Here is a 40,629-nt window from a genome sequence, read left to right on the forward strand (position 1 = left end):
TAAATAAATGAATCCATATCTTTGTATATGGATTTTTCTTTGCCACTTCGTAAAATTATTCATGTTGATATGGATGCATTCTATGCTTCTGTGGAGCAGCATGATAATCCGACTCTAAAAGGAAAGGCCATAGCAGTAGGCGGCCAGCACCGGGGCGTTGTTGCTGCAGCAAGCTATGAAGCAAGAAAATACGGAGTCCGGTCTGCGATGCCCAGTAAAACAGCAAAAGAAAAATGCCCGCACCTTATTTTTGTTCCTCCCCGTTTTGCCCGGTATAAAGAAATATCAAAAAAAATACGGGAAATTTTTTATGAATATACTGACCTTGTTGAACCCTTGTCGCTGGATGAGGCCTACCTGGATGTCACGGAAAATAAAAAAGGAATGGATTCTGCCAACCTCATTGCAAAGGAGATCCGGCAGAAAATATTTGAAGAAACCGGATTAACTGCTTCTGCAGGAATTTCTGTAAATAAATTTCTGGCCAAAGTAGCCTCTGATATCAATAAGCCCAATGGTCAGAAAACAATACATCCGGATAAAGTAGAAAGTTTTCTTGAGGAACTGCCTGTTGAAAAATTTTACGGGGTTGGAAAAGTTACAGCCAACAAAATGTTCAGCCTGGGAATCTACAAGGGTAAGGATTTAAAAAAGAGGTCGCTGGAAGAGCTCGTGAAACTTTTTGGAAAATCCGGCCAACATTATTACAATGTAGTACGTGGTATTCATTCTTCAGAGGTTAAACCTCATCGTATTCAGAAAAGTGTTGCGGTAGAGAGAACTTTTTTTGAAGATCTTTTTGACGAACAACAGATCAATGAAAAATTAGAGAGTCTGAGCCAGGAGCTCCATCATAGACTACAGAAAAATAATATTCTGGGAAGGACTTTAACTTTAAAAATAAAGTATAAAGATTTCTCTCTTTTTACAAGAAGTATAACGAGAGAAGATTATTTTACAGCTCCGGAACAGTATTTCAGTACCGGTAAAAAACTTTGGGAACTCCGCCCTTACGACAAGGCTGTACGTTTACTTGGGCTTTCCCTGTCCCATCTCAATACAGAAGAAAAAAAACAGGTTTCCGTTCAACTAAAAATCCCGTTTGAAGAATTTGAAAATCAGTAGATCAGTTTTTTTTATTAACTTGTATTCACCAAATCTTCAAATATATGAACCCAACAATGATTCAGTTTTTCCACTGGTATTCTGAAGGGGATGGAAAATTGTGGAAAGAAGCCGAAAAACAGGCAGAATATTTAGCAAAATTAGGAATCACTTCTGTATGGTTCCCACCCGCTTATAAAGGAACAAATGGCGGATATTCTATAGGATATGATGCTTATGATCTTTACGATCTGGGAGAGTTTAACCAAAAAGGAACTATTGCTACGAAATACGGAACCAAAGATGAATATATAAAAGCAATCAAAGCTTTAAAAAAACAAAATATTCAGGTTATTGTAGATATTGTCCTGGGCCATAAGGCAGGTGGCGATGAGCTGGAAAAGTTCAAGGCGGTGAAAGTAGACGAAGACAACAGGGAAAAAGTCATTTCTGATGTTATCGAAATAGAATCCTATACCAAATTTACATTCCCGGGAAGAGGAAAAAAATATTCTGATTTTGAATGGAACTTTACCTGCTTCAGCGGAGTTGACTATGCCGAAGGAATGGATTCCCATATTTATAAAATACAGTCTGAATATGGAAATGACTGGGAGGAAATGATCCATGATGAAAAGGGTAATTATGATTATCTCATGTATAATGATATTGAGCATCGGAATCCTTTTGTCCGTGAAGAGCTTAATAATTGGGCTAAATGGTATTTTGATCAGACGGATTTTGATGGGGTAAGGCTGGACGCCTTAAAGCATATTTCCTTTGACTTTTACAAGGAATGGCTTACCTTACTCCGTTCCAACTCAGGAAAAAATATCTTTGCAGTAGGAGAATACTGGGCCCCGGGATATCTTCATCTTCTCCAGAAATATATAGAAGTAACGGAAGGATGTATGAGCCTTTTTGACAGCTCCCTTCAAAACAATTTTCATAATGCATCCAAAGAAGGCGGTTCTTACGACCTGCGGAGAATTTTTGACGGGACCCTTACCCAGGCAGATCCGCTACACTCTGTAAGTCTGGTTGCCAATCATGACACCCAGCCGCTGCAAGACCTGGAAGCACCGGTAGACTCATGGTTTAAGCCGATTGCCTATGCTCTGATTCTATTGAGGAAAGATGGCTATCCATGTGTTTTCTATCCTGATTTATATGGTGCCCATTATATTGATAAAGACAGGGCTGGCCATGATCAGGAAATATTTATGCCTAAAGTAGACGGGATTGAAGAGCTTCTTAAAGCAAGAAAAGAATATGCATACGGAGAACAGAGGGATTATTTTGAAGATGCCAATTGTCTTGGATGGGTTCGGGAAGGAGATGACCAGCATCCGGGATGTGCTGTTGTCCTGAGCAATAAAGATGCCTATAACAAACCCATGGAGGTCGGAAAAAAATATGCTGGTAAAAAATTCACGGACTTGCTGAAAAGATTCAAGGATAAAGTTACTATTGATGAAAATGGCTGGGGGAACTTTCCGGTTCCTGCAGGAAATGTAAGTGTCTGGATTCCGGAATAACAAATAAAAAATAAGCATACATTTTCAGGAATTACCCTGAGATGTATGCTTACATATTTTATGGCAGGAATTGATCAATGCTAGCAATAGATATATCTGCAATTCCATATATCTGTTGCCCATTCGCAGCAGTATCCCTCCTCGTTAGAAGTACAGCAGACACGGTCCCGGATAATACCGCCGGCTTTCAGGTTTTTAAGCTCCTGCCTTTCGATTTTTCTTACGTTTGGATTCTCTTTTGTTTTCATGATAATTAATTTTTTGATTTGACTATCAAATATACATAAAAAAGATAGCTTTTAAAACAAAAAAAGAAACCAACATCCTGATTATATACATATTACAATCTATAAATCCATGTCTGATCTTTCCTGTGATTGTAAAACTTGACTATCTTTTTTAATTAACTTTCCGGAGATCCAGTATCTCTGGTCTTTCTGAATGATCAGAAATATTTCCCGTTCGGGCAAATTCCGTCCAGAGAGCTCTCAGTTTTTTCCCATTTTCATGGATGTACTCCCATGGTACTCCTCTTAACATTTCAGAGGATTCCCATGCTGGTTTATTTCCAAAAATCAAAGGCAGATCAATACAATGCGGAGCACCAATTCTGTTGTATTTTGATTGAGAATGAATTCTGAATAAATAAACATTTCTACCGCCATGTGCACAGTTCTCTGCAAATTTTTCGGCAGGTTTTCCGTAAATAAATTCTGTTGTTTTTTCAACAGTCTTATCCATAATCCTGAGCCCGATCCCTTTTCCAAAATATCTATTTAAAGCTTCTGAGGTCTTGAGATAAAAAGCTGTTTCATCATTGTTCAACCCGATGAGTACGTCGTATTTTTTTGCACTTTCCCTCCATTTTTCCAGCGACTCTTCTTCTTTACATAAAGGAGGATATCCGTATTGGATGCCAAAGGGCATTGCTGCTTTTAACCCATATTTCATAACAGAGGGTACAAACTTCCCATATTCATCCATCATCTTCAAAACATCAGTTTCATTTTTTAAACCATCTGTTTTCCTTAAAAATTCTGCAGACATCTTCTGTCTTTTGTGCCTCAATCCTAAAGGTGCACTCTGAATAATGACCCGTTGAAACAAGTTTTCAATTCCCTCTGAAATCATCAGATGAGCAATGGCATCTCCTCCGGAAGATTGTCCGAAAAGCGTAATATTATCAGGGTCACCACCAAAATCCGATATATATGTCTTTATCCATTTCAAAGCTTCGATCATATCAAAAAGGCCAAGATTCGGAGGTCTCTCTTCATCACCGCCTAAAAAACCAAAAAGTCCTAAACGATAGGAAACAGTTACTACTATAATGTTTTGTTCCTTTACCCATTCTGCCGGATCGGCAGTAGGTAAATCACCACATCCTATTTCATGAGATCCTCCATGAATCCATACGACAACAGGCAGCTTCCTATCATCTCTTATATTTTCAGGGCGTGTAATGGAAAGATACTGTGTAGATTCATCTGCTTCAAAGTTTTCAATATGCGTAATGCCTATCATTTTTTCCACAAGCGGACTTAATGCCTGTGGGCAAACCGGTGTTTTATCCGGAAAGATAATATCTGAGACAGAAGGCTGTAGAGGCACTGGTTTTTGAAATCTTTCCGAACAGGCGTAGCGGATACTTTTTGCGTTGATAATGCCTTCTTCTTTTAATGCTGTAATTCTCCCGAAACGGGTCTCAAAAATATAGAGTTCTTTCTGTTGTGATTTCATTTTGAAACTTCAAAATCTTTATTTTAAAGATAACTCTGTTTTTTCAGAAGAAAAAATTTACCCCATTTTTTAACATACAGAAATATTTATGTATGTTTCAGTTCAGAATTTTATATTCGCTTGGCGAAACACCTACTTTGGTTTTAAATAGTCTTGTAAAATGCTGCGGATATTTGAACCCCAGATCATAGGAAATCTCACTGATAGTTTTTCCATTGCCCAGGATTTGTTCTTTAGCTATATCAATGAGCTTGTTATGGATAAATTCCTGGGCAGAAATTCCCAGTTCTTTTTTAATAAGATCACCAAAATAGTTTGCTGACAGATTCAGTTTCTCCGCAAAGTAGTTCACCATAGGAAAACCAATGTTTTTAGGATCTTCAGATTTTAAGTAATCGTCAACCAGATTTTCAAATTTTCCAATAAGTCCCTGATTGATGTGGTCTCTTGTAATAAACTGGCGGTCATAAAATCGCATACAGTAATTGAGAAACAATTCAATATTGTTAACCACTAAAGATTTGCTGTGCTTATCAATAGGCTGCTCAAGCTCAAGTTTAATATTTTTAAAACATTCCAAAATAATTTCCCGTTCTTTTTCAGAAAGGTGCAAAGCTTCATGTACATCATATGAAAAGAACGAATAGTCTTTAATATGCTTCCCTAAATTTGTTCCTTTTATCAAATCAGGATGAAAAATTAAGGCAAATCCTGCCGGCTGCACAAATTTATCTTTATTGTAAATTCCATAGACCTGTCCGGGAGCAATGAAAACCAATGTCCCTTCCTGGTAATCATAACTGTGCTTTCCATACTGCATATCTCCACACATTACATCTTTTAAAAAAACAGTATAAAACCCAAATTTTCTTTTATGCTGGCAAACAGGAGCAGATTTGGAAAAATCAATGATGCCCACCAGCGGATGCAGGGTTTCATGATTTGCCATTTTATTATATTCTGCAATACTGTTATAGATTTCAACCTCCTGGTTTTCCATGAAATACGTTTTTTGTACCATTCAAAATTACTACTTTCAAGTGTAACTGAAATGGAGTCTGTAAAATTGGTAGGTAATTCGGTAATCTGTATAAGTCCTGTTTATTGGAAAGTTTCGAATTTTGCATTATTATGGAAGTTTTTAAATGGTTACTGTTCGTAGCCAACAAGAACATAACCATTTATAAAACAGTTTGCTAAACTTAAATTAAGATAAAAAATGAGTACAATCACAGTAAAGGCTTATGGTGCTGAATCTACCACAGCAGACCTGAAAGAAATGAATATTGAAAGAAGAGAAGTAACCTCAAAGGATGTGGAAATTGAAATTTTATACTGCGGGGTATGCCATTCTGATCTTCATACTGCAAGAAACGACTGGGGCGGATCTTTATATCCTGTAGTTCCCGGACATGAAATTGTCGGAAGAATTACAAAAACAGGAAGTGAAGTTTCCAAATTTAAAGTGGGAGACCTTGCAGCAGTAGGATGCATGGTAGATTCATGTGGACATTGTGACAGCTGCAAGCATGATCTGGAACAATATTGTCAAAATGGATTCACAGGAACTTATAACGGGAAAGATAAACATCTTGGAGGCCATACTTTCGGAGGATATTCCCAAAAAGTAGTGGTTGATGAACATTTTGTTTTAAGTGTTCCTGAAAATCTTGATCTTGCAGCAGTAGCACCACTTCTATGTGCAGGAATTACCACATGGTCACCACTTAGACACTGGAACGCTGGCCCGGGTTCAAAAGTGGCTGTTGTAGGATTAGGCGGTTTAGGCCATATGGCTATCAAATTAGCAAAAGGATTAGGGGCAGAAGTTACTTTATTCTCAAGAACTCCCGGGAAAACGGATGATGCTAAACAACTTGGAGCAGATCATGTAGTAATCTCTACGGATGACCTGCAAATGGATGCCGTAAAAGGTAAATTTGACCTTATCATTGATACAGTACCTTATGAGCACGATATCAATCCCTATATGCAGACACTTTCCCTGAACGGAACCCTGGTTCTTGTAGGGTTCGTAGGAGAATTCCAGGAAACTGAAGTAAGTACAAGACCTATGATCTTCCAACGCCGTTCTGTAGCAGGATCTTTGATCGGAGGTATTGCAGAAACCCAGGAATTATTAGATTTCTGCGGAAAACATAATATTGTCTCTGATATTGAACTGATCAAAATGCAGGATATCAACAATGCGTATGAAAGAATGCTGAAAAGCGATGTAAAATACCGTTTTGTCATTGATATGCAGTCTTTATAATAATTCTTCTACAAAATATTAACAAAACAGGCGCTTCAGATTGAAGCGCCTGTTTTTATTTTTTTAAGTTCCGGCTAAAAGCATTCTGATCCTGATTGGCTATATATCTGTTTCCTTCAGCGCTTTTTTTATCATTCCTTTCCATGTCCTGAAATGCCCATGCAGCCATCGCATCAATAACAGGAGCCAGTTCATTACCTGCTTCACTCAGCTTATAGGTGACATGAGGAGGTACTACAGGCTTTGCTGTTCTGATAATCAACCCATCTGTTTCGAGCTGTTTCAAATGCTGGATCAGCATTTTTTCCGTTACGGCAGGAATTGCTTTTTTCAATTCACTGTATCTTTTTTCTCCTGTAGAAAGATTGAATAAGATAATCGGTTTCCAGAATCCGCCAATTCTTTCCATAACATACATTACCGGGCAATCCTGGATCGTCTTTTTATTCTCCTGAATGGTTGAACTTTCTTTAATCGCTGTCATAGTTACATACTTTAGGGTAAGTACTTGTATAAAAGTAAGTACAAATATAACTTTGTTCACAGAAATAAAAAAATATTTACATATGAAAATCGTAATCACAGGATCATTAGGAAACGTAGCTAAACCATTGTCACAACAATTAATTACCGAAGGGCATAATGTTACTATAGTAAGCAGCAGCAATGAAAGAAAACATGATATTGAATCTCTGGGAGCTACTCCTGCCATAGGATCTATCACAGACGCTCAGTTTTTAACCCAGACATTTGACGGGGCTGATGCTGTTTTTGTAATGACACCTCCTGCTATCAGCCCGGATAAGATTGTGGAAAACACAACGAATGCCGGAAAAAATTATGCTGAAGCTTTAAAAAAGGCCAATGTAAAAAGAGCCGTAATGCTAAGCAGCGTAGGAGCTGAATCACCGGTAGAAAACGGTCCGATTGCAGGGCTTCACAACATTGAAAAACTGTATAATGAAGTAGAAGATACCACTTTTACTTTCTTAAGAGCCGGATATTTTTACAATAACTTTTTCAATGATATTCCTTTGATTCAAAATGCAGGAATCATTGGAGCAAATTATCCTGCAAGTATTGAAGTACCAGTTGTACACCCAACTGATATTGCGAAAGCGGCGGCTGAAGAACTGGTAAAAGACGGAAATACCAATACTATCAGATATATTGTAAGCGATATAAGAAAAGCATCTGATTTTGCTAAAGTTTTGGGTTCTGCTGTTAATAAGCCGGAGCTTACATGGATAGAATTCTCTGATGAAGATTCTTTAAACGGAATGCTGCAGGCCGGACTTCCTGAAGACATGGCTAAGCTATATGTCGAAATGGGTAGAGGAATCAGAACCGGTGTTGTACAGAAGGATTATATTGATCACGGTTCTCCTGTTACAGGAAATGTTAAATTGGAAGATTTTGCCAAAGAATTTGCTTCTCAATTTTAATTTCTTTGGTCTTGAAACAAAAGTTCAAGGCTGGAATTAAGATGCTAGCTATAAGTAATTTCGGCGCACCAAAGGTGCGCCGAAATTATTTTATAATATATTTAATCAATACTATTTTTTGTTTTTTAAAGTTCCTTTTAAAACTTTCAGTTTTCCATCAATAGGCTGATCAATTTTTAATCCTAAAACCTCAGCTACCAATGGATAAACATTGATGTTCGCAAATTCACTGATCACCATGTTATTTTTAAATTCCGGTCCCCATGCAAAGAATATAGCTTTCATTTCCGGAACAACTTTAGGATTATAACCATGTTTTCCAACAGATGTTTTTTTCCCTTTTTCAAGGAAGATTTTAGGAGCTCTCGGGATCAGAAGAATCTGTCCGATCCTGTTATACTGATCATCTCTTGTTGCAAAATGCAGGTATCTAGGAAGTCTTTTATCCAGATACACTTCATAATCATCTGTTTTATTGGCTTTCAGTTCTTTATAAACCGCTTTCACCTCATGCGAATTTTTAACATAAACCCTTAACAGAGTCTGGGAATTGTAAAAATCGAACCTGTTTTTATCAAAAAGAATAGCCGGAATTTCCAAAGGTGTACCTCCGTCTACTTTGATCATTCCATGATCTGAGACAAAAATAAAATTGACATTTTTTAATCCCAGGTCATCAACCTTCTGAACCAAATTACCAATTGCCTCATCAATCAGATGCACAGCATTTTCAGTTTCTTTGGCATCGGGCCCGAAATGATGACCGCTGCCATCTACTTCAGGGAAATACAACGAAATAAAATGAGGTCTCTTTTCTTCAGGCAATTTAAGCCAGTTTACTACTTTTTCAACTTTTTCAGAGGGTGTAAATTTCTCATGATAAGGATAATAATAAGTAGGCCTCATTCCCCCGGCATCACTGGCTGATCCTACCCACATTAAAGAAGCTGAAACCAGCCCTTGCTTTTCTGCTAATCCCCAAAGCGGAGTTCCTCCGTACCAGCTTCCGTCTTCAGCATTTTTCTTATTGTTCATGGCATATCCTTCTTTTCTCTTGTAATCATAGAAAAAATTATCAATCAAACCATGATGAGATGGATAAAGTCCGGTGATTAAGCTCCAGTGGTTGGGAAAAGTTATGCTTGGATAACTTGGGATCATTGCTTCAGCCTGTACTCCCCCTCCTGAAAGTCTCAAAAGGTTTTGAGCATTATACTTTTTGGCATAATCATATCTGAAACCGTCTGTAGAGATCATAATCACATAGGGCTTCGACTGAACTTCCGGACTGTTCTGACGACCCGGAACAATAACCTGGGCAGTATCAATATTTCCCTGTTGGGCAAAAGCCGTTAAGGAAATGAGCAGCAGTAAAAAATGGATTCCTCGCTTCATTATTTAAATTTTGGCAAAGTTACATTCTATCTTGTTCCCTGAAAAATTCAGAAGATTAAAAGTATATTAAAACCTGTTGATTAAAATCCAACAGCATTTATAGAAAGCGTTTCATTTCAAATTGTGAAATCCAGTTTGTAAGACCGACTTTTTCACTAAGGAACCTGCTTGTATTTTCTGATACATCATCTATATTATTAAAAGATACAGGCTGTCCATTTCCAACAGCATCAAAAAGGGATGTCCCTACTCCTTTTCTTCTGTAATCTTTGTCAACAGCAATCTGATATATTTTCCTTATAACAGGATTATAAATCAAATAGCCAATAAGCTTTTCGTTTTCATAAGCCCCGAAAGTGATAAGATCGTTTTGAATCCGGTCCAGTACAGATATACAGCCTTGCCATGAAGGCTCAATATCCCAGAATGAACGGAATTTGTCCCATTGAAATTCCTTTAGTTCTCTTATATTAATTGCTGATTGTCTTTTTCCGGACTTAATATTCCCATTAAAACAAAGTAAACGTCTTACTTTCGTAAAGCCTAAATTCTCATAAGCCCTTATTGCCTGGTTATTCCCTTCAATTACTTCAAGAAGCAGTACATCAGCATTTTTCTTTTTTAATATTGGAATAATAAAATCATACATTTTCCTGACTAATCCTTTTCCCCTGTGTTCGGGAACGATACCTGTTCCTCCGTTGTAAATGATTGTCTCGCCATTCTCATTTTTTTCAGCCTGAAGAATAAACCCGGCCAGCTCTCCATCTTCAAATGCGCCTACAGACAGATTCAAATCTATTTTTTCAGCATTAATTTTGAAAATAAGCTGTTCTTCCGACAAGTGAAAAGGCACCACATAATCTGAAAAAGAAAGGTTAAACACAGCTAAAATATCCTTTATACTACTATCTGCTAAGGTTTTAAACTCCATTAATATCTTTTATTTTAAGTCCGGTTAATACATTACCATTCTCTGTCAATACCTTCTTTCCAGTCAAAAGGTATCAATTCCTTTAACATCACGAATACGCCATTCTTAACTTCTATGATAGCCTTTAGGTTTTCTCTGGATAATTGACTGATTAATTCTCTGCATCGCCCGCAGGGAGGTACTGCATTACCTTCGTGATCTACCGCAACTAACGCTTTGATATGATATTCCCCATGTTTCAACATTTCCGCTACAGTACTATGTTCTGCACAAAATCCCATAGAACAGGCAGTATCTATGCTAAACATTTCCATGTATGGTGGAATTGCTGCAGCAATTCCACCATACTCCACATAATCGTTCAGTACTTTGATTCCTGCAAGCCTACGGGCTATTCCTTTTAAATCATTCTCCATTGGCTAAGCATAAATTACTTCTGTTGGTTTAGAAAGGTATTTAATTTAATGAAGAAACGGCGATAAGGCATATCTTCATTATACTTTTCATAATAAATATACTCTTTCCCCGCCAGAAGGGATGGAACTTTATCCAGCTCTTTTTCATCCTTTACACCAATCATAATATCTATGATCGGTTTTGCAGATAATCCTTCTACAGATGTACTGCCAATATGCTCAATTTGCGGATTTAAACAACCTATAGTTCCATTCAGCTCATTTTGGATAGACTCAAATTGGATTCTCCAGTCAGGATTATATTTTTCAAAAATAATTTTCATGGCAACTGATGAGATACAAAGATATGAAAATCCTTTCAACACACTGGGAATTAAGTATTCAATACAAAAAATAATACCTCTGAAAACAGAGGTATTATTAAATATTTAGATTGTGTTTTTTATTGACTATTCTTTAATAAGTTTTTCGTACAGGATACTGCCGTCTTTCAATTCAATTTCAAAATAGTAACTTCCTGTTTTAAGATCTTCAACGCTGATACTTTCTTTATCCGGTTTTACAGATTTTATTTTTCTTCCTGTAGCTTCATAGATTTCAATAGATTTTACCTTATCAAAATTCTTGAAACTTACTGTTGTTTTTGCCGGATTAGGATAAAGGGTTACGATTTTACTTTGTATAGCGGCTTCATTGGTAGATAAATTACTTGCTGTCATAGTTAACGTTGCATATCCCCTGTTACTGGAACTATGCTGTGAGATGGTAGTACTGCCTCCTCTTGCATAAAATATATCCAGCGGGCCTGCTGCATTTGGAATCGGGCTATCTCCTGCGCTTCCTGATAAACTTCTGGTCGCAACAATAGTCCGTGTACTTCCTGAAACAGTATTGGATGTAATGGTCCAATCCTGAACAGCATCCGCAGTAGGAGAAGCTCCAATGCCATTAAAGGTATAATCAAGATTTGTGTTGACAGTAGAAGTACTATTATAAATAAATCCGTCTGCCCCTGCATCCATTCCCGCGTCTCCGGCCCCTATTCCCAAATAAGAAGTACTATTTCCTGTAAGTGTCAGAGTTGCAAGAGTAGGTGTAGTGTCAAGTTTCACAGTCATTCCAGTTGTCCCCAGACTTACCGTTCCTGAAGAGAACTGAGCCCAGGCAAAGTTTACAAGGGCTACGCTTAATGTTAGTAAAGTTTTTTTCATATCAATTTTTTAAGAGATTAATGATTTCTTTATTTTCAGTTTTTAAAGCATATTCAAAAGGAGTTACTCCCATTGAATCTTTTTTCGTTTTATCTGCTTTGTATTTCAATAGCAGTTCTACCAGTTCTTTATTTCCAAATTTAACAGCCCAGAATAAAGGAGTTACCCCTGTACTGTCTGCAATATTAGGATCTGCATTTTTCTTCAACAGCCTCTCTACCAGGTCACGGTTATATTTTACAGCAAGACCGGCCAATGCTGTTCCTTCCTGACTTCTGTAATTAACATCTTTCACATGGTCAATCAAGAATTTGGCAACTTCGGTATTTCCCCGGTAACAAGCCAGAATAAGTGGAGAAAACCCATTGTCATTGGTTTGGTTAATAATATCCGGATTTTGCTTCATCAGTTCCTGTACCTCAATAACTGTCCCGCTTCTGGCAATATCAAATATTGATTTTGCATTATTCTGGGCAACTAGGAATGAGCTCAGGAATATTCCGAAGATCAACATTAAATTTCTCATTGTTTTATCAATATATAATTATATTCGACATTTACGTTTTCAGCTATTTTTTTCGTTACCATCTTTGGGATTGTCACTTTATAATCAGCTGGTCTGGCCACGAATCCTCCTTGCATATAAATCTTACCATCCTTTGCATACAATGTCGCTGAAGAAGTAACAGCTTTATCTACACCGTGAAAATTCAGAGTTCCCTGAACCGTATATTTTTGCGGGCTTGCAGTCAGCTTAGTCTTATCAAAATTGATAATCTTTCCTTTGAATGTTGCTTTCGGGTACTTGGCAGTTTCCGCATAGCTTTCATTAAAGTGTTCCTCCATTAATTTTGTTTTAAAATGAAAGTTCTTAACTGCGGAAAGCGATGCCAGCTCTCCGTTATCTGCATTTAAAACCACAACATTGTTATCATCCTGTGCATAAATATCTTCAAATAAAGGTACTGACGCCTCAAAAGTTACTTTTCCTGTTTTTGAACTGTATTTCTGTGCCGAAATATAACCGGCAAAAAACAGTGATACACTAAATACTATTAATTTTTTCATAGCAGTCTTTTTTAATTTTCCGTTAATCCGTCAGCTTTCCATTTTATGAACATATTGATTTGCGCTGCAGACAATGACCCTCCCTGAGGCATTTTTCCCGGATCTCCGGCAGGTCTCTGAATACGGTCAAGAATTCCGTCTATATTTTCTTTTACCTGATCATAGGTTGTTAAGGGCTTAAAGCTTCCTGCAGAATGACATCCTATACAATTATTATTCACAATAGGCTTTATGTCTGCAGTATAGCTTACCGGCAATAAAATAGGTATATTGTCTGAAATTTCCTCATAGGTACTGCTTTCGCAGGCAGTTAATAATACTGCTGATGATATGATCCAGAAATGTGTTAACTTTTTCATATTAAAAAACTCTATAAAGATTAAACCCAAAGAAAATATGACCTTTTCCCCATTCTCCTGAAGCATTGGTAAGATATCCGATATCTGAATTGATCTGGGAATTTGTAAATAAAAGCTGAAAAACATGTCCCCCGGTTTCTATATCTACTCCTAATGACAGGGGATTTTTATAAAAACTGTGACTATCAAAATTTACGAAATACTCTGCATTGACAGAGATTCTTTTTGAAATTTTATACCGGCCTCCCAATCCGGCAAGAAATTGATTTTTATCTTCAACTGACGGCTCATAGAGGTTTTTGTGAACAAACGATGGAGTTAGCTGTAATGAAAGCTTATCATTAAAGCGTCTTGATATCAAAGCCTGAGTAAGATAGGAAAGCCTGTCTCCGAATGTAAGGAACGGGTAATTATCTTTACTCAGATCCGTATTGACTCCCATTACATTATATCCCACAATATCAACCGGAAAGTTATCATTTTGTTTTACAAGTTTGTATTTAACAGCCCCCTCAAAAGTTTTCATATTGGTTTCCCTGGATAAACTAAGGGAAACAGCATCAGTAATGCCATAAATCACGCCTAGTTTGGTAGAAGCATTATCCAGTCCGAAAAAATCTTTGAATCCTGTGCTGATGTCTCCAAATCTGTGTGCAACAACGATATACCATTCTTTTTTAGCAGCCAGTTTTGTAGATTGTCCGGTAACAATCTGTAATGCTTTGAAAGCCGGTTGTGAAATTTCTGTATTGGTTTTGAGAGTGTCAATATCTTTCAGAAGGTCTTCTTGTGCAAAAGCAAAACCTGATGAAAATACTGACAAAAATAAGAGAGCTTTTGTCATATACAATTTAAATTATAATATGACAAACTTATCAAGTTATTGTTTCAAAAATATGTGATAAAAGTCACCTAAGAAATTGTTTTTATCAATGATAAGACGAAAACTTTTAAAACAACATAAATTAGACTGGTCTAACATTTTCATTTACAATAACTTTTATCCCTTCTTTTGTCTGCAAAATTTCACCGTCACTTTCAATTTTTTTTAAGACCCTGCTTACAACTTCTCTGGAAGTTCCCAGACTATTGGCTATTTCACGGTGTGTGATCTTTATAGGATGCTTACCGGTGAGAGAGATTTGCTGCCTGATATGATTCAACACCCTCTTATCCAGTCTATGGAAGACAGCATCATTTACCATGTTCATAACTTCCGAAAAGCGTCTGTCATATTCACGGTAAAACAACTTATTAATTTCGGGGAATCTGATCAGCCAGTCGTGCATTACAGATACCGGAATCAGCAAAGCTTCTGAATCTTCTTCAGCAATGGCGTATACCCTACTGACATAGTCTGTAAAAATAGAAGAAAAAGTCATAAGACAGCTATCATTCGGTTTAACGAAATAATAAATCAGTTCCCTGCCGTCATTTAATGTAAATACCTTAACAGAGCCTTTTATAAGAAAAGGTATGTATTTGTTTTTCTGCCCCTCTCTTATAATTTCTGTTTTAGCTTTTATATTGGCCATTACTGCATGCTTTTCCAGCTCAGCTGAAAAGTCGCTCCCCAAAAACCCGAATTTACTAAGAACAAATGAATGATTGATCATATCCTAATTTCTACTTTTTCTATAAGCAAAGATATAAAATTGACATATTGAGATGATGATTTTTATTTTATCATTAAAAATTTAACAATAATGTATTCTTTATGTTCAAATCCCCGGTTATATGGAATAAAAAATGCTCCAGCAAAACTGGAGCATTTAATTTATTGTAAAAAGAAATCTTACGCTTGTACGTTGTTTCCTCCTAATACGAAAGGCTCAACTTCTTTGATCTCTCCGAACTGTTGCTCATAATTAGCGATGTTCTGTTGAAGAGCATTTAAAACTCTCTTAGCATGAAGCGGAGCAAGAATTACTCTTGATCTTACTTTAGCTTGCTGTACCCCCGGCATTAACTGGATGAAATCTACAACGAATTCAGATGGAGAGTGGTTTACCAATGCTAAGTTAGCATAGATACCAGCAGCTACCATTTCATTTAATTCGATGTTGATGTTTCCGTCTTGTGGATTTTGATTGTTGTCCATTGTTATAAATTATGTTTTTAAAATTCGAAATTTGAGATTGTGAAAATATAAAAATAATTTCAAATCCCAAATTTCAAATCATTAATTTTAGTTAAGGTCCTCGAATTCTTTCTTAGAACCTACAATAACATTCTGATATTCTTTAAGACCTGTTCCTGCAGGAATTCTGTGACCTACAATTACATTTTCTTTAAGACCGTTCAGATCATCAATTTTACCTGCTACTGCTGCTTCGTTAAGAACTTTAGTTGTCTCCTGGAACGATGCTGCAGACATGAAGGATTTAGTTTGAAGAGCGGCTCTGGTAATACCCTGTAGTACCGGAGTTGCTGTAGCAGGAAGAGCTTCTCTTACCTGTACTAGAGCTAAATCTTCACGTTTCAACTTAGAGTTTTCATCCCTCAGTTCTCTTGCAGTGATCATCTGACCTGGTTTGAATTCTTTAGAATCACCAGCATCCACAACTACTTTAAGTCCAAATACTCTGTTATTCTCTTCCAGGAAGTCATATTTATGCTCAAGAGCTCCTTCAAGGAATTGAGTATCACCTCCATCAACAATAGATACTTTTGTCATCATCTGTCTTACGATGATTTCGAAGTGTTTGTCGTCGATTTTTACCCCCTGAAGACGGTAAACTTCCTGAATCTCATTTACCAGATATTCCTGAACCGCAGTTGGGCCTTTAATTCTTAAGATATCTTCCGGTGTAATAGAACCGTCAGAAAGTGGAGAACCAGCTCTTACGAAGTCATTCTCCTGAACCAGGATCTGATTAGAAAGTTTTACCAGATAAATTTTTCTTTCACCAGTTTTAGCTTCTACGATCAATTCCCTGTTACCTCTCTTAATTTTTCCATAAGAAACTACCCCGTCGATTTCAGTAACAACTGCTGGATTTGAAGGGTTTCTTGCTTCGAATAGTTCGGTAACTCTCGGAAGACCTCCGGTGATATCCCCTGCTTTTGCAGATTTTCTCGGGATCTTGATCAAGACTTTACCAGCCTTAATTTTTTCACCATCGTTAACCATCAAGTGGGCACCTACCGGTAAGTTGTAAGCTTTTTGTTCAACACCTTTAGAGTCTACCACTCTTAAAGTAGGAACGGCTTTCTTATTTCTTGATTCAGAGATTACTTTTTCTTCGAATCCTGTTTGTTCATCAATTTCAAGCTGGAATGAAATACCCTGAATGATATCTTCGTATTCTACCTTACCTGAAGTTTCAGCAATAATTACTGCGTTATATGGATCCCACTTACAGATTATATCTCCTTTCTTCACTTTATCACCTGGTTTTACAGATAATATAGATCCGTAAGGTACGTTGGCAACCATTAACGGAGTTCTTGACTCATTATCAGCTACCAATCTGAATTCTGTAGAACGGGATACTACTACTTCAGCAGTGTTTCCGTTTTCATCTTCGGAAGTAATAGTTCTTACTTCATCCATTTCAACGATACCGTCTCTTCTGGCAACGATGGATGGATTTTCTGATACGTTTCCTGCAGTACCCCCCTGGTGGAAAGTTCTCAACGTAAGCTGAGTACCTGGTTCCCCGATTGATTGTGCTGCAATTACACCTACCGCTTCTCCCATATGGATCATCTTACCTGTAGCAAGGTTTCTTCCGTAACATTTTGCACAGATCCCTTTTTTAGCTTCACAAGTAAGTGGTGAACGAACTTCAACTGCTTCTAATCCTGCTTCTTCAATTTTCTTAGCCAGCTGTTCAGTAATTACCTGATCGGCTTCAGCGATTAACTCATCTGTTTCAGGATCATAAATATTATGTAAAGATACTCTACCTAAGATTCTTTCAGAGATCTTTTCAACGATCTCGTCATTTTTCTTAAGTGCAGTAACTTCTGTACCTCTTAAAGTTCCGCAATCATCTTCAGTAACGATAACATCCTGCGCAACGTCTACCAGCCTTCTTGTTAAGTAACCGGCATCCGCTGTTTTAAGAGCCGTATCCGCAAGACCTTTACGTGCACCGTGGGTTGAGATAAAGTATTCCAGGATGGAAAGGCCCTCTTTAAAGTTTGCAAGGATCGGGTTTTCGATGATCTCTGCCCCGGTAGAACCGGCTTTTTGTGGTTTTGCCATCAAACCTCTCATCCCTGATAACTGACGGATCTGCTCCTTAGAACCCCTCGCACCAGAATCAAGCATCATATATACAGAATTGAAACCTCCCTGGTCTGTTTTCATTCTGCTCATGATCATTTCCGTTAATCCGGCGTTGGTGTTTGTCCAAACGTCAATTACCTGATTATAACGTTCTGTATCTGTAATAAGACCCATGTTATAGTTAGCTCTAATTTCATCTACAGCTTCAATTGACTGAGCAATCATTTGCTTTTTCTCAGCAGGAACTACAATATCTCCAAGAGAGAATGAAAGTCCTCCTTTAAATGCATTTGAATATCCAAGATCCTTCATTGCATCCAGGAACTTCACTGTTGTAGGGAAATCCGTTTCAGCAAGGATTTTACCGATAACGTTTCTCAATGATTTTTTCGTAAGAAGCTCATTGATATATCCTACCTGCTTAGGTACGATCTGATTAAATAAAATTCTACCTACAGAAGTGTCAATCAGTCTTGTTACGATCTCTCCGTTTTCTTTAACAGGTAATCTACATCTTACCTTGGCATTTAAAGAAACTCTTCCTTCAGCATAAGCAATTTCTGCTTCTTCCGGAGAATAGAATGCAAGGCCTTCTCCTTTTACTTTCATATCTTCTGTAGAACTTAATTCTTTAGTCATGAAATAAAGACCAAGAACCATGTCCTGAGAAGGAACCGTAATAGGAGAACCATTTGCAGGGTTCAGGATATTCTGAGAACCTAACATCAATAACTGAGCTTCAAGGATCGCTTCTGGTCCTAACGGTAAGTGTACCGCCATCTGGTCACCATCGAAATCGGCGTTGAAAGCCGTAGTTACTAACGGGTGTAGCTGGATTGCCTTACCTTCGATCATCTTAGGCTGGAAAGCCTGAATACCCAGTCTGTGAAGAGTAGGTGCCCTGTTCAATAGTACCGGATGGCCTTTCATCACATTTTCAAGGATATCATAAACTACCGGTTCTTTTCTATCAATAATTCTCTTTGCAGATTTTACTGTTTTTACAATACCTCTTTCAATTAGTTTTCTAATGATGAACGGCTTGTATAGCTCAGCTGCCATATCTTTAGGAATACCACATTCGTGAAGCTGTAAGTTTGGACCAACAACAATTACCGAACGCGCAGAGTAGTCAACCCTTTTCCCTAGTAGGTTCTGACGGAAACGACCTTGCTTACCTTTCAATGAATCAGAAAGTGATTTCAATGGTCTGTTTGATTCAGATTTTACTGCAGAAGATTTTCTTGTATTATCAAATAATGAATCTACTGATTCCTGAAGCATACGCTTTTCGTTTCTTAAGATTACTTCAGGAGCTTTAATTTCCAATAATCTCTTCAAACGGTTATTTCTGATGATTACCCTTCTGTAAAGGTCATTCAGATCCGAAGTAGCGAAACGCCCACCATCCAATGGAACCAATGGTCTTAGCTCCGGTGGAATCACAGGAAGTACACGCATGATCATCCACTCAGGCTTATTGATCATTCTTGTATTGGCACCTCTTAATGCTTCTACAACGTTCAATCTTTTTAAAGCCTCAGTTCTTCTCTGCTTGGAACCTTCATTATGAGCCTTATGTCTCAAATCGAAAGATAGAGCATCAAGATCAATTCTCTTTAAAAGATCTTCAACAGCTTCAGCACCCATTCTGGCGATGAATTTGTTCGGATCAGAGTCATCAAGGTATTGGTTTTCTACAGGAAGGGTTTCCATAATATCAAGATACTCTTCTTCTGTTAGGAATTCCATGTGCTCAAAATCAGAACCGTCTAATTTTTTCGCAATACCCTGCTGGATCACTACATATCTTTCGTAGTAGATGATCATATCCAGCTTTTTGGAAGGGATACCTAAAAGGTAACCGATTTTGTTTGGTAATGAACGGAAATACCAGATGTGTGCGATTGGAACTACAAGGTTAATGTGCCCTATTCTTTCTCTTCTTACTTTTTTCTCAGTAACTTCTACTCCACAACGGTCACAAACGATCCCTTTGTAACGAATTCTCTTATATTTACCACAAGCACATTCGTAATCCTTTACAGGACCAAAGATTTTCTCACAAAACAACCCGTCTCTTTCAGGTTTGTGAGTTCTGTAGTTAATAGTTTCCGGTTTTAAAACTTCCCCTCTTGAGTCCTGTAAAATAGACTCCGGTGAAGCTAAACCGATGGTTATTTTATTAAATCTACTTGTTTTATTTTTATTTGACATAATTTTTTAGATTTTAGATTTCAGATTTCAGATTTCAGACGAAATCATCATTCCAAATTCAACTGGTTTAAAATTTTTAGAGTGCCGTAATCTGACATCCAGTGTCTGACATCTGATATCTTACTCTTCCAATCTTACGTCTAATCCAAGACCTTGTAACTCGTGAAGTAATACGTTAAATGATTCCGGAATACCTGGTTCAGGCATAGATTCACCTTTTGCAATTGCTTCATAAGTTTTTGCTCTACCAATCACGTCATCCGACTTCACAGTTAAGATCTCTCTCAGGATATTAGATGCTCCGAATGCTTCAAGAGCCCAAACCTCCATCTCTCCGAATCTCTGACCACCGAACTGAGCTTTACCTCCTAACGGCTGCTGAGTAATCAATGAGTAAGGACCGATAGAACGTGCGTGCATCTTATCATCAACCATGTGTCCCAGTTTCAACATGTAGATTACACCCACTGTAGCCGGCTGAGTAAATCTTTCTCCGGTACCACCATCATAAAGGTGAGTGTTACCAAATCTTGGAAGGCCTGCTTTATCTGTGTATTCAGTAATCTGATCAAGGCTCGCTCCGTCGAAGATTGGTGTCGCGAACTTCATTCCTAATTTCTGACCAGCCCATCCAAGAACTGTTTCATAGATCTGACCAATGTTCATACGGGAAGGTACCCCAAGTGGATTCAATACGATATCTACCGGTGTTCCATCTTCAAGGAATGGCATATCTTCTTCACGAACGATTCTTGAAACGATACCTTTGTTACCGTGACGTCCTGCCATTTTATCCCCTACATTCAGTTTACGCTTCTTAGCGATGTAAACTTTAGCCAGTTTCATGATACCAGCCGGAAGCTCATCTCCGATTGAAATAGCAAATTTCTCACGGTTTTTAACTCCCTGAATATCATTATATTTGATTTTGTAATTATGAATTAATTGCTTGATCAATTCATTTTTGTCAGCATCTACTGTCCAGTCTGAACCGCTAACGTTTACATAATCTTCAACTGAAGTCAATAATTTGTGAGTGAATTTCACACCTTTACCGATAATCTCTTCATCAAGGTCGTTGTGTACTCCCTGAGAAGTTTTACCGCTTACCAGTGTATTTAATTTTTCAATTAAAGTATTTCTCAACTCATCAAACTTAGCCTTGTAAGTGTTTTCAATTTCTTCAAGTTTAAGTTTTTCTTCAGTTCTTTTCTTTTTATCTTTAATGTTTCTTGAGAACAATTTCTTGTTGATAACTACCCCTCTTAGTGAAGAGTCAGCTTTTAATGATGCATCTTTTACATCACCAGCTTTGTCACCGAAGATTGCTCTAAGAAGTTTTTCTTCAGGAGTCGGGTCAGATTCACCTTTTGGAGTAATTTTACCAATCATGATATCTCCAGGCTTCACTTCAGCACCGATTCTGATCATACCGTTCTCGTCAAGATCTTTAGTAGCTTCTTCAGAAACGTTTGGAATATCTGCAGTAAGCTCTTCCATACCTAATTTGGTATCACGAACTTCCAGTGAATATTCATCTACGTGGATAGAAGTAAACCAGTCTTCACGTACTACTTTTTCGTTGATTACGATCGCATCCTCGAAGTTGTACCCTTTCCAAGGCATGAACGCTACCACTAAGTTTCTACCAAGAGCCAATTCCCCTTTTTCAGTAGCATAACCGTCGCAAAGTACCTGTCCTTTTTCTACTACATCTCCTACTCTTACGTTTGGTCTTAATGTAATGGTTGTACTTTGGTTGGTTTTTCTGAACTTAGTAAGATTATATGTTTTAGTAGCTGACTCGAATTGTACTAAATCTTCGTCTTCGCTTCTTTCATACTTAATAACGATTTTGTCAGCATCTACATACTCTACTGTACCTGTACCTTCAGCATTAATCAAAATTCTTGAATCTCTTGCAACCTGTTGCTCAAGCCCTGTACCCACGATCGGAGCCTGCGGCTTCAATAGAGGAACGGCCTGACGCATCATGTTCGATCCCATCAAGGCACGGTTCGCATCATCGTGCTCAAGGAAAGGAATCAATGAAGCGGAAATACCAGAAATCTGGTTTGGTGCCACATCAATAAGGTCAACCTGATTTGGTTCAACTACAGGGTAGTCACCATCCAGTCTTGCAATAATTCTGTCTGTTTCGAATTCACCGTTATCACTCAATTCAACGTTAGCCTGAGCAATTACTTTAGATTCTTCATCTTCAGCGTTCAGGTAGATAGGATCAGCGTTTAGTTCAATTTTTCCTCCTTCTACTTTTCTGTATGGAGTTTCAATGAAACCTAATCTGTTGATCTTAGCATAAATACCTAAAGATGAAATCAAACCGATGTTTGGTCCTTCCGGAGTTTCAATCGGACAGATTCTTCCGTAGTGTGTATGGTGAACGTCCCGAACCTCGAAACCTGCTCTTTCTCTTGATAAACCACCAGGTCCCAGTGCAGATAATCTTCTCTTGTGAGTGATCTCTGATAGCGGGTTCGTCTGGTCCATGAACTGAGATAGCTGGTTGGTACCGAAGAACGAGTTGATTACCGATGTCAAGGTTTTAGCATTAACAAGATCAAGCGGAGTAAAGATTTCGTTATCTCTAACATTCATTCTTTCCTTGATCGTTCTTGCTATTCTTGAAAGACCTACACCGAACTGACCTGCCAATTGCTCACCAACAGTTTTAATTCTTCTGTTTGATAAGTGGTCAATATCATCAACTTCCGCCTTAGAGTTAACAAGTTCAATAAGGTGTCTTACAATAGCAATAATATCTTCTTTTGTAAGAACTTCAGTAGTCGTCGGAATATTAAGACCTAATTTTTTATTTAGCCTGTAACGTCCAACTTCACCAAGAGAATATCTCTGTTCAGAGAAGAATAATTTTTCAATGATTCCTCTTGCAGTTTCCTCATCAGGTGGATCTGCATTTCTTAACTGACGATAAATGTACTCCACCGCTTCTTTCTCAGAGTTGGTAGGGTCTTTTTGTAATGTATTCTGAATGATAGAGAACTCATTGCTGTTTTCTTTGTGAATCAAAATAGATTTCACACCAGCATCAAGAATAAGATCCAAATGTTCTTTTTCAAGGATCGTCTCTCTATCTAAGATGATTTCATTTCTTTCGATAGAAACTACTTCACCTGTATCCTCGTCTACGAAATCTTCGAACCATGTGTTCAATACTCTCGCAGCCAATGTTCTCCCTTCTACTTTTTTAAGGGCTGCTTTAGAAACTTTTACTTCTTCTGCAAGATCAAAAATCTGAAGGATATCCTTATCAGATTCATAACCGATAGCTCTTAATAAAGTTGTTAATGGTAATTTTTTCTTACGGTCGATATACGCGTACATTACGCTGTTGATATCCGTCGTAAATTCCATCCAAGATCCTTTGAAAGGAATAATTCTTGAATAGTAAAGTTTGGTTCCGTTTGCGTGGTATGTCTGTCCGAAGAATACACCTGGTGAACGGTGAAGCTGCGTAACAATAACTCTCTCAGCACCATTAATGATGAAAGAACCACTTGGTGTCATATAAGGAACCGGACCTAAGTATACATCCTGAACTACAGTCTGGAAATCTTCATGCTCCGGATCTGTACAGTATAGTTTAAGTCTTGCTTTTAGAGGAACTGAATACGTCAGACCTCTTTCCACACACTCATCAATTGAATAACGTGGAGAATCTACCAGATAATCTAAGAATTCCAATACGAATTGGTTTCTAGAATCCGTAATAGGGAAATTTTCCTGGAAAGTCTTGTAAAGACCTTCTGTCTTTCTGGCTTCAGGAAGTGTATCTAGCTGGAAAAATTCTTTAAAAGACTCAATCTGGATATCCAAAAAGTCTGGTGTAATGATTTTTCCTTTCGCTGACGAGAAATTAATTCTCGGATTTCCCTGAGTTGTTGATTTTGTTTTACTCATAAAACTTTTAAGAAAGGGTTAAAAAATATTTTGATTTATTAAAAAATATCAGAAAAGAACAAGAAACTAAGGTAAAAGTAAAGGTAAAAGTGTTTTTGGCGCTCACAGAAGACCTTCAGCTCTTTTAACTTTGTACCCGGCTCTTTCTAACTGCAACACTGGTATATCTTTTCACAGCGTAATGCAAAATATTTTTATTACTTTTGAGGCAGAATTACCGCAATATCTATATACACAAAATCCCTTCCATGCTATTCACAATGAAAGAGTTGATTTTCAGTATTTTACAGATTTACAAACAATTTTTCGCGCCAAAAGAGGGGCAAAGATACAAAAATAGCTTCACAAATACAAATAAAATGTCCTCATTTTGAGATTCTTATAAAAGAAGAAGACTTGATTTCCAGATAGCCCGCAGCAATACTAACTTTATAATAAATATTTCACAATCCTTATAAGAGGTCAACTTTTTAGTTAGTAATATACAACCCTGCCGATAGCCCGGCAGTATTCATAGATACATATAATCAGTAACTAGCCACTTTCTTGTACAAAATGTAAGATATTCCCCCTTTCTCCAGCTGCCACCAATAAGGTTTGTTTGGATAAATTTTAGCTGAGCATCAGATATCATCTCTGAAATACCTGCTATTTTTACAATATCACACTTGTTGTTTCTGTGATAAAGCATAATGATTAGAGAAAATGAGGAGTAACTTGCTTTACAGATAAGAAACTGATCATATTCGAATATCTGCTAAAAAAAATTTACAACAAAAAAAGCCTGAGCAGTTTGCTCAGGCTTCTTGATTTATAATAAAATTGATTATTTCAATTCTACTTCAGCACCAGCTTCTTCTAATTGCTTCTTAAGAGCTTCAGCTTCGTCTTTAGATACACCAGTTTTGATTGGAGCTGGAGCACCGTCTACGATATCTTTAGCTTCTTTAAGACCAGCACCAGTTAAATCTTTTACTAATTTAACGATAGCTAATTTAGAAGCACCTGCAGACTTAAGAATTACATCGAATTCAGTTTTTTCTTCAGCAGCTTCACCTGCAGCTCCACCTGCAACTACTACTGCAGCAGCAGCTGGCTCAATTCCGTACTCATCCTTAAGGATAGCAGCTAATTCGTTTACGTCTTTTACTGTTAAGTTTACTAGCGTTTCAGCTAAATTTTTTAAATCTGACATTGTTGTAATGTTTTTGTTGATTATTTATTTAATTTTTTGAGTATAATTATTCAGCACTTGTTTCTTCAGTGCTATCTGCAGCAGCTTCAGGAGCTTCAGCAGGAGTTTCTTCTACAGCAGGAGCAGCTTCTTCAGCTTTAGCCTCTACTGTTTCAGGTTTGTTTTGAAGAGCAGAAACAACTCTCTGGATTGGAGACTGAAGTAATCCGATGATTTCACCGATCATTTCTTCTCTAGACTTGATGTTAGCCAATGTGTCTAGGTTGTTATCGCCAATGTAGAAAGTTTCCTGAAGATAAGCTGATTTTAAAGCCGGCTTTTCTTCTTTCTTTCTGAACCCTTGGATTAATTTCGCAGGAGCATTAGCTGTTTCAGAAATCATTAACGCTGAATTTCCTTTGAAAGAAGGGAACATTTCAGAGTAATCTACTCCTTCAATTTGTTCCATTGCTTTTTGTAAAAGTGTATTTTTTACAACTTTTACTTTGATATTTTGTTTGAAAGCCTGTCTTCTGAAATCTGAAGATTTAGCAGCGTTCAATCCTTCTAGATCTGCTACATATACTACTTTTGCATCCTGAAGCAAGTCTTTGATCTCTTGTATTGCTACAACTTTTTGGTCTTTTGTCATTGTCTTAAGGATTTATATTAGTTAACAGATTTAGTATCGATTGCAATACCTGGGCTCATTGTAGAAGACAAATAAATGCTTTTTACATAAGTTCCTTTAGCAGCAGTCGGCTTCATTTTGATTAATGTCTGGATTAATTCCTGAGCATTTTCTTTCAATTTAGCAGCATCGAAAGATACTTTACCAATACCAGCATGGATAATACCGTATTTATCTACTTTAAAATCAATTTTACCTGATTTTACTTCAGATACAGCTTTACCAACTTCCATTGTTACAGTACCAGACTTAGGATTTGGCATTAAACCTCTTGGTCCTAAAACTCTACCTAAAGGTCCTAGTTTACCCATTACAGCAGGCATAGTAACGATAACGTCAACATCTGTCCAACCGCCTTTGATTTTATCTAAATATTCATCAAGACCTACATAGTCTGCACCAGCAGCTTTAGCCTCAGCTTCTTTATCTGGAGTTACAAGAGCTAATACTTTAACATCTTTACCAGTTCCGTGAGGAAGAGATACAACACCTCTTACCATTTGGTTTGCTTTTCTTGGGTCTACTCCTAATCTTACAGCGATATCTACAGAAGCATCAAACTTTGCAGTGTTTACTTCTTTTACAAGAGCTGCACCTTCTTCAAGGTTATAGATTCTTCCTTTTTCTACTTTGCTTAAAGCTTCCTTTTGCTTTTTTGTTAATTTTGCCATTTCAATAAGTTTTAAGCGTTAGTTGGTTTAGTTCCTGTTACTCTTAATCCCATAGATCTAGCAGTACCTGCAACCATAGAAAGAGCTGAATCCAATGTAAAGCAGTTAAGGTCTGCCATTTTATCTTCAGCGATTTTCTTAACCTGATCCCAAGTAACAGAACCTACTTTGTTTCTGTTTGGTTCACCGGAACCTCCTTTGATCTTAGCCGCATCCATTAACTGGATTGCTGCAGGTGGAGTTTTAATAACGAATTCAAAAGATTTGTCTTCGTATACTGTAATCACTACAGGTAAAACTTGCCCTGGCTTATCTTGGGTTCTTCCGTTAAATTGCTTACAAAACTCCATGATGTTCACACCTGCAGAACCTAATGCCGGACCTACTGGTGGAGAAGGGTTAGCTGCGCCACCTTTCACCTGAAGCTTTACCATTTTAAAGACTTTCTTAGCCATTGTTTGTTTTTTAAATTTGAATAATTAATGAGTTTGGAAGCATTTATTATTCAGTAGGTTATGCACTCACATAACAATAAACCTACTTTTCGGATTGCAAAAGTATAAAATATTTTTGAAACTACAAACGGATATTGCTGATTTTTAAAAAGTTTAATTTTGCAAGGCATTATTCATCAAATGAGTTTCTGTAAATTTTAATTTAGATTTTTACTTTATCCGGAACTGATCTTTATACAATATTAAAAGAGATTAATCTCAAAATTAAAAACCTAATGGTTTGTTAATCGTTTGCATAGAACCGTCCGTCCCTCCGAGATCAGTATTCACATCACTTATATTTTGTTTTGTGATTAATCTTTTATAGGCCATCAAATAAAGATCTACTGTAAAATTATTATAAGTCCTGGATGGCGCAGATGCATTGGTAGCAATAATCCGGCTATCTGTAAACAATGCTTTAATATGCCATGTCCCGTTTTTTTTGAAAGCAGTTACATCAGGAGACCCCTGTTTATTATCATTGATACCGTTGTCCCCATAATCAAGCATTACATTGGTACTTCCGTCATTCAGCTTGAATGAATAGTTATGAAGTACAACAAGAAAATTATTGGCATCTATCTTTGTGTCATAATCCGTAATTCCTGCACCCGATACTCCGGTAAGGGTAAGTTTAAGATAATTAAACAATCCACTGCTTTCCAAGGCCGGATCATACAATTGCAAAGCATTTTGTGAAGTTGCCAAAAAGCTACCTCCGGACATTGTAGGTTCTCCCGGATTTCTCAGATATAATGAATTTGTATACGTTTTTCCATTAACGTCAAGTGTCTCTGCAGGGTTTGCTGTGTTCACTCCTACTTTTCCTTTCTGGGCATTCAGAAATATCCCAAGACATAAGATTATTGTGATATAAATTTTTCTTTTCATAATTTTTTATTGAAGCCCCAGAGGGGTATTGGTTGAAACTCCTGAATAACCAGGTGAAGCTGATGCTGAAACAGAACCATTGAAAGTTCCCCAGTCTTTAACTAGTGACTTTTCAAAGACATTTAAGGTAAACGTCCATGTTCCGTTTTGGGATGAAACAGTGCCGGCTCCTTTAAAAGCTAAATTAATAGCATGATAGGTTTTACCCCCACTGATTACCTGAGTAACTTCTGTAGAGTAAGAGCCGTAGGATTTAGGATTAGTGGACATATTCGCTGCTGATACAGCACCTGTAAAAACAGCACCTGTAATCGCAACAACATATTTATCTGCATCCAGCCCAGTATTCATATTAATAACTTCATCCTGTCTGACATTCTTCAAAATAACGTTATACATGTTAACAGGAGCTACATTACGAAGTGAAATATCCAGCAGCTTAACTTTTCCTACCGGCGAACTATCTTTTGAACGGGTAATAAGAAGATAATCTCCTCCTGCCTTCGTATTTTCCGTATCAATCAAATAGGACTCTACCAATGTTTCTCCTTCTACGTCAAGAGTTCCTTTAGGTGTTGTAGTATTAATTCCTACTTGTGCATTCATGCTTAAAGCAACAAAACCTGTAAAAAGTATCGCAATAATTTTTCTCATATAATTTACGTTTTTTTATTGAATTAATGGGGCTGCTGCTGCGCCCGTTGTTGAAGCATTAAGGCTTTGTGTAGCATTGAAATCTTTGGCATACGATCTGTCAAATACCAATAAGTTCAGTGTCCAGATTCCGGTAGGAAGTGATGCATCCGGTGAGAATCCATGATAGTCGGCCTTTAGTTTCCATGTTCCATTAGAGGAGTAGGCAAATATCTGAGGAACCGGGGTCAGCCAGTTTGCGGAATTTGTTCGGGTAGGTTGAGTGAATCCGAAAGAAGAGATCACTACAAGAAATTTCTTTGAATTAATTTTTGTATCAAATTGGTTTACCCAATCCTTATCTGCAGGATCGCAGGTAATTTTGAACTGAACAAGGTTAATGGGTGCCGGTGAATTAGGCACAAAAGAATCATTATACGCTGTAATCTTGTTTTCCGGAGCCGGAGATTTGATTATGAAAGTGTAATTCTCGTCCGCTTTCAGTTTTTCCATAGGCTGTTTGAAAACAATTCCAGATGTCTTCATTGTACCGTTCACGGTAAGTTCTTTTTCCGGCGTAGCAGTATTGATACCAACTTGCGCACTTATGAGTACAGATGTACCCACCAGAGTGATCATCGAAATAATTTTTGTCATTGAGTTGTGTGTTTATATAAGACTTGTGCTTTTAGCTCATCTTTCATATTCCTTTAATTAAAAGACATAAAATTCCCTACGACTGTAACCAGCGTATGAAAAAAAGAATATAAAAGTTCGAATGAATTGATTCCTAGATTACAATAAATATGCCACTCAAAGAAAGTACAAGATATAAATCCTTAAAAAAAAATTAAAATTGAGACAGTCTACTTACTCCTTTCAGACAAAAAAAAGACTGCTTTGGAGCAGTCTTTCAATTTTTATATAAAATAATTATTATACTTTTTCTACTTGCATATAGCTAAGTTCCATTGGAGTTTTTCTACCGAAGATTAAAACAGAAACTTCGATTTTCTTTTTATCTTCAAGGATCTTTTCAACAGTACCATTGAATCCATTGAAAGGTCCGTCTATTACTTTTACGTTTTCTCCTACTACGTATGGAATTTCAACATCACTTGCAAATTCTGAAAGTTCATCCATTCTTCCAAGCATTCTGTTTACTTCAGATTTCCTCATTGGAACCGGATCTCCTCCTTTTGTCAAGCTTAAGAAAGAAATAACACCGGGAATATTTTTAATAACGTGAGGAATTTCTCCCATCAGATCAGCTTCGATCATCAAGTATCCAGGATAGTAAGGTCTTTCTTTAGGAACTTTTTTACCGTTTCTGATTTGAATAACCTTTTCCATAGGAATAACCACTTGAGTAACGTACTGCTCAAACCCTAAACGTTTGATTTCTGTCTCAATATAGTTTTTCACTTTATTTTCCTGTCCGCTGATTGCTTTCAGCACATACCATTTCAATTCGCTCATTATGGGAAAATACTTTTAATTAATTGAACAAGTTGATTAGCATTCCTATTATGTTGCTGATTGCTTTTGAAAACAATTCATCAACTCCAAAGGTAAATAATGCCAGAATCACTGTCGCAATAGTCACTACAATGGTAGATGACTGAAGGTCAGCCCATTTTGGCCATTCAACTTTATGTCTGAATTCGTTATAAGAACCTTTTAAAAAATCGACAAATGAACTCATAATTTATATTTGCACGGGCACAAGGATTCGAACCCTGATCAACGGTTTTGGAGACCGGTATCCTACCATTGGACGATGCCCGTAGTTAAAAGCTTCCGTAGAGAAGTTCCTTACGGAAGCTTTAATATTGTTTAAGATGGATTAGTCGATGATTTCAGTAACCTGACCAGCACCTACTGTTCTACCTCCTTCTCTGATCGCAAATCTAAGACCTACGTTAAGAGCGATTGGTTGTAACAATTCAACAGTGATCGTTAAGTTATCACCAGGCATTACCATTTCTACACCTTCTGGTAAGAAGATCTCACCTGTAACGTCAGTAGTTCTTACATAGAACTGAGGACGATATTTGTTGTGGAATGGAGTGTGACGTCCACCTTCTTCTTTAGAAAGGATATAAACCTCAGCTTTGAATTTTTTGTGTGGAGTAACTGAATCTTTCTTAGCGATAACCATACCTCTCTTGATGTCAGTTTTTTCAATACCTCTCAACAATAGACCTACGTTATCACCAGCTTCACCTCTGTCTAGGATTTTTCTGAACATCTCAACCCCTGTAATAGTAGAAGTTAATTTTTCATCACCCATACCTACGATATCAACTGGATCACCAGTGTTAATAACACCAGCTTCGATTCTACCTGTTGCTACAGTACCTCTACCTGTAATAGAGAATACGTCTTCGATAGGCATCAAGAATGGTTTATCCTGATCTCTTTGTGGCTGCTCAATCCAAGTATCAACTGCATCCATTAATTCTTCAACAGTCTTAACCCACTTCTCATCTCCGTTAAGAGCACCAAGAGCAGATCCCTGGATCACTGGAGAGTTATCTCCGTCATATTCATAAGTAGATAATAAATCTCTAAGTTCAAGTTCAACAAGCTCTAAAAGCTCAGCATCATCCACCATATCAACTTTGTTCATGAAAACAACGATTCTTGGTACGTTTACCTGACGGCAAAGTAGGATGTGCTCTCTAGTTTGAGGCATTGGTCCATCAGTTGCAGCACATACTAAGATAGCTCCATCCATCTGAGCAGCACCAGTTACCATGTTCTTAACATAGTCGGCGTGACCTGGACAGTCAACGTGTGCATAGTGTCTGTTTTCAGTTTCGTACTCGATGTGAGCTGTATTAATAGTGATACCTCTTTCTTTTTCTTCTGGAGCAGAGTCAATAGAAGAGAAATCTTTTTTCTCAGCAAGACCCTTGTTAGCTAATACGCTACTGATAGCAGCAGTAAGAGTAGTTTTACCATGGTCAACGTGACCAATAGTACCAATGTTCAAGTGTGGTTTGTTACGATTAAACGTTTCCTTTGCCATGATTTAAAATTATTTATTTATTGTTTTTCAAATTTTCGGTGTGCAAATATAATGAATTTTTAAATACCAAAACCTTTTTCTTAAAAAAAGTTTCAATATTCAAATCCAATGAAGTACAAACCTTATATTTCAATGTATTGAGACTGCAAATTTACACATTTTTCCGGATTGAAAAAATCTTTCTGAAACCTTTTATGAAAAAGCCTGAAATACAGTTTATTCCAGATCCGACACTATATACAATAATAAAGACAATCAGGTCCGGACCCTTTTTTTTGGATCTGTTAATATCAGGAAAATAATTGGAAAAATATGCAGGACAGATACTGTTGCAGCAATAAGTTTTCCAAATAATTATAAATAGTCAAAGGTCTTTGGAATCAACTAAAAAAGCAGTTGAAGGAATATAGGGTTAACTGTTCAGCGAACGATATATTATCAGTTGATTACAGGTAATAACCTCTTCCCCTTCAGTTAAACCTTGTATAATATAAGCAATATCCCCCACTTGTTTCAGCACCTTAATTTCCCTGATTTTTACGTTTGTCCTGGATTTATAAACCACCACAAAACTTTTGTTATTATCAAAAATTATTGCTTTGGACGGAACAGTAAGCATTGAATAGTTTTCCAGATTAAACACTTTTATTGTAGCTCCACGCTCCGGAATCAGCAATCCGGTGTTATTCAGTACCCCCCTGTCCTCTATTGGATTGGGTTGAGGGTCAATACCATTAAATATTTTATCCATTTTAACATCAAAAACTTTGTCAGGATAAGATAATGTCGAAACCCAGGCTTTCATTCCAAAACTTATTTTATCAATATCAGATTGGTTAACATTCATAATACCCCATACATTCGAAGTATTGACCACATCAACATTTTTTTCACCCCAGTCATTTTTCCGCTGCAAATCTTTGTTAATATTTTTCAGAAAAATATTCCTGCTTATCGGTACCACAACATTGTAAATACTTCCAGTTCTCACATTGTATACTGTACTTGCCTGCTGAAGAAGATCCTGCACTTTTTGCAACTGACCTCTGACGGCTGCCGGAACCTTTCCTTTTTTTACATAATCTTCAATTTCCACATTTACACTTATCCCATTTCCTGCTGCAAGTGGATAAATATCAATAGATCTGTTTTCAGCTGTTATTATTTTCCCGTAAAAGCGGTATATACCTTCTATATTTCTCTTCTCAGCTTTTGCCAGAGAGATCGACCCCATCATCGTATTGCTAAGCTCAAATCCTTTTTTGTAGCGGTCCCTTTTTTCATCTTCTCTTTTTGAGCAGGCTGAGAATGTTAAGATCATTAACACAGGAATAGCATATGTTCTCATTGTTAAATAGAAGATTTCGTTTGTACCGATTGAATTAAGCCGTCCGGCAAATAGTATGATTTTATTCTTCACATCACGGATCTGTAATATTATTTCCATAAAGTCTAAATTCAATAAGGGTTACACTTCCCTTTCTGAATGGTCATCATTTTATCGCAGACCTGCTCTCTGTTTTTTCAAACCTGCCGTTTTTGATCTCCTGCAACTGCCCTACTGAGCAATTATTCACTCCTTTTAAACACAAAATTGCTTTAGTCCAATTAAAAGGAGCTTAAATGGGGCTTAAAAAAAAATTAAATATTATGGAATACAGATCTCAGCTTCCCTGAACCGGGGAACTATTTTTTAAAGATAATGGTAAACGTATTCAGATTTTCAGCCGGAGAAGAATACCATATTTCAGCATCATGATATTCGAGAATTCTCTTAACAATACGAAGTCCTAGTCCGGACCCGGATATGTTTTGCGCATTATTTCCTCTTGTAAATGCCTCAAACAGTTTAGCCTGTTCTTCTTCCGGAATTGTATTTCCCTGTGAAATTACTTCTACAGTAACATGGTCATTGGTCTCTGTGAGCAGTACTTTCACTTTAGTACTGTCTGAATAGACGGCTGCATTTTTAAATAAATTAATAAAAACAATGATCAGCAAAGACTGGATGCCGTTTATAGTAAGAAGAGCATTTTCAGAAGTTTCTTCAGTAATTAAAAAATCCAGCCGGAGTTCCGGATAGCTTTTCTCAACTCCTTCAAAAGCTTCAAAAATAGCTTCATCAATCCTCACTTCTTCATAAATGCTCTGAATATTTTCTTTATCAAATTTTGTAAGCAGCAATAATGAATTTGTTAACTCTGACAATTGGTATACATCCCTCTGTATCCGTTGTAATGATAATAAGGTTTCAGGTGAGTGTTCTCCGAATTTAATCAGGTTTTCCAACTGGAAGGCCATCCTCGTAATTGGAGTTCTGATTTCATGGGATGCACTGGCTGTAAAGTCTTTTTGCGACTGAAATACATCATTTAATCTTGCAATCATGGTATTAAAAGAATTGGCAAGAACTCCCACTTCATCATTTGAATGTTGTACCGGGATCTGTGTAGTCAGCTTATGAGCCGTAACTTCCGAAATTTCCTGATTCAGATCTTCCAGAGGACGGAGAAATTTTTCAACAAAATAATAACTGAAAAAACCAATAAGAAGTGTACTCAGAACATAAGCAAGGATCAGAAGATACTTAAGATAAGTAAGTTTTGATTTTCCATTGGTGTCAAAAGCACTGGTCAGAATATAATAATTTTCCCCGTTGATGTTCCTTAATGCCGCATAGATTTCAGGAACTGTTTTTTCCGTATAAATAATTTTTTTATGATCCAGTTCTTTCAGCATCGCTTCATCCCAGGTAACGTTCCGGTCTTTTATTGTACTGTAGATCAGCTCTTTATTTTCGTTAAAAATTAAAATCTTCTCATTTAAAAGAATATTATCAGAGTTTTCATTAAAAAAAATCGGTGCTTCTTCTTCAAAATCTTTGGATCGGGAGATAAAATGGCTCGTAAATTCAAGCCGCTGTCTGAACCTTTCCTTAAATTCATCTCTTCTGAAATCATTGAAAGATAAATAAATCACAGCCATCACCATTCCAAAAAGTAATGAAAAGGCGATACTGATCGTTAAAGCAATCTTTCTTTTTAAAGACATTTACAATGGGCTTAGGTAATATCCGAAACCGGAACGCGTATGTATTAATTTTATTTTATAATCTTTGTCTATCTTTTTTCTTAAAAAATTGATATACACTTCTACCGTATTGGTATTGGTATTAAAATTATGTTCCCATACATGTTCAGTGATCTGCTGTTTGGAAACGGTTCTGCCCTGCGCTTCCGCCAGGTAAACCAGTAGTTGAAATTCTTTTAGGGTAAGTGTGATCTCATTACCACTACGGTAGACTTTCTGTTCAGTTTTATTGATGATAAGATCATCTACCTGTATAATATCCTGATCTGAATTATCTGATGGTGTTTTTCGTCTCAGTAAAGAATTGATTCTCAAAAGCAATTCTTCAAACTGAAAAGGTTTTACAAGATAATCATCCGCCAGTCTGGTAAATGCATCTTTTTTATCTGAAATATCTCCGTAGGCCGAAATAATAATAATCGGTGTATTCTTATCAAAAGAACGTATGGTCTGACACACATCAAGCCCATTTATCCTGGGCACATTAATATCCAGCAGATACAGGTCATAGGTATTATTCTTGATCTGACGGAGAAAAGTTTCTCCGTCATAAATTTTATCACAGCTAAAATTATTGGATTCTAAAAACCGGCAAAGTTCTGCAGAAAGAATAAGATCATCTTCTAATAAGAGAATATTCATCAAAAATTATTTTACACGAATTTAACGAAAATTTTATGATTGTAATTCTATATAATATAAGATTCTCATCCCAAAGAAGAAACGGCTGAATATGGATAAAAAAAATCCCGAAAGGAATTCGGGAAATTCGAGAGCCAACTACGGGACTTGAACCCGTGACCTCTTCCTTACCAAGGAAGCACTCTACCGCTGAGCTAAGTCGGCATTAATTAAAAAAATCACACTGATGAGCGTGATTTTCTTTGAGCGGAAGACGGGGGTCGAACCCGCGACATTCAGCTTGGAAGGCTGACGCTCTACCAACTGAGCTACTTCCGCAATTTTGTTTCCAAAATTATTGGTAAACGCTGTGCAAAACTAAGAAATTTTCTTTAATCCTGCAAGTTTTTTTTATAATATAAAATGTGGGGAGAGCAGGATTCGAACCTACGAAGCCGAAGCAACTGAGTTACAGTCAGTCCCATTTAGCCACTCTGGAATCTCCCCTCATGTTTATATTAATAGAGCCTCCAGAGGGATTCGAACCCACGACCCCGAGATTACAAATCACGTGCTCTGGCCAACTGAGCTATGGAGGCAAATTAAAAAAGAATTCAAAAGATCGCTGTTCCTTTTTTGCGAGTGCAAATATAGAGCGGATTTTTTGAATTCTCAAATTTTTTATAAACTTTTTTTAACTTTTTTTACTATGCCATTTCTTTTTTCTTGATTAATAGCTTTTTAGCAGTATCAACACAAAGGTCCAGACTTTCCTCAAAACTTGTAGTTGTTTTCTTTACAACAATATCATCTCCCGGGACCGCTAAAATCAACTCAGCTGTTTTGTTAGCTTTATCCGAGTTATTTTCTACTTTCAAAAAAACTTTACACTCCTGAATTTTATCATAGAAGGTATCTAGTTTGCTTACTTTTTTGTCAATGTGTGATTCTAGTGGTTCGTGTGGAGTTAAACCAATTGATTGTACTGTGATCTTCATAATTCTTCTTTTTTTGATGCTCGGGGATGAGCTTGATTAAACACTTTTTTCAATTGTTCAATATTGGCATTCGTATAGACTTGAGTACTGGCAAGACTGGAATGCCCTAATATTTTTTTCACTTTGGAGATCTCCGCCCCATTATCCAACACATGAGTAGCAAAGCTATGACGAAGGATATGAGGACTTCTTTTTTCTTTTGTTGTTATAAGACTAAGGTACTTATTAACTACCATATATACAAATTTTTCGCTGAGTTTTTTCCCCTTCTTATTCACAAAAAAAAAGGTCTTGAATTCTGTCTGCGGTTTTCTTATTTCAAGATAGCGTTTAAGAAGCACAGATAAATCTTCAGAAATGGGAATTACTCTCTCTTTGTTCCCTTTTCCTATGACTTTTAATTCATTTCCATTTAAATCAACATTCTCAAATATCAGGCCACAAAGCTCAGCTTTCCGCATTCCGGTCTGATACAATACCTCCATGATACACTTCTCCAATCCATCACTCACCTGCTGAAAAACCCTGTCATTAAGATCTGCCATTTCCTCTTTCGACATGGGGATCTGCTTTTCAGGATAAAATTTAAGAGATGCAACTCCTTCCACCGGGGAAACTTTAACCTCTCCTATTTTCAAAAGGAAAAGAAAAAAGCTCCGCAGAGAAGACAATTTCCTGTTGATACTTCTTTTGGATATTCCATGTTCACTTAAATCAACAATAAAATTTCTGATTATTTTTTTATCTGCTTTGGAAATATCTTCTGATGATTCTGTTCTGAGATAGAAACAGCGAAAGTCGTCAAGGTCTTTTTTGTAACTTGTGATGGTATGAGGAGAGTACCTCTTTTCGAACTGTAAATATTCTAAAAATTTATCCAGCATTACCTCAGGTATAAAAATAAAAATTCACTTCTCAAATATAAGAATTTAAGAAGTGAATTAATATATGGTTAAGAAAAAATCTTAAGCCTGTTCTTCTTTGCTAAGCGCTCTTTGTTTGTAAGCCGCTTTTAGTCTAGCTTGTCTTAAAGTCACAGAAGGCTTAATAAACTGCTGTCTAGCTCTTAATTGACGAACTGTACCCGTTTTATCAAATTTTCTTTTGTATTTTTTTAAAGCTCTGTCGATGGATTCACCATCTTTTACTGGAATTATTAACATATTTTACATCTCATTTTGGACTGCAAAAGTATACATTTTTTCTTAAAGCACAAAATTTCAATCTCTTTTATTAAAAAAAGATAATAAAATTTAATTTAATTCATACGAATCAAATTGCCCGCATTACAAATTCAATTTTATTTTAATTATTAATTGAAAATATTAAAATAAAATAACAAATATCCAACAAACAAACACTATAAAACAAAATAACATAATATAAGTTAATTAAATTAATCAATAACTCAAAAAAAACAATAAAAATAAATACTAATTAACTTAATAACGAAAAATATACGTAAACAATTAATTAACAGTATTTTACACTTTAAAAAACAAAAAAAATAACAGTACTTTGCACCAAAAAAAACGAAGATGACGAAAAAACTACTGTTTCTATTTTTCCTTATTTACAACCTATCATTATCAGCACAAGAAGATTGCATCTCGGCAATTACCATATGCGGAAATTCCAACATTAATTATACGCCATCAGGAATCGGAAATATCAATGAAAATTTAGGAGGCTGTCTTTCCGGAGAACACCACTCCGTATGGTATAAGTTCACAATTGCCACAAGCGGCACGCTAACCTTCGATCTCGTTCCCACAGGTCCGGCAGATTACGACTGGGCTATTTACGGACCTGATGCAACCTGTTCCAATTTAGGACCTCCCATCCGATGTAACGCATCAGGAGCCCTGACCAGTACAGGAATGAATACAACCAATACAAATACAAGCTCATCCGGTGGGAATACCAATCCATACTGCAAGTATATGGATGTAACAGCAGGACAGACCTATTATCTATATTTGGATAACTGGTCCTCAACTGTTCATACTTTTAATTTAACATGGGGTGGCACCGCTAGTTTCATTTCTCCTTTCAACAATCCTGCAACAACCCCTAACCCATTTATCCCACCAGGAAGCCCAGGTCCCAATCCCAATTCACCAAGAGAAATTGGCATTTGTTCAACTACAACTCTTTTTAATTTCAGTACGTTATCTACAGGAATACTTAATGGAAATTCGAATTTTAATATTGCCTACTTTAGCAATACCAATGATGCCTCTACCGGCAACAACCCTATCACGACTCCCATTATAGTAAATAACAATACTACTTACTATTACAGCATTGACTATCATGACCCAAACAATCAGGGAAATACACTTAATACCTGTCGGCAGATTCATCCGATTGTTTTCAGAAATAAAAGCTTAATTGCAGAAATAACACCTTCAGCAAACAAATTATGCCCAGGTGGGACGATAACCTTAACATCAAGTCATGCTACTGGAAATACATGGTCAACAGGGGAAACCACACAATCTATTACAGTCAACACTCCCGGAACTTATTCCTTAATCAGTTCAAACGGCATCTGTACAAGCCCTTCGGCTTCCATTACCATCTCCGCGGAAAGTGATCCTGATATACAGATCAGCGGAAACTTTATTGTATGTGAGGCTCCAACTCAGCTGACAGCTTCTTCCACAGGCAACGGGAATACCTACGCATGGTCTGACGGCTCTACCGGAAATACAATATCCGTATCAACACCGGGAACCTATACCGTAACGGTAACAACCTCGGCAGGATGTCTGTATCAAAAGTCTGTTACCGTGACACAAACTTCTGCCCCAAATGTACAGGATGCTACCTTGAGCCAGTGTTCAAACTCTTCTACAGCCACATTCGATCTTACTTCAGCTCAGCCTGACATTACTTCTTCTCCCGGGGTAACCTTTGAGTATTACACCAATCTAGCAGATGCTGCGATTGGAAATACAAACACCATAGCCAATCCTTCTGCTTATGTATCAGGAAATACAACTGTTTATGTACGCATTACATCTGCAGCATGCTCTCGAGTATATGTCGTAAAGCTACAATTATATATTCAAATCACTAATACTCCTTTCATTACAGCTTCTTCTGATACCATCTGTTTTGGAGGAAGTATTACTTTAACTTCAAACCAAACCACAGGAAACACATGGTCTACAGGAGAGACTACTCAGTCCATTACGGTTAATACTCCCGGAACTTACACCCTCACTTCTTCTGTAGCGGGATGCCAGAGTATTCCGGCTTCCATTACCATCTCCGCAGAAAGTGATCCTGATATACAGATCAGCGGAAACCTTATTGTATGTGAAGCGCCAACTCAGCTGACAGCTTCCTCTACAGGCAACGGGAATACCTACGCATGGTCTGATGGTTCTGCCGGAAATATAATCTCCGTATCAACACCGGGAACCTACACTGTAACGGTAACGACTCCGGCAGGATGCCAGTATCAAAAGTCTGTTACCGTAACACAGGGATTTGTACCTATAGTACAGAATGCAGCATTAAGCCAGTGTTCAAACTCTTCGACAGCTACTTTCGATCTTACTTCAGCTCAGCCTGGCATTACTTCTACGCCGGGGGTAACCTTTGCGTATTACACCAATCAGGCAGATGCTATGGCAGGAAATGCCAACACCATAACCAATCCTTCTGCTTATGTATCAGCAAATGCAGTTGTGTATGTAAGGGTTGCATCTGCAGCATGTTTTAAGGTCGCTGAAATCCAGCTCAGTACATTAACAACAGCTGTTCCTTCCATTACAGCTTCTTCTGATACCATCTGTTTTGGAGGAAGTATTACTTTAACTTCAAACCAAACCACAGGAAACACATGGTCTACAGGAGAGACTACTCAGTCCATTACGGTTAATACTCCCGGAACTTACACCCTCACTTCTTCTGTAGCGGGATGCCAGAGTATTCCGGCTTCCATTACCATCTCCGCAGAAAGTGATCCTGATATACAGATCAGCGGAAACCTTATTGTATGTGAGGCTCCAACTCAGCTGACAGCTTCCTCCACAGGCAACGGGAATACCTACGCATGGTCTGACGGTTCTGCCGGAAATACTATCTCCGTATCAGCACCGGGAACCTACACCGTAACGGTAACGACTCCGGCAGGATGCCAGTACCAAAAGTCTGTTACCGTAACACAGGGATCTGTACCAGTGATACAGAATGCAGCATTAAGCCAGTGTTCAAACTCTTCGACAGCTACTTTCGATCTTACTTCAGCTCAGCCTGACATTACTTCTACGCCGGGGGTAACCTTTGCGTATTACACCAATCAGGCAGATGCTATGGCAGGAAATGCCAACACCATAACCAATCCTTCTGCTTATGTATCAGCAAATGCAGTTGTGTATGTAAGGGTTGCATCTGCAGCATGTTTTAAGGTCGCTGAAATCCAGCTCAGTATA

General features: G+C 37.3%; 37 protein-coding genes, 5 tRNA genes and 1 pseudogene. 5 read left to right on the plus strand and 38 right to left on the minus strand.

The window, feature by feature from the left end:
- The first annotated feature begins 27 nt into the window (after nucleotides 1-27).
- Entirely contained in the window at nucleotides 28-1,125 is a 1,098-nt protein-coding gene (dinB, locus tag DRF59_RS08420; protein ID WP_115958673.1) for a DNA polymerase IV, read from the plus strand.
- Nucleotides 1,126-1,169: 44 nt separating this feature from the next.
- Entirely contained in the window at nucleotides 1,170-2,642 is a 1,473-nt protein-coding gene (locus tag DRF59_RS08425) for an alpha-amylase (protein WP_115958675.1), read from the plus strand.
- Between the two features lie 80 nt (nucleotides 2,643-2,722).
- Here DRF59_RS08425 and DRF59_RS20740 read toward each other — a convergent pair whose 3' ends face one another.
- The 3 genes from DRF59_RS20740 to DRF59_RS08435 form a co-directional block, all read right to left on the minus strand.
- Nucleotides 2,723-2,890, minus strand: a complete 168-nt coding sequence (locus DRF59_RS20740; protein ID WP_157967444.1) for a hypothetical protein — start codon at nucleotides 2,888-2,890, stop codon at nucleotides 2,723-2,725.
- 151 nt (nucleotides 2,891-3,041) lie between these two features.
- Entirely contained in the window at nucleotides 3,042-4,382 is a 1,341-nt protein-coding gene (locus DRF59_RS08430; protein ID WP_115958677.1) for a carboxylesterase family protein, read from the minus strand.
- A 97-nt stretch (nucleotides 4,383-4,479) separates the two neighbouring features.
- The gene (locus tag DRF59_RS08435) at nucleotides 4,480-5,382 is read right to left on the minus strand and encodes a helix-turn-helix domain-containing protein (RefSeq protein ID WP_115958679.1); all 903 of its coding nucleotides are present in this window, start codon (nucleotides 5,380-5,382) and stop codon (nucleotides 4,480-4,482) included.
- A gap of 219 nt (nucleotides 5,383-5,601) precedes the next feature.
- Here DRF59_RS08435 and DRF59_RS08440 point away from each other — a divergent pair, with 219 nt between their 5' ends.
- Nucleotides 5,602-6,657 carry an NAD(P)-dependent alcohol dehydrogenase gene (locus tag DRF59_RS08440; RefSeq protein ID WP_115958681.1) on the plus strand — a complete coding sequence of 352 codons (1,056 nt, stop codon included), beginning with the start codon at nucleotides 5,602-5,604 and terminating at the stop codon, nucleotides 6,655-6,657.
- A gap of 55 nt (nucleotides 6,658-6,712) precedes the next feature.
- On the opposite strand, the gene DRF59_RS08445 is transcribed toward DRF59_RS08440, so the two are convergent.
- Nucleotides 6,713-7,141, minus strand: a complete 429-nt coding sequence (locus DRF59_RS08445) for a winged helix-turn-helix transcriptional regulator (RefSeq protein WP_115958683.1) — start codon at nucleotides 7,139-7,141, stop codon at nucleotides 6,713-6,715.
- 82 nt (nucleotides 7,142-7,223) lie between these two features.
- Here DRF59_RS08445 and DRF59_RS08450 point away from each other — a divergent pair, with 82 nt between their 5' ends.
- The gene (locus DRF59_RS08450) at nucleotides 7,224-8,102 is read left to right on the plus strand and encodes an NAD(P)H-binding protein (RefSeq protein WP_115958685.1); all 879 of its coding nucleotides are present in this window, start codon (nucleotides 7,224-7,226) and stop codon (nucleotides 8,100-8,102) included.
- Between the two features lie 111 nt (nucleotides 8,103-8,213).
- On the opposite strand, the gene DRF59_RS08455 is transcribed toward DRF59_RS08450, so the two are convergent.
- The 34 genes from DRF59_RS08455 to rpsU all read right to left on the minus strand — a co-directional run bounded on the left by DRF59_RS08455 (nucleotide 8,214) and on the right by rpsU (nucleotide 37,344).
- Nucleotides 8,214-9,497: an alkaline phosphatase family protein gene (locus DRF59_RS08455; RefSeq protein ID WP_115958687.1), complete on the minus strand. Its 1,284-nt coding sequence runs from the start codon at nucleotides 9,495-9,497 to the stop codon at nucleotides 8,214-8,216.
- A gap of 97 nt (nucleotides 9,498-9,594) precedes the next feature.
- Nucleotides 9,595-10,431, minus strand: coding sequence for a GNAT family N-acetyltransferase (locus DRF59_RS08460; protein ID WP_115958689.1), 837 nt, complete (start codon nucleotides 10,429-10,431; stop codon nucleotides 9,595-9,597).
- A 32-nt stretch (nucleotides 10,432-10,463) separates the two neighbouring features.
- The gene (locus tag DRF59_RS08465) at nucleotides 10,464-10,847 is read right to left on the minus strand and encodes a cytidine deaminase (protein ID WP_115958691.1); all 384 of its coding nucleotides are present in this window, start codon (nucleotides 10,845-10,847) and stop codon (nucleotides 10,464-10,466) included.
- A gap of 14 nt (nucleotides 10,848-10,861) precedes the next feature.
- Nucleotides 10,862-11,170, minus strand: a complete 309-nt coding sequence (locus DRF59_RS08470) for a GrpB family protein (protein ID WP_115958693.1) — start codon at nucleotides 11,168-11,170, stop codon at nucleotides 10,862-10,864.
- Nucleotides 11,171-11,296: 126 nt separating this feature from the next.
- A complete protein-coding gene (locus tag DRF59_RS08475) occupies nucleotides 11,297-12,058 on the minus strand; it encodes a T9SS type A sorting domain-containing protein (protein ID WP_115958695.1) in 762 nt (253 codons plus the stop codon).
- Nucleotide 12,059: 1 nt separating this feature from the next.
- On the minus strand, nucleotides 12,060-12,584 hold the full coding sequence (locus tag DRF59_RS08480; protein ID WP_115958697.1) for an ankyrin repeat domain-containing protein: 525 nt from the start codon (nucleotides 12,582-12,584) through the stop codon (nucleotides 12,060-12,062).
- Nucleotides 12,581-13,126: a YceI family protein gene (locus DRF59_RS08485; RefSeq protein WP_115958699.1), complete on the minus strand. Its 546-nt coding sequence runs from the start codon at nucleotides 13,124-13,126 to the stop codon at nucleotides 12,581-12,583. The genes DRF59_RS08480 and DRF59_RS08485 overlap by 4 nt, the downstream gene beginning before the upstream one ends.
- 11 nt (nucleotides 13,127-13,137) lie before the next feature.
- The gene (locus DRF59_RS08490; protein ID WP_241505506.1) at nucleotides 13,138-13,485 is read right to left on the minus strand and encodes a c-type cytochrome; all 348 of its coding nucleotides are present in this window, start codon (nucleotides 13,483-13,485) and stop codon (nucleotides 13,138-13,140) included.
- Nucleotide 13,486: 1 nt separating this feature from the next.
- Nucleotides 13,487-14,329, minus strand: a complete 843-nt coding sequence (locus DRF59_RS08495; RefSeq protein ID WP_115958703.1) for a DUF5777 family beta-barrel protein — start codon at nucleotides 14,327-14,329, stop codon at nucleotides 13,487-13,489.
- Between the two features lie 121 nt (nucleotides 14,330-14,450).
- The gene (locus tag DRF59_RS08500) at nucleotides 14,451-15,101 is read right to left on the minus strand and encodes a Crp/Fnr family transcriptional regulator (protein WP_115958705.1); all 651 of its coding nucleotides are present in this window, start codon (nucleotides 15,099-15,101) and stop codon (nucleotides 14,451-14,453) included.
- Nucleotides 15,102-15,280: 179 nt separating this feature from the next.
- On the minus strand, nucleotides 15,281-15,586 hold the full coding sequence (locus DRF59_RS08505) for a DUF3467 domain-containing protein (protein WP_002976436.1): 306 nt from the start codon (nucleotides 15,584-15,586) through the stop codon (nucleotides 15,281-15,283).
- Nucleotides 15,587-15,673: 87 nt separating this feature from the next.
- Entirely contained in the window at nucleotides 15,674-19,939 is a 4,266-nt protein-coding gene (gene rpoC / locus DRF59_RS08510; protein ID WP_115958707.1) for a DNA-directed RNA polymerase subunit beta', read from the minus strand.
- Between the two features lie 120 nt (nucleotides 19,940-20,059).
- Complete coding sequence (rpoB, locus tag DRF59_RS08515; RefSeq protein ID WP_115958709.1) at nucleotides 20,060-23,881, minus strand: DNA-directed RNA polymerase subunit beta; 3,822 nt, start codon at nucleotides 23,879-23,881, stop codon at nucleotides 20,060-20,062.
- An 826-nt stretch (nucleotides 23,882-24,707) separates the two neighbouring features.
- Nucleotides 24,708-25,076: a 50S ribosomal protein L7/L12 gene (gene rplL / locus DRF59_RS08525; RefSeq protein ID WP_002976426.1), complete on the minus strand. Its 369-nt coding sequence runs from the start codon at nucleotides 25,074-25,076 to the stop codon at nucleotides 24,708-24,710.
- Nucleotides 25,077-25,122: 46 nt separating this feature from the next.
- Nucleotides 25,123-25,707, minus strand: coding sequence for a 50S ribosomal protein L10 (rplJ, locus tag DRF59_RS08530; protein WP_115958713.1), 585 nt, complete (start codon nucleotides 25,705-25,707; stop codon nucleotides 25,123-25,125).
- Nucleotides 25,708-25,724: 17 nt separating this feature from the next.
- Nucleotides 25,725-26,417 (minus strand): 50S ribosomal protein L1, encoded by a 693-nt coding sequence (rplA, locus tag DRF59_RS08535; protein WP_115958715.1) that lies wholly within the window; start codon nucleotides 26,415-26,417, stop codon nucleotides 25,725-25,727.
- An 11-nt stretch (nucleotides 26,418-26,428) separates the two neighbouring features.
- Entirely contained in the window at nucleotides 26,429-26,872 is a 444-nt protein-coding gene (gene rplK / locus DRF59_RS08540) for a 50S ribosomal protein L11 (protein ID WP_115958717.1), read from the minus strand.
- A gap of 264 nt (nucleotides 26,873-27,136) precedes the next feature.
- The gene (locus DRF59_RS08545) at nucleotides 27,137-27,805 is read right to left on the minus strand and encodes a hypothetical protein (protein WP_115958719.1); all 669 of its coding nucleotides are present in this window, start codon (nucleotides 27,803-27,805) and stop codon (nucleotides 27,137-27,139) included.
- A 6-nt stretch (nucleotides 27,806-27,811) separates the two neighbouring features.
- Nucleotides 27,812-28,459: a hypothetical protein gene (locus tag DRF59_RS08550; RefSeq protein WP_115958721.1), complete on the minus strand. Its 648-nt coding sequence runs from the start codon at nucleotides 28,457-28,459 to the stop codon at nucleotides 27,812-27,814.
- 15 nt (nucleotides 28,460-28,474) lie between these two features.
- A complete protein-coding gene (locus DRF59_RS08555; protein WP_115958723.1) occupies nucleotides 28,475-29,095 on the minus strand; it encodes a hypothetical protein in 621 nt (206 codons plus the stop codon).
- Between the two features lie 279 nt (nucleotides 29,096-29,374).
- On the minus strand, nucleotides 29,375-29,917 hold the full coding sequence (nusG, locus tag DRF59_RS08560; RefSeq protein WP_002976412.1) for a transcription termination/antitermination protein NusG: 543 nt from the start codon (nucleotides 29,915-29,917) through the stop codon (nucleotides 29,375-29,377).
- A 19-nt stretch (nucleotides 29,918-29,936) separates the two neighbouring features.
- Nucleotides 29,937-30,143 carry a preprotein translocase subunit SecE gene (gene secE, locus DRF59_RS08565; protein WP_002976410.1) on the minus strand — a complete coding sequence of 69 codons (207 nt, stop codon included), beginning with the start codon at nucleotides 30,141-30,143 and terminating at the stop codon, nucleotides 29,937-29,939.
- A gap of 12 nt (nucleotides 30,144-30,155) precedes the next feature.
- Nucleotides 30,156-30,226, minus strand: a tRNA-Trp gene (locus DRF59_RS08570).
- Between the two features lie 58 nt (nucleotides 30,227-30,284).
- Nucleotides 30,285-31,472, minus strand: a complete 1,188-nt coding sequence (gene tuf, locus DRF59_RS08575; RefSeq protein ID WP_115958725.1) for an elongation factor Tu — start codon at nucleotides 31,470-31,472, stop codon at nucleotides 30,285-30,287.
- A gap of 412 nt (nucleotides 31,473-31,884) precedes the next feature.
- The gene (locus DRF59_RS08585) at nucleotides 31,885-32,919 is read right to left on the minus strand and encodes an efflux RND transporter periplasmic adaptor subunit (protein WP_241505507.1); all 1,035 of its coding nucleotides are present in this window, start codon (nucleotides 32,917-32,919) and stop codon (nucleotides 31,885-31,887) included.
- A gap of 239 nt (nucleotides 32,920-33,158) precedes the next feature.
- Nucleotides 33,159-34,523 (minus strand): HAMP domain-containing sensor histidine kinase, encoded by a 1,365-nt coding sequence (locus tag DRF59_RS08590; RefSeq protein WP_115958729.1) that lies wholly within the window; start codon nucleotides 34,521-34,523, stop codon nucleotides 33,159-33,161.
- A complete protein-coding gene (locus tag DRF59_RS08595) occupies nucleotides 34,524-35,204 on the minus strand; it encodes a response regulator transcription factor (RefSeq protein ID WP_115958731.1) in 681 nt (226 codons plus the stop codon).
- A 132-nt stretch (nucleotides 35,205-35,336) separates the two neighbouring features.
- Nucleotides 35,337-35,408 (minus strand) — tRNA-Thr (locus DRF59_RS08600).
- Nucleotides 35,409-35,449: 41 nt separating this feature from the next.
- Nucleotides 35,450-35,522 (minus strand) — tRNA-Gly (locus tag DRF59_RS08605).
- 87 nt (nucleotides 35,523-35,609) lie between these two features.
- A tRNA-Tyr gene (locus DRF59_RS08610) sits at nucleotides 35,610-35,690 on the minus strand.
- An 18-nt stretch (nucleotides 35,691-35,708) separates the two neighbouring features.
- Nucleotides 35,709-35,782 (minus strand) — tRNA-Thr (locus DRF59_RS08615).
- A gap of 108 nt (nucleotides 35,783-35,890) precedes the next feature.
- Nucleotides 35,891-36,181 (minus strand): HPF/RaiA family ribosome-associated protein, encoded by a 291-nt coding sequence (locus DRF59_RS08620; RefSeq protein WP_115958733.1) that lies wholly within the window; start codon nucleotides 36,179-36,181, stop codon nucleotides 35,891-35,893.
- A complete protein-coding gene (locus DRF59_RS08625; RefSeq protein ID WP_115958735.1) occupies nucleotides 36,178-37,065 on the minus strand; it encodes a tyrosine-type recombinase/integrase in 888 nt (295 codons plus the stop codon). Before DRF59_RS08625 ends, DRF59_RS08620 begins: the two co-directional genes overlap by 4 nt.
- A gap of 81 nt (nucleotides 37,066-37,146) precedes the next feature.
- Nucleotides 37,147-37,344, minus strand: coding sequence for a 30S ribosomal protein S21 (rpsU, locus tag DRF59_RS08630; protein WP_034687383.1), 198 nt, complete (start codon nucleotides 37,342-37,344; stop codon nucleotides 37,147-37,149).
- Between the two features lie 375 nt (nucleotides 37,345-37,719).
- On the opposite strand from rpsU, the pseudogene DRF59_RS08635 reads away from it, so the two are divergent.
- Nucleotides 37,720-40,629: pseudogene (locus DRF59_RS08635) on the plus strand (hypothetical protein); the annotation flags it as partial.

It is taken from the genome of Chryseobacterium flavum (assembly GCF_003385595.1).
GTDB lineage: Bacteria > Bacteroidota > Bacteroidia > Flavobacteriales > Weeksellaceae > Chryseobacterium > Chryseobacterium flavum.

Coding starts and splice junctions, on each gene's coding strand:
- dinB (WP_115958673.1), top strand. CDS start 28: ATGGATTTTTCTTTGCCACTTCGTAAAATTATTCATGTTGATATGGAT.
- DRF59_RS08425 (WP_115958675.1), top strand. CDS start 1,170: ATGAACCCAACAATGATTCAGTTTTTCCACTGGTATTCTGAAGGGGAT.
- DRF59_RS20740 (WP_157967444.1), bottom strand. CDS start 2,890: ATGAAAACAAAAGAGAATCCAAACGTAAGAAAAATCGAAAGGCAGGAG.
- DRF59_RS08430 (WP_115958677.1), bottom strand. CDS start 4,382: ATGAAATCACAACAGAAAGAACTCTATATTTTTGAGACCCGTTTCGGG.
- DRF59_RS08435 (WP_115958679.1), bottom strand. CDS start 5,382: ATGGAAAACCAGGAGGTTGAAATCTATAACAGTATTGCAGAATATAAT.
- DRF59_RS08440 (WP_115958681.1), top strand. CDS start 5,602: ATGAGTACAATCACAGTAAAGGCTTATGGTGCTGAATCTACCACAGCA.
- DRF59_RS08445 (WP_115958683.1), bottom strand. CDS start 7,141: ATGACAGCGATTAAAGAAAGTTCAACCATTCAGGAGAATAAAAAGACG.
- DRF59_RS08450 (WP_115958685.1), top strand. CDS start 7,224: ATGAAAATCGTAATCACAGGATCATTAGGAAACGTAGCTAAACCATTG.
- DRF59_RS08455 (WP_115958687.1), bottom strand. CDS start 9,497: ATGAAGCGAGGAATCCATTTTTTACTGCTGCTCATTTCCTTAACGGCT.
- DRF59_RS08460 (WP_115958689.1), bottom strand. CDS start 10,431: ATGGAGTTTAAAACCTTAGCAGATAGTAGTATAAAGGATATTTTAGCT.
- DRF59_RS08465 (WP_115958691.1), bottom strand. CDS start 10,847: ATGGAGAATGATTTAAAAGGAATAGCCCGTAGGCTTGCAGGAATCAAA.
- DRF59_RS08470 (WP_115958693.1), bottom strand. CDS start 11,170: ATGAAAATTATTTTTGAAAAATATAATCCTGACTGGAGAATCCAATTT.
- DRF59_RS08475 (WP_115958695.1), bottom strand. CDS start 12,058: ATGAAAAAAACTTTACTAACATTAAGCGTAGCCCTTGTAAACTTTGCC.
- DRF59_RS08480 (WP_115958697.1), bottom strand. CDS start 12,584: ATGAGAAATTTAATGTTGATCTTCGGAATATTCCTGAGCTCATTCCTA.
- DRF59_RS08485 (WP_115958699.1), bottom strand. CDS start 13,126: ATGAAAAAATTAATAGTATTTAGTGTATCACTGTTTTTTGCCGGTTAT.
- DRF59_RS08490 (WP_241505506.1), bottom strand. CDS start 13,485: ATGAAAAAGTTAACACATTTCTGGATCATATCATCAGCAGTATTATTA.
- DRF59_RS08495 (WP_115958703.1), bottom strand. CDS start 14,329: ATGACAAAAGCTCTCTTATTTTTGTCAGTATTTTCATCAGGTTTTGCT.
- DRF59_RS08500 (WP_115958705.1), bottom strand. CDS start 15,101: ATGATCAATCATTCATTTGTTCTTAGTAAATTCGGGTTTTTGGGGAGC.
- DRF59_RS08505 (WP_002976436.1), bottom strand. CDS start 15,586: ATGGACAACAATCAAAATCCACAAGACGGAAACATCAACATCGAATTA.
- rpoC (WP_115958707.1), bottom strand. CDS start 19,939: ATGTCAAATAAAAATAAAACAAGTAGATTTAATAAAATAACCATCGGT.
- rpoB (WP_115958709.1), bottom strand. CDS start 23,881: ATGAGTAAAACAAAATCAACAACTCAGGGAAATCCGAGAATTAATTTC.
- rplL (WP_002976426.1), bottom strand. CDS start 25,076: ATGTCAGATTTAAAAAATTTAGCTGAAACGCTAGTAAACTTAACAGTA.
- rplJ (WP_115958713.1), bottom strand. CDS start 25,707: ATGACAAAAGACCAAAAAGTTGTAGCAATACAAGAGATCAAAGACTTG.
- rplA (WP_115958715.1), bottom strand. CDS start 26,417: ATGGCAAAATTAACAAAAAAGCAAAAGGAAGCTTTAAGCAAAGTAGAA.
- rplK (WP_115958717.1), bottom strand. CDS start 26,872: ATGGCTAAGAAAGTCTTTAAAATGGTAAAGCTTCAGGTGAAAGGTGGC.
- DRF59_RS08545 (WP_115958719.1), bottom strand. CDS start 27,805: ATGAAAAGAAAAATTTATATCACAATAATCTTATGTCTTGGGATATTT.
- DRF59_RS08550 (WP_115958721.1), bottom strand. CDS start 28,459: ATGAGAAAAATTATTGCGATACTTTTTACAGGTTTTGTTGCTTTAAGC.
- DRF59_RS08555 (WP_115958723.1), bottom strand. CDS start 29,095: ATGACAAAAATTATTTCGATGATCACTCTGGTGGGTACATCTGTACTC.
- nusG (WP_002976412.1), bottom strand. CDS start 29,917: ATGAGCGAATTGAAATGGTATGTGCTGAAAGCAATCAGCGGACAGGAA.
- secE (WP_002976410.1), bottom strand. CDS start 30,143: ATGAGTTCATTTGTCGATTTTTTAAAAGGTTCTTATAACGAATTCAGA.
- tuf (WP_115958725.1), bottom strand. CDS start 31,472: ATGGCAAAGGAAACGTTTAATCGTAACAAACCACACTTGAACATTGGT.
- DRF59_RS08585 (WP_241505507.1), bottom strand. CDS start 32,919: ATGGAAATAATATTACAGATCCGTGATGTGAAGAATAAAATCATACTA.
- DRF59_RS08590 (WP_115958729.1), bottom strand. CDS start 34,523: ATGTCTTTAAAAAGAAAGATTGCTTTAACGATCAGTATCGCCTTTTCA.
- DRF59_RS08595 (WP_115958731.1), bottom strand. CDS start 35,204: ATGAATATTCTCTTATTAGAAGATGATCTTATTCTTTCTGCAGAACTT.
- DRF59_RS08620 (WP_115958733.1), bottom strand. CDS start 36,181: ATGAAGATCACAGTACAATCAATTGGTTTAACTCCACACGAACCACTA.
- DRF59_RS08625 (WP_115958735.1), bottom strand. CDS start 37,065: ATGCTGGATAAATTTTTAGAATATTTACAGTTCGAAAAGAGGTACTCT.
- rpsU (WP_034687383.1), bottom strand. CDS start 37,344: ATGTTAATAATTCCAGTAAAAGATGGTGAATCCATCGACAGAGCTTTA.